This is a genomic window from Gilliamella sp. Imp1-1 (genome assembly GCF_001690415.1).
GTDB lineage: Bacteria > Pseudomonadota > Gammaproteobacteria > Enterobacterales > Orbaceae > Gilliamella > Gilliamella bombi.
In genome coordinates this window covers 1-57,671 of record NZ_LZHK01000045.1, presented here as the reverse complement: position 1 = coordinate 57,671, position 57,671 = coordinate 1, and the positions used below count along the sequence as shown (strand labels likewise).

Sequence of the window (57,671 nt, the reverse complement as noted above, 5' to 3'; positions counted from 1 at the left end):
TTTTACAATTACTTCAATTACCAGATGGAACAGTAAAAGTTCTTGTTGAAGGTATTGCAAGAGCTAAAATGAATGACATTGTTGAGAACAACGATTATGAATTTTTTATTGCAAAAGTCAAACCATTAAGTGAAGTAAAAAAAGCCGCGGATATAAGTGAGGCTATGATACGCTTAACTTTATCTAACTTTGATGAATACTCAAAACTAAACAAAAAAATAACTCAGGAAGTTGTTGATTCTATACGTTTTTTGAAAGAACCTTCACGTTTAGCCGACTCTATTGCTGCAACTCTATTCTTGAAAGTTGAACAAAAACAAGAGATTTTAGAAACCGCTAATCTTATAAAGCGTTTCGAATTGCTTATTTCATTGATGGAATCAGAAATTGATTTACTACAAGTTGAAAAAAATATTCGACAACGAGTTAAACAACAAATGGAAAAGGCTCAAAGGGAGTATTACCTCAATGAGCAAATTAAAGCTATTCATAAAGAGTTAGGCGATATAGATAATAAACCTGATGAATATGAAGAATTAAAAGAAAAAATTACTAAAGCTAAAATGCCAAAAGAAGCTACAGATAAAGCATTAGCTGAGCTTAATAAACTTAAAATGATGCCAGCGATGTCTGCTGAGGCAACGGTTGTTAGGGGATATATTGATTGGATGCTTCAAGTTCCTTGGTATAAGCGTAGTAACGTTAAAAAAGATATTGAAGCTGCACAAAAAGTTTTAGATAAAGATCATTATGGACTTGAACGTGTAAAAGATAGAATTTTAGAATATTTAGCAGTTCAAGGCCGTGTTAATAAAGTTAAAGGTCCAATTTTATGTTTAGTTGGTCCTCCTGGTGTGGGGAAAACGTCACTTGGTCAATCAATTGCTAAAGCGACAGGACGTCAGTATATACGAATGGCGCTTGGTGGTGTACGTGACGAAGCTGAGATACGTGGACATAGGCGTACATATATTGGTTCGATGCCAGGTAAATTAATTCAACGCATGGTGAAAGTGGGGGTTAAGAATCCGTTATTTTTATTAGATGAGATAGATAAGATGGCATCGGATATGCGTGGCGACCCTGCATCTGCATTATTGGAAGTACTTGATCCTGAACAAAATAATGCTTTTAGTGACCATTATTTAGAAGTTGACTACGATTTATCTGATGTGATGTTTGTTGCAACGGCTAACTCTATGAATATTCCTGCGCCATTATTGGATAGGATGGAAGTTATTCGTCTTTCTGGCTATACAGAAGATGAGAAATTGAATATAGCAAAGCAACACCTAATTGCTAAGCAGATTGAAAATAATGGTTTGAAATCAAAAGAAATCAGTATTGATGACTCAGCTATTATTGGAATCATTCGTTATTATACGCGGGAAGCTGGGGTTAGAAACCTAGAAAGAGAGATTGCAAAAATTTGTCGTAAAGTTGTTAAGCAATTAGCATTAAATAATAAATTGAAAAAGGTAATTGTGACACAGGATAACTTAAAAGATTTCTTGGGAATACAGCGTTTTGATTACGGTAAGGCAGATAACGAAAACCGCATTGGACAAGTTATTGGTCTTGCTTGGACAGAAGTGGGGGGAGATTTACTTACTATTGAATCTGTAAGTGTTTTAGGTAAAGGAAAATTGACTTACACTGGTTCATTAGGTGATGTTATGCAAGAATCGATTCAAACGGCATTAACAGTTGTTCGATCTCGTGCAGAAAAATTGGGTATTAATAGTGATTTTTATGAAAAACGCGATATCCATGTGCATGTGCCTGATGGAGCAACACCAAAAGATGGGCCGAGTGCAGGTATAGCAATGTGTACTTCACTAATTTCAACATTAACGGGTAATCCAGTTCGCTCTGATGTTGCTATGACGGGCGAAATAACATTACGCGGTGAAGTTTTACCTATCGGCGGATTAAAAGAAAAGTTATTAGCTGCACACCGAGGTGGAATTAAAACTGTATTGATTCCAATGGATAATGTTAAAGACTTGGAAGATATTCCTGATAATGTAAAATCTGAAGTTGATATACATCCAGTAAAATGGATTGATGATGTGCTTACAATTGCATTGCAGAATAATCCATTTGGTATAGAGCCAGTACCAACAACTAGAAAAGCTATTAAGAAATTAAAAAATAGCGTCGATAATTCAGCTATATTAAACTAGTTATTTATTAATTTAATAAAAGATCAACTCTATGTTGATCTTTTTTTTATGCTACATAACATTCGGACAATAGCCAATTTAGTTAAATATGCTATACTTTTACAATTCAACATTTGGTATGGAGAATCGCAATAAATGATGGAGACAATCCGAACAGCAGCAAATAATATTGTTGTTAAGATTATTTTTGCAATAATTATTTTATGTTTTATTTTCACTGGCGTCGGATTTCTAGGCTTTGGTGGCAGTGTAAGTGTTCAAGATCAACAGAAATATATCGCAAAAGTTGATGGTGAAGGTATTAGTCGGGCCGAATTCGAAGCTCAAGCTAGAGCAGTAACAGCGAATGCTGGAGGCGATAGTTCTTTTATCAAAAAATTACGCCGTAATGTTTTATCTTATCAAATTGATAATTATTTAGCTTATAAATTTTCAGAAAAAGTTGGTGTAGCTATTAGTAATGATCAAATCAAAAAGTTTATCAAAAAACAAAAAGAGTTTTTTAAAGATGGTAAATTTGATAATCAGACATATTTAAACCTTCTAGCTGAAAATAATTTTACTCCAGATAGTTATGCTGAAATTATAAGAACAGTATTACAGCAACAACAGACTGTTAATGCTATAATAAATAGTAATTTTATTCTGCCAATTGATTCTGAAATAGCTTCTCTTAAAAATCAAACTAGAAGTGTATATGCTACTTCTGTTAATGCTTCTGTAAGTGATATTGATGAGTCGAATATTACGTTAGATGATGAACAAAAATATTATAACGAACATTCAAAAGATTTTTTTAAAAATGAGCGTGTAAAAGTTAAATATATTATGACTTCTGACGAATCTTTGAGAAAAACAATTAGCGTTACTGAAAAAGAAATTAAAAATGAGTATGATAAAAATATTAAAACTTATTCATATCCAGCTAAGAGAGCTTATAGTGTAATTTTTGTGACTAATAAAGAACAAGCTAATGAAATTGCAAAGGATCTTTCGTCTGGAGCTGATTTTGATACTATTGCTAAAACTGTTAATCAGAATCATGATATTTCACCTTATGGCAAAAATGGTTCATTAGGCTGGTTTGCTGATGATGATTCATTACCTCAAGTTTTTAAAGATGCTCAATTAAAGAAAGTAGGGAAAATCTCATCGCCAATAGCCGTTGATAGTGGTTACGCAATAGTGAAATTAGATGGTATACAACCTAAAAAAGTTATGGATTTCGATTATGCTAAATACCAAATCAAGCCAAAACTCACTGAACAAAAAATACAAAAAGCTTTAGAAAATGAAGAGAATAAAATTAAAACTGCATTACATGATTCTCCTAAAAGTATTGAAGAGCTTGCTAACAAACTTGGATTTGAAGTAAAGACCTCAAATTGGATATCTTTCAACGATAAGTTTTCACTTGCTGCTCATCCAGAGGTTAGGGATGTGATTTTTAGTGAAGAAATGATAGTCGATGGTAAGGCAACGAATAAAGTTTCTGATTTAATACCTGTAGATAGAAGTTTTGGGAAGTATGATTTTGTTGTACAAACAGTTGATTATCGTCCTGAAGGTATAGCTCCATTTGATGAAGTTAAAGAAGATATCCATAATAAACTTTTTACAGAAAAGGCTCAAAGCCAGTTTAAATCTAGTGTTGATAATATATTGACTCAACTTAACGAAACTGGAAAAGCCAAAAATGTCCAATTTGCAAAAAAATATGTTTTGAATCGAAATTCAACAGAACTTGATCAAAAAGTTGTTAATATGGTCTTTAATTTGAATCCTTCTTCATCGGGGAAGACTGTTTATGGTGTGGAATTTTTAGATGATAAAAATGCTTATATTGTTGCGCTAACTAAGGTAGATACCCCAACAGAATATGAAGATATTTCTTCTGAGTTGTTACCTTTATTTATTAATAATACGCATTATTATCTTGCTGCTGACATACGCTCTAAGGCTAAGATAGAAATTATGCCTGATTCCAATTTGTGATTTAACTCCCAAAATAGTAGAAATAATTGAAAAAATGAAAAGTCACTTAGGTGGCTTTTCTCATTTTTATTATTAATGAAATTTTTTTATTTGATGAAGTGAGATAGTTATAAAGCAAATTTAATTGCGTAACTATTTTATGAGGTTAATCAAATGAAAGTATTTTCAATATTATGTATTATATTATCAAGTTTTATTTTTTCGAATATAAGCTTTGCTAATTCGGTTCCAGAAACACCAACTTCCGTTAAACAAGAACAAAAACAAGTTGTTCAAGTAAATATCAATACTGCAACAGCAGAAGAATTATCAAAAGTATTGACTGGAATTGGGGCAAGTAAAGCTCAGAAGATTATAGAATATCGGGAAAAGTTTGGCCCTTTTGTTTCAGTTGAGCAGCTAAAGGAAGTTTCAGGTATTGGACAGGCAACATTGGATAAAAACGCTGGTAAAATAATATTATAATTTATTATCTCCACTAATTAATTATTGGTGGAGATAATATCAATCTAATTATCAATAGGATCAACATCAATGCTCCATCTTACTTTTGATGTTTCGCTCCATTTTCCTATTACGATTAATAGTTGATCCAAAATTTTCTGTAATTGTTGTCTGCTTGTATGTTGAAGTAGTAATTGCCAACGATGATATCCTGCTTTTTTCGGTTGACTTGCAGGCATTGGCCCCAACTGCCATAAAGTATTATTACTATGTTCTTTTAGCCAATCATGCACATGTTGTAAGAATGCTGGAGCGTAATGATTGTTACGATCAGCTGCACGAATTAATGTTTGGTAACTAAACGGAGGTAATTGTGTATGTTGCCGTTCTTGTAACGTTAGTTTGGCAAATTTTTCATAACCTTGAGTTAGTAAAATATTGAGCAAAGGGTGATCTGGATGATATGTTTGTAAAATAACTTGCCCAGCTTTAGTTTCTCGACCCGCTCTTCCTGATACTTGAGTATAAATTTGGGCAAATCGTTCAGTTGCCCGAAAATCATTTGAAAATAAAGCACCATCCACATCAACAATTCCAACCAAGGTTACATCTGGAAAATGATGTCCTTTAGCTAAAATTTGTGTACCAACTAGAATGTGTGCTCCTCCTTGTTGGATACTTTGTAAATAGTTATCTAATGCGCCTTTTTTACTCACTGTATCTCGATCAATGCGACTAATTTTGATATTAGGAAAAAGGATTTCTAGTTGTTGTTCAAGTTGTTCTGTCCCAAACCCAATAGGCATTAAATGTGTTGAACCACATTTTGGGCATTGTTTAGGAACTGTTCTTGGTGTATCGCAATAATGACATATGAGTTTATGTTGTTTTTGATGTAATGTATAAGGTTTATCACAGCGAGGACATTCAGCAATCCAACCGCAATCATGGCATATTAATAATGGTGAAAAACCTCGGCGATTTAAAAATAGCATTACCTGATTATTATTAGATAAATGCTTTTTTATTTGTTCAATTAATGGTTGAGATAAACCAGCAGTAAGTACTAACCCACGCAGATCCAAAATTGACTGTTTGGCTAGCATTGCATTACCGGCTCTTTCGGTTAATTGTAATAAATGATATTTGTGATTTTGCGCATTATTGAGTGTTTCAAGTGAAGGTGTTGCAGAACCTAAAACAATTGGAATATTGTTAAATTTTGCGCGGATAATTGCTAGATCTCGAGCATGATAACGCCAACCTTCTTGTTGTTTATAGGAACTATCATGCTCTTCATCAATAATAATCATTCCTAAGTCTTTAAAAGGAGTAAAAAGTGATGAGCGAGTGCCAACAACAATAGCATTTTCACCATGTTTACTTCTTAGCCAAACAGTGAGTCTTTGTTTATCCGTTAATCCTGAGTGCAAAATATCAATTGGCGCATTAAAGCGTTTTTTGAAACGTCCAATTGTTTGTGGTGTTAACCCAATTTCTGGAACTAGTACTAATGCTTGTTTACCTGTAGCTAATATATTAGATAGTATGTTTAAATATACTTCTGTTTTACCCGAACCAGTCACTCCTTCTAATAAAAATACTTCAAATTGATGATTTTTGTTGTTGATTGTTTCTATAGCATAGGTCTGTTCTTTATTTAGCTGAATTGAACTAGTATTTGTTGAAAAATTGGTTTGCCATTGAATATTATCGGATTGGCAGTTTACTTGTTCTATAAGATTTTTTTTCTGTAATTCTTTATAAATAGTGTTATTTACGTCATTTTCAGAAAGAGTATTATTTCTGAATGATGATAATAATAATTTTTGTTTTGGAGTCCGTGATAACGATTCTAAATCAATATTTTTACCCAACTGAGTTAATTGCCATTGTTTTATATCTTCCTTGATTGCTTTTCGCCCTTGTCGTAATAAAACAGGTATAGAATGGAATAGAACTTCGCCAATAGGATAATGGTAATAACTAGCTGCCCAGTTTAACAACTGCCAAATAGAAGGCGTAAAAACAGGTTCAGTATCAATGACAGTTGTAATCGTTTTTAAGCTTTCAATATCAAATTCGGTTTTTTCGTCAATACTAACAATAATTCCTATTGCGTCACGTTTACCGAAAGGAACTTTAACCCGCATTCCAACTTGAGCTGGTTTAGTTAATTGATAATCAAATATTTGGTAAAGAGGTACAGGTAAGGCTATATGAGCGATAAGCATTAAAAATCACAAGTATTATAATTTATATAAAGCTATATTGTACGCAGTTTTTACATAACCCGCAAAAGTTATAAAAACAATCTAGTTTTTATTCATCTAGATTTATTACATTAATAGCCTTAAAAGGATTAGTAGTAACTATTAATAAAATTTGCTATCTTGGTAAAAATTGATGATTAATAAAATGTTAAGGATTAAAGGATGAGTGAATCATTTTCGCACATTAATCAGCGAGGTGAAGCTTATATGGTTGATGTGTCTGAAAAACTAATAACAACACGCGAAGCAAGAGCTGAGTCATTAGTCTTAATGAATTCTGAAACACTGAAGATGATTATTGAGGGTAAACATCATAAAGGCGATGTTTTTGCAACAGCAAGAATTGCAGGGATTCAAGCTGCTAAAAAGACTTGGGAGCTTATTCCGCTTTGTCATCCACTTTTTTTGAGTAAAATTGAAATTAACATAGAAGTAGATCAAATAAAAAATTGTGTTCGAGTTCAATCGTTTTGTCGATTGAATGGGCAAACTGGTGTTGAAATGGAAGCAATGGTTGCTGCATCCGTTGCTGCTTTAACCATTTACGATATGTGCAAAGCGGTTCAAAAAGATATGGTGATTTCTCAAGTAAGATTGTTGACGAAGAGTGGTGGTAGGTCAGGGGACTTTATTGCCCAAAAGGTTTAATAGATAGAAGATGAATAAAGTTATTTTTTTTGCTCAAATTAGAGAATTAGTTGGGACTGAGAGTGTTATGTTAGATGCTAATCAACTTTCAGTTTCCTATCTTATCGATCAGTTAAGTGAACGTGGTGAACAATGGTTTTTGGCATTTAAGGAAAACCCTGTTTTATGTGCTGTAAATCAAACTTTGGTTGATTTTGATTATATTGTGAAAGAAGGTGATGAAATTGCTTTCTTTCCTCCTGTAACAGGTGGATAACATTATGGATCTTATCAAGGTTAGTGAGCAGCCGATTGATGTTAATAAGCTAAACGACTGGCTTTCACAATTACCACAAGATGGTGCTGTTGTCTCTTTTATGGGCAAAGTTCGTAGTAATGAAAAACAAATAATAAGCTTATTTTTAGAACATTATGCAGGAATGACAGAGAAAATCTTGGGTAATCTTATAGCCCAAGCCAGAAAGCGGTGGCAATTAAGTCGAGTTGCGGTAATTCATCGAGTAGGTGAAATTAGCGCAAATGAAAAGATTGTCTTTGTGGGAGCAAGTAGCGCACATCGTTCAGATGCGTTTGCAGCAGTAGAGTTCATTATGGATGTATTAAAGAACGAAGCGCCTTTTTGGAAAAAAGAACGAACGCCCCAAGGCGAAACTTGGGTTGAAGCAAAAAAAACAGATAAAGAAGCATTGAGAAAATGGTATTAGTATTTATTTAGTATATAATGATATTAAGTCATGTCATTCTTTTTTAATGAGAGGTAATTAATGAGAAATTATTCACCTAATGGTTCTATTATTGAACAATCTGGTAACCGCGTGCAAACATACATGAGTCATGTTTATGGTTGGATGACCGTCGGATTGCTTTTAACAGCCCTAGTTGCTTGGTTTGCATCTAATAACTATGCGCTTTTGAACGTTTTATATCAAGGTATGTGGGTGTTACTTATTGCTGAATTTGCTTTAGTTATTGCTATTTCTGCATTGATTAATCGTCTTTCTGGAGCTGTTGCGACAACGTTATTCATGCTTTATTCGGTTTTAAATGGTTGCACATTTTCGATTTATTTTATTGTTTATACTTCATCATCAATAGCAAGTGTATTTTTTATTACTGCTGGAATGTTTGCAGCTTTGGCTCTTTATGGTTATACCACTAAACGTGATTTGTCTGGTTTTGGACGTTTTTTATTTATGGGATTAGTGGGTATTGTAATTGCTTCGCTCGTTAATATCTTCATGCAAAGCCAACCATTAATGTGGGCTATTACATATATTGGTGTATTTGTTTTTGCTGGATTAACAGCTTATGATACACAAAAATTGAAGGAGTTAGGCGATCAATTATCGCAGGATGATCCTAATATGTTTAGGAGATTTGTTATTTTAGGTGCACTAACCCTTTATCTTGATTTCATTAACTTATTCATTATGTTGTTAAGAATTTTTGCAGATCGTCGATAATTGCATTTAATTCAACTAAAAGGGCTCTAAATTGAGCCTTTTTTGTTAAAATTTTATTAGAATCGTATTTTTTTAGTACTAGTTTGTTAAAAAGTTTCAGGAAAGACTATGTTTCAATATAAAATACAGTAAAATTCTTATTATAATGAATTAATAACTTACTTAACAATATGAAAAAATTATACTATTTTGCCTTAATTAATCTATTTATTTCATCAATACTATCAATTCGTTTCTTTCTTGTCCCTGAGGCATCATTTAATTGGCCGAGTGTGGCATTTTCAATATTTGCTGTATTGGGGCATTTTTTCTCGGCTTATTTATTACTTTTGGTTGTTTGTATACCTCTTTTATGGTTTAAACAAGCTATTTGCAATATTATTTTAGCTGCAATATTTAGCTTTATTCAAATTGGATTATATATCGATACTATTGTATTTCAACAGTATCGATTTCACGTAAATCAATCTGTCTTATCCATGGTTTTGTCTGGACAGGTTGTCGATTTTTCGATAATTACCTATTTTTTAATGTTTACGCTTATTGTTGTTGTATTTTGCACAGAGTATTTTATTCTTTACTTGCTCAATAACAAATTAACTTCATTGCATAAAAATTCAAGAATTGTTTTATTATCAACAATATTTCTTTTCAGTTCATTTTTAATTAGTCATGTTGTGCACATGATTGCATTTTATTATGCTTATTCGCCTATTATGGTAGTGAAAGAATATATTCCACTTTATCGACCATTTACGTCGAAAAAAATCATGAATTTTTTTGACGAAAAAGGGCAACGAAAAGTCGTGTATAACAAAGATAATAGTAATGCTAGTGTTGATTACCCGAAAAATCCTTTGGTGATTAATCCAGAAAATAAAAAAACTAAAAATATTATGTTTATTGTTTTGGATTCTTGGCGATATGATACGTTTAGTGAAGAAATTTCGCCTAATACATTTCGTTTTGTTAAGCAGAATAATGGGGTTATTTTTGATAACCATTATTCAACTGGTAATGCAACACGTACAGGTATTTTTGGTTTGTTTTATGGTATTCCAGGTACTTATTGGGATTCATTTTTACGAAATAGTGTTCCTTCACTCTTTATCACAACACTACAGAAAGAAAACTATAATATTGGGATTTTTACATCAGCTAAAGTAACTGCTCCAGAATTTGATCGAACAGCCTTTGTTACCATCAAAAATTTAAGAATTAGTAGTAAAGATGGTTCTGCATCTAGTCGAGATAAACAAATTACTGATGATTGGCTTGCATGGTATAAACTACGAGATACATCTAGACCGACATTTTCTTTTTTATTTTATGATGCTCCTCATGCTTATGACTTTCCTGACGATTTTTCGGTGAAATTCAAACCTATTGGTGATCTTAATTATATGACATTGAGTAATGACACCGATCCTTTGCCTATTTTTAATCGTTACAAGCAAAGTGTTTATTATGATGATTATTTACTACAAAATATTTATGATGAGCTTGTAGAATCAGGTTCGTTAGATAATACAATATTGATTATTACAGGTGATCATGCTCAAGAGATGAATGATAATAAATTAGGATTTTGGGGGCATAATGGTAATTACACAGATGCACAAACAAAGGTGCCTTTTATTATTATTGGTGGTAAAGAATTAGAGAGCCTTAAAAATAATAGTACAAAAATAACAAGCCATGAAGATGTCGTTCCAACCCTAATGAAACATTATTTATATGTGAAAAATGATATAAGTGATTATTCGACAGGTTATGATTTATTTAATCCTATAACTGACCGTAACTGGCTTTTGATGTCTAATTATAGTTCTTATGCGGTGAGAACATCTGATAATATTTATCTTGTTAATCGATTAGGTATCAGTCATTATATGGATTTACATAATCGTGAAGTTGATGAAGTGCCGAATTATCAATATATTCAAGAAGCAATGAATCATATGCGTTATTTTTCTCAATCAGCAAAAAATAGCTTAATAAATAAAAACAATTAATTATTAATATTAAGTTGATAATACGGTTAAATTATATAAAGCAATTTCAGGTGAAACATCTTATGATGTTTTTAGAGGATTATTTCAATCATGAAGTGTGAATAGCTCAATTCTTTTTTACAAATAATTGATAAAAATTTGGATATATAATTGATTTTATTGTTTTCATTTGTGTTAATAAAGATCCTATATATCAATAAAACAGAGATCACATTAATGTTGTTTTTGGCGTACTTTTGTTTAGCATATGATATATTAAAACTCTTTATGATTTGCTTTTAGAATAACGACATAGAGCAAATTAACACTTATGACAATAAAGTAACAATAATTGCCTTGATACCACTAAAACCGATGTAAAGGCCCTTTTATAATTTCATTAATTTGCATTATAAAAATACCTTGTTAAAATAAACCCGAAGCAAATTAAAGCATTATTCAAAAACGATATAATATTATTATTTTTAATTTATAAAAATATGGCTGGTTTGTATGATTCTGGAATTTAAAAATTATAAAAATGATCTCTTAAATCAAAGTACAATAAAAAGATAAATATTAAGAATGGGTTTTATGGCTAATTTTCTAAAAAAAACATTTGGGGCATTAACTCTAGGTTATTTGATACGACAATATCTATTTTGTTTAATATTTGTTGTACCGCTTTTTTGTTTAATCATATTTAAGTTTAAAAATCCTGAAAGTATATATTTAGGTGTATGTATTTTAATACAATGGGGATTATATCCATATTCTAGATTTGTTTATGAAGGTGTTGTGAATTACATAGTTGGGGATAATTTATTTATTGTACGAACAGAATTGTTCTTAATAGTAAAAATATGGACAATGGCGCTGTGTTTTGGTTTTGCTTGGTTACTTGCTCCACTAGGTTTATTATATTTATATTTTCGATCGTCTTAGTTAGATGGATTTACCTTGCTATGCATTATTAGAAATATAAGTAATATAGCAATGATAATTCTGATACTTACTTTATATTGGGCTTTCTTTTTTATCCAAGCATGACTACTCACTAAAATTAGACGTACTTTTTTATAGTATTGCTGTATTAAAAGGTTATATTATGAATTGTTATAAGTTAGCAAGATAAAGCAGATTAACACTTGTAATAACCAAGTAAAAAAACTACCAAACTATTACTAGCATAAAACACAATGCTACCAAGAGAGATTTATGAATCAACAAAATACCAATAATTGCCTTGATACGACTCAAACCGATGTAAAACGCTCTTTTATAATTTCAATTATGCATAAATTAGTTCCTTTTTCGATGATTTGGGTAAGTTTAGTTTTAATGTATGGCGTAATATGTATGTACACTAACACTGTTGGACAAGATGAGTTTTACCGTTTTATCTTCTTTTTGCGTAGCCCTTTTATTGTGGTGCTTAATTGTATTGCATTATTTATTAGTGTTTACCATTCAATAGTTTGGTTTAATTTAATACCCAAAGCTTTACCTTGCACAATATTTAATAAAAAATCTAACGCATTATTACTGATTGCGGGACTGTGGATGGTGATGCTAACTGTTTCGATTTTTTTATTTTTATTTGTATTGAAGTGAGTGGTATTGAATTAATGAAAAATCAACAAATTCAAGTTAAAAATACTGATGGAAAAGTCATAAAAGGATTATTTGCTTTAGGCGGTACATGGGCTGCAATTTTTTTACCAGTTGTGCTTGTCATTTTGGCATTTATTATTCCTTTTGGCGATGCAATAACACGTTCTTATATTCTTAAAATAGCCAATAAAGAAATTGGTAAAGTTTTTTTATTTTTGATGATTTCATTACCTATCTGGTGTGGATTACAACAAATTTTATCCATTTTACACGAGCGTAAAATCTATCCTAAACGTGAAAAATTACTGACGTTTGGATTAGCATTAGCATGGACATTACATGCTATTTATATATTGTTTATTCGAATGTAAGAGATATTTTTTTGAATTGTAAGAACAACGGCAAAAATACACAAAACGTTATTAATCAAATCACGTTTTGTGTATTTTTAAGACTAATAATAAGTAAGTTCGCGGGTAATAGTTGTCTGTTTACCACCGTTATTATTTTTAATTTTAATTGCTGTTAGCCAATCGTTTTTTTCATTAAAGGTTGAAAAATTAGTTACATAATGAGCCGCTTCTTTGCCTGATGACAAATAAGTACCTTCAATGGTTGTTAATCGATGATGACCATTATCATATTGATACGAAAAATCACTCTCATTTTTCATATTATTACTAAATTGATACGACACTTTGGTTAGCTGTTGCTCTTGATATCCAAATGTATAAATTGAAGCCCCTTTTTGTTCTTTACCTGTATAGTTACCATTCTCATCAGTTTCTTTAAGCAGCCATTGTACATTTTTATTGATAAGACAATTATTACTGTCGTATACATAATTATCTGTTTCAAAAAAGACAAAATCGGTCGCTTTTTTAGTTTGCTGTGATACGACAATTTTGCCTTGTTCATCGGTATTAAATTGGATAATGCTGTTAGTTTTATCTTCTACATCTTCAATGATATTTTCCCAACCAGATTTATTTTTTTGTAGGTGTTCCGAGTAAATACGGGTATTTTTATCTGAATAAAGATCATAATGGCTTTGTGTGATAAGTCCGTTAGAAGCATATTCTAGTTCGTGCTTAGCTGTAGAGCTGTTAGCATCCGCTCCCAATTTGGTAGTTGAAGTCCGAATCTCTTGTTTAATATTTCTTACTGGTGAGTCAATATAATCGAGGATTTGAAAGATATAGTTATTTGCCTCAACTATATTCTGAATAGGATTATCACTACAGGTTATCGCCATGGCATTTATTGGAATTATTGATAAGCAAGGGGTTAATAAAAAAGGTAGTATTCGTTTTTGCATAATAAACCTGCTAAATAGATTGGTATATTGACTTATTAACAATGGTTTTATTATAAACCATTGTTAAATTATTGCGTTGCATATTTATTTTCTACGCATTAACAAGGCATCTTCCCAACTGACCTCTCTATCTTTTTTCTTATCTCGCTGTAGATCTTGTTGAGATTCATCCTTATGAGTAAATTGCTCTGTTTTGTCAATTTTATCTTTATGTATCATAGTGTTACTTTTCTTTCGAGGTGGCTTATCTAAAAATGAAAGTAATGCTTTTGTATATTCATCTTCAGGAGAATAGAAGATCTTCTCACGTGAGCCTTGCTCAATAATACTACCATCTTTCATAACAACCACTTGGTGACACAAAGTGTAAACCAACGCTAAATCATGGCTAATAAACAAATAACTAAGCTGATGCTTTTCTTGCAATGATTTCAGTAAATTAATAATTTGTTTTTGAATAGTATGATCCAACGATGAAGTAGGTTCGTCTAAAATCAATAATTCAGGCTGTAAAATTAAAGCTCTAGCAATAGCTATTCGTTGACGTTGCCCTCCAGAAAACTCGGTCGGATAGCGATAACGCATATCTGGATCAAGCCCAACTTCTTGCATAATATCAATTACAGCTTGTTCACGCTCTGCATTACTTAGTTTTTTGTGAGTCACCAATCCTTCACTAATAATCTGCTCAACATTAAAACGTGGATTAAGTGATGAAAACGGATCTTGAAAGACCACTTGAATTCGGCTACGAAATGGTAACAGTTTTTTACCTGTTAGATTTTGTATCGGATGGCTATCAAATAAAATATCACCTTGCGATTTAATTAGCCGTAAAATTGCTAATGCTGTAGTGCTTTTCCCCGATCCTGACTCACCTACAATACCAACCGTTTCACCTTGGTGTACAGCAAACCCAATATTGTTGATAATTTTCTTCTTTTGGCTGCTAAATAAACGTTTTTTGGTAATGACTTCAACATTAAGGTGATTAACATTAAGTAATATTCCAGGTGAATCGGGCAATGGTACAGGTTCACCTTTTGGCTCTGAATTCAATAGTGTTTGAGTATATTCATGCTGTGGACGTAAAAAGATACGCTGTTTATTATTGTATTCAATAATTTGGCCCTGTTGCATAACAGCCACTTTATCAGTAAGCTTTTTAACAATACCAAGGTTATGCGAAATAAAAAGCATACTCATATTGAGTTCTTTCTTTAACTCTTTTAGTAACTGAATAATTTGTGCCTGTACAGATACATCTAGTGCTGTTGTCGGTTCGTCAGCAATAAGTAACTTTGGATGCGTTAATATTGCCATAGCAATCATTACTCGCTGCCTTTCGCCACCAGATAGTTGATGAGGATAAGCTAATAATTTACTTTTGGGTTCCTTAATGCCTACACGATCAAGGTATTGTAAAATTTCGCCACGAGCTTGATTACGCTTCATTCCTCGATGTAACGCTAGCACTTCATAAAGTTGTTTTTCAACTGTATGTAGAGGATTTAATGACACCATCGGTTCTTGGAATATCATGCTAATTTCATTGCCGCGAACTTTACGAAGTTCTTTATCTGGCACATGTAATAATGATTTTCCTTCAAACAAAATATCACCAGTAGGGTATACCACTTGTTCTTTACGTAGTAGTCGTAAAATTGATAATGCGGTAATGCTTTTTCCTGAACCTGACTCCCCCACTAACGCAAGTGTTTCTTGCTCATTAATATCAAAACTAACATTACTTACTACTTGCGATAGTAAATGCGTACTTCGTTTAAATGCAACACTTAAATCCTGAACGGATAATAAAGGAGAACTCATTGATATACTCCTTTGTTTGGATCGAACGCATCTCTTACTGCTTCACCAATAAATATAAGCAATGAAAGGAGCGTTGCAATAATTAAAAATGAACTAATCCCTAGCCAAGGCGCTTGCAAATTATTTTTACCTTGTAGTAATAATCGTCCTAGTGATGGCGAATCAATCGGTAAACCAAAACCTAAAAAATCTAGCGCTGTTAGTGTTGTTATCGAGCCACAAAGTATAAAAGGTAAAAAGGTTAATGTTGCCACCATGGCATTAGGCAAGATATGACGAAACATAATTTTAGTATCACTAACTCCCATTGCTTTAGCTGCACGAATATAATCAAAATTGCGAGTACGCAAAAATTCAGTACGCACAACACCTACTAAAGCCATCCAACCAAATAATACGGTAATACCTAATAACCACCAAAAATTAAGCGGTAAAATACTGGCTAACAGAATAATAACAAATAGCTCTGGTAACCCACTCCATATTTCTATGAAACGTTGACCGATTAGATCAATTTTACCTCCATAATAGCCTTGTATAGCCCCAAAAATGACACCAATAATTGAAGTGAAAATCGTCAAGAAAATCGCAAAAAACATAGATATGCGAAAACCATATAAAATATTGGCTAATACATCGAAACCTGCATCGGTGGTGCCTAACCAATGTGATGCCGAAGGCGGCGTTGGAAACGTGTTTGATGTATCATAAATTAATGTATTGTAGCTATAACGAAATGGCGCCCATAAAATCCAGCCATTAGCTTCTATTTTATTTTGTACAGCAGGATCAAGAAAGTTGGTTTGCGTGGCTAATTGTCCACCAAATTCCGTTTCTGGATAAAAATGAAAAATCGGCGAATAGTAATTATCCTGATATTTAATAAAAATTGGTCTATCGTTAACAATAAAATCAGCAAATAAGCTAATCACAAAACAGATCATAAATAACCAAAGTGAATAATAACCACGACGATTCTGTTTAAATCGTTGCCAACGCTGTTGATTAATAGAGTAATGGGTGGTCATTAGTTGCGAGCCTCAAAGTCAATACGTGGGTCAATCATCATATAAGATAAATCAGATAATAATTTAGTAATAAGGCTGATTAATGTAAAAATATACAATGAACCAAAAATCACTGGGTAATCACGTTGTATAATTGCCTCATATCCCAATAGCCCAAGTCCATTAAGCGAAAAGATAATTTCAATTAATAATGAACCAGTAAATAAAATACCAACAAAAGCTGCAGGAAAGCCCGATACAATCAGTAATGTTGCATTGCGAAAAACATGTTTATATAAAATTTTTCTTTCACTTAATCCTTTAGCACGTGCGGTTATTACATATTGTTTGCGGATTTCATCTAAAAATGAATTTTTAGTTAGCATGGTGAGTGATGCAAAACCGCCAATGACCATTGCAATAGTGGGTAAACAGATATGCCATGCGTAGTCTTTTATTTTGCCCCAAAAATCGAGTTGATCAAAATGGTTCGATATTAGCCCACGTAGAGGAAAAATATCCCAATAACTACCGCCAGCAAATAATACAATAAATAAAACTGCCAATAAAAAAGCAGGTATCGCATAGCCAATAATAATTAAGGTACTTGACCAAAAATCAAATGCAGAGCCATCCTTCACTGCTTTGCGAATGCCTAACGGGATTGAAATTAGATAAACAATCAAAGTACTCCATAATCCTAATGAAATTGAAACAGGTAAACTTTTGGCAATTAAACCTAGTACCGATTCACTTTTAAAAAAACTATTACCAAAATCAAATAATATATATTTCTTTAGTGTTTCGATATAACGTTCAAATATCGGTTTATCAAAGCCGTACTGCTTTTCTATCATTGCGACAACTTGGGGATCAAGTCCGCGTGAACCGCGATAATTTGATTCATTTTTATATTGCTGCACTGGCGTAGATGAGCCACCACTCCCAGGCAATAGCCCTTGCCCTGCTTGCGGTCCGTTTTCAATCATAGCAAGAGCCTGATCAACGGGTCCACCAGGCGCAACTTGTACAATAAAAAAGTTGATAGTTAAAATCACAAATAATGTTGGAATAATCAGCAACAGTCGACGAATAAGGTAATTGATCATATTAATGTTCCCGATTTTTAGGCAGGCTAGCTGCTTTGTTTGCATCGTACCACCAACTATCAACCCCGATTGCATAAGTAGGTTGTATAGTTGGTTGCCCAAATTTATTCCAGTATGCATAATATGTTTTACTGTTATACCACATTGGAATCATTGGATATTCTTGCGTTAAAATCCGATCAAGCGCTCGTCCTAGCGGGACTAACTCTTCTTGATTATCCACATGTTTGGTGATTTCAGCAATAATGGCATCAATAGCCTTATTATGCAAACCCGAAGCATTCCATGATGAGTTAAGATACTCGCTGCCCCAAAGCACTAGCAAATTAGAGCTTGGGTAATTTACGGCATAATAATCACGTGCAACCATATCATAATCACGTTCACGAACACGTCGTAATTGTTGTGCTGAATCTAGCAAGGTAATATTCATGGTGATCCCCAAACGTGCTAAATTTTGTTGAAAGGGAATGGCATATTTAATATCACTACCAAGGTAACTGATCAGTTCAAATTCAAATGGTTGCTGTGTTTTAGTGTTAATCAGCTTACCGTCTTTAACTTCCCAACCCGCTTGTTTTAATAATTCTGCTGCCTTTAATAAATTATCACGATTAAAGCCCTGACCATCACTTTTTGGCAAATAATAGGCGTTGCCGAAAGCACGCTTTGGAATAATATCTTTATAAGTATTAAGCCATTTTAATTCTTTCTCGCTAGGTGTGCCGATTGCGGCATAAATGGTGTTTTCGAAAAAGCTATAAGGTCTTTTGTAACTGTCATAATAAAAGGCATGATTTAGCCATTCAAAATCAAATGCCAAGGTAATGGCTTCACGAACTTTAATATCTTTAAATAGATCTTTTTGTAAATTAAACGCAAGCCATCTAGTGTCGGTAGCTGTTTGAACTGGTTTTTCTTGTTTAATAATATGGTTAGAATCAAAATATTTACCTTGATATTGAGTAAACCAGTTTTTAGGTTGATCTTCAGCACGCAAATCATATTCGCCAGCTTTAAAGGCTTCTAGCGAAACGTTATCATCCATATAATAATCAATACGTTTTTCGTCAAAATTATCTAAGCCTTTATTAATAGGTAAATTACGTGCCCAATAATTCGGATTACGTCGATAAACAACATATTGCCCTAATTTATATTCGCTAATGTAGTATGGACCACTACCAACTGGTGGTGTAGTTAGTGGTTCAGAAAGATCATGATCTTTCCAAAAATGTTTCGGCATAACTCGCATACTACCAACGAATGAAAGGAGTTTTTCTCGATCGGAATCAGGAATATCAACACGCACATGGTGATCATCTATTGCCTTAACAATAATGCCTTTATTATAAACACGATATTGAGGCACGCCTTCGGTCATAAATTTGTGAAAGGTAAATTCAACATCATGGGCAGTTATTGGTTTCTCATCTTGAAAACGAGCGTTGGAATTAATAGTAACCTCAGCCCAACGATAACTATCAGAATAAGTTATTGATGTCGCAATAAGTGGATAAAAACTGGTAATATCATCAGCCGTATTGGTAAAAAGCGTGTCATATAACGCCCCTGAATTTCGCTCAGGTGCTCCACGGCTAGCATAGCGATTCAAATTATCAAAAGAGCCAACTTCAGCCAGTTTAATTACTCCACCTTTAGGTGCATTAGGATTTACATAATCAACATGTTGGAAGTCAACATGATACTTTGGTTGACCTGAAAGTGAAAAGATGGTTTTGTGGTAAATTACCTCACGTTTTTCAGTAGGAATAACGATATCAATTTGTTTATCCTGAGATGATTGAACAGGAATATTAACATCGATTTCTTCCTCAGTTTGAGGTGAAATTGTTTGCGGTAAAATTTGTTGTTCTTCATCGGCAAAAGCAGGTGCAGAACAAATGGCTATACCACTTAGGCAACTCAAGATGAATAATATTTTTGTAGGTTGTTTAATTCGACTAATCATCCTAATTCCGTTCCTGCTTTTATTTAACAATAACATGTTTATATTACTTTTTATTTATTATTAACAAATTCAAATCATTTAAGACAATCATCATCGCCTAGCTAGGGTGTCTATTTTGCCAAACTTCAACTAAATGAGCAAAAACTAATTAATAAAGTTTATATAAAATGATAATGTTAGCGAAAAGCATACCGTTATTTTTAGATTAAACAAGCTATATTGAATCAATTATACATTTTATATTTTTCAATATGATTAACTATGCCTTACATAAATTGGGATATATTGACAGCTATCTTTTTGTGAAAAAGTTTCAGGTAACTATACGTTTCAGTATAAATATCTTGAAAATAGATAAGAAATCAAAAAAACGATTATCATTGTTCAATTGAAAAGTTGGATGTACTTACCACTCATAAAAGAAATATTATGTATTGTTGGCTAAACTCAAAATATGATTTATTACCGTTTTTGCTTGATGACTGTTTTTCCAACAAGTTGAACCTGATAATAACGTACTTTTGTTAAGAATTTTATCTAAACTAGCATTACGCAATTTATCGAAAGAATCGAAGTGCATATCTTCAAGTCTTTCAATAATTTTGGCATCCACGAATTTAAGCTCCATCAACTGCTGTCGTTCTGTTTCTGAAAAGGCAATATTATTCCCATTACGTTATATTAAATATGCTTTTAAAATAATGTATTTTTGTAGCTTTTTTAAGTAGGCGCCTATTAATATTTTATAGGCATAATGCTTTGTTATTAATAGATTTTATCGAGATTATATCATAACAACATTTTTATGCCTTTTCTTTTTATTACAAACTCAAGATCTTTTAATTACCTTGAAGAATTGCTAATAAATCCTCCGAAGTTTTAACTGCGTGAATTCGTGTTAGCGTATCTTCAGCAATCACAGCTCGGGTTAGTTGACGTAAAATATCTAAATGTTCATTGGCTTTTGCAGCAATACCAATGACAACATAAGCTATATTATTATCTTCGTCCCAATTGACTCCTTCAGGATAATATATGATTTTGATTCCAGTTTGGATAACACTATCACGTTTTTCCGTTGTACCGTGTGGAATGGCGATCCCGTTACCTAAAAAAGTTGAAATTTGGTTATCACGATCAAACATTGCTTGGGTATAGTCATCTTTGACTAACTTAGCTTGGATCATCTTTTCTGATACATCTTTAATTGCTTCTTTTTTAGAATAGGATCCAGTTACGATTGAAATATCATGTACTGTTAAATTTAATGTGCTCATTTCTATTCCTTACTAAAATGAATATACCGAAATAAATCGGTATATTTCTTGATTGATTAAACTGATTTTTTGGCAACTAATTGTCGATTTTGATGAATACGTACTAAACCTAATAAAATAGCGCCAACTAGTGCTCCTACGAAGATACAGCCTACCCATAAAAATGGTTTATTAACCAATGGCAGAACTAAAAATCCTCCATGTGGCGCTGGAACTTGAATTTGACATATGAATGTCAATACTGATGCGATTGCAGAAGATAACATCATAATTGGAATTACTCGCAAAGGATCCTTAGCCGCAAATGGGATTGCTCCTTCTGTAATATGTGTCGAACCTAAAACATAGTTAACAAGTCCAGCAGCACGTTCTTCTTCTGTGAAAGCTTTGCTGCGGAAAATAGTGGTAGAGAATGCAATAACAAAGGGTGGTACTATACAAGCAGCAGACACACCTGCCATGAAATAGAAATTTCCTTCACCTAACAACATAGTGCCAGTAACATACGCTGCTTTATTAACAGGACCACCAAAGTCAAACGAACACATTGCTCCAATAACAATACCGAGTAAAACAGGATTTGCAGATTGTAATGATTCAAGGAAAGATTTCATTCCATTATTAATACTTGCAATTGGACCACCAAGTAAAAACATACCTGCACCGATAACAAATACACCAATTAATGGCATAATAAAAATCGATTTAAGTCCTTCAAATGAACGAGGTAATCCATCTAACATTTTTTTGACATAAAGCATTAAATAGCCTGCTGCAAAGCCAGCTATAATTCCGCCTAAGAATCCTGCACCGGTAATGTTGGCAATTAAGCCACCAACAAAACCAGCCACCATGCCAGGTTTTCCGCTTATTGAATAGGCAATAAATCCAGTAAAGATTGGTACCATTATGCCAAATGCTTGTCCACCTATTTTCATTAACAATGCAGCAAATTCATTATATTGGACATTATTAGGGTCGGCGGAATAGATTCCCCATAAAAATGATAAAGCAATTAGTACTCCACCTGCGACAACAAATGGTAGCATGTTTGACACACCACTCATTAGGTGTTTATAGATTTGGCGTCCAATCGATTCTTTTACTTCTACTTGGTTTGATGAAACTGTGTTATTAGTGCTATTTTGGGCACCTTTACGAACAGGAACTGTACCTGACATAATTTTTTCGATTAGTGCTGCAGCCTTATGGATACCGTCTTTAACCGGTACTTCAAGCACGGGTAAACCATTAAAGCGATCTGGATTGACATCTTTATCTGCTGCAATAACAACGCCAATTGCATTGACAATATCAGCATCAGTAATGGCGTTATCAATACCACCTGCACCATTGGTTTCCACTTTTATTTCGACTCCAGCCTTTTGGGCCGCTGATTTTAAGGCCTCTTCAGCCATATAAGTATGCGCGATACCGGTTGGGCAGCCTGTAACGGCTAATATTTTTTTCATAACAATCTCCTTTACTTGATTAGGGTAACTTCAAGTTGATCCATATAAATATTGATTTTATTTAGTAAACCTAATCCGTCTGATTCTGCAACGTTAGCGCCTGTTGCTGATGCCTTTTTTATGGCTTTTTCAATATGTTGTTGTTTAGGTAGCCATTCACTAAGAAAAGCTGCTAGTGACGCATCACCGGCACAAGCCGAGCTAATTAATTTGATTTTTACAGCATTGCAAAACCAAATATTTGTCCCATTAGAAAAGTAAAGCCCTTTAGCTCCCATGGTTAATAAAATATTTCTCGCTCCTTGCGCATGAATATTTTCTAGTGCAGCAATGACTTGTGATTTTGTTTTCGTTTCAAAGCCAAAAATCTCTTTTACTTCATCATCATTAGGTTTAATTAATAGTGGTTTATAGGAGAGTAAATCACCTAATTTTGGGTGACTAATATCAAGGATAACTTGAATATTTTTTTTGTTGCATAAATTTAAAATAGCCTTGTAATATTCAGATTCAATATTATTTGGCAAGCTACCACTGACGACTAAATAACTATTGTTAACCAGTGATTCAATAATAGTTAGCATTTCTGTTTTTTTATCATTAGGTATAAACGGACCTTTACTGACTAATTTATATTCGTTTTCATTATCATTGATAAAAACATTAATACGCGTGATATCATCAATAAAACAGGGTTTTGTCTTGACCTGTATTTTCGTTAGTTCATCAATAATATATTTACCAGAAAATCCGCCAAAGAATCCTAATGCACAAGTGGGGCTATCAAATTTATGCAATACGATTGAAACATTGACTCCTTTTCCATTCGGGCTATATTCAGTATGAGAGGTTCGATTAACTGCATTAGGGTTAAGCCCTTGACAATGAATATTCATATCGATTGCAGTGTTAAGTGTTAATGTATAGATCATTATCTTGGCCTCTATAATTTGCCTGCACATCCACATGTTGTAATAATTTTTTTGACAATGTCTTTCATTGCTGCTTTTGCAGGTTTCATATAATGGCGGGGATCATTGGCATCGGGATGTTCAATAAAGTATTGTTTTAATGCATCTGAAAATGCAATTTTTAATTCTGTCGCAACATTTACTTTACAAATTCCACGCTTAATACACTCACGCACGTCTTTTTCTGGAACACCCGAAGCGCCATGTAATACGAGAGGAATATCAACCATTGAGCGAATTTCTGATAAACGATCAAAATCCAGTTTTGGCTCTGATTTATAAAGACCATGTGCTGTACCAATGGCGATAGCGAGGGAGTCAATTCCTGTTTTTTCAATAAAATCTAAAGCTTGTTTTGGATTAGTATATAAAGCATCTTTATCATTAACGATTAAATCATCTTCAACGCCACCAAGGCGACCTAATTCAGCTTCAACACTAACATCGTAACGGTGAGCATATTCAACTACTTGTTTGACAATGGCGATATTTTCTTCATATGGAAAATGGGATCCATCAATCATGACCGATCTTACTCCAGCATTAATTTTACTGGTGATATCGTTATATTCTTCGTGATGATCTAAATGGACAGCTAATGGAATGTTATGCTTTTTTGATAAAGCATTTGCTATAGCAAGTATATTTTCTGTTTCTGCATAACTGTATGTACCAGGTGTACCAGCCAAAATAACGGGCGATTGTAATTCTGTTGCTGTTTCAACAACGACCTGCATAGTTTCTAAGTTATGGATATTAAAGGCAGGCACAGCATAATGTTCTGTTTGAGCCTTTTTTAGCATGTTATTACTTGAAATAATAGTCATATAACTTCTCCTTAATAATCTAATTCACTTTGTATTATGTTAGTAACTTTTGTTTTGAAAATTATTTCCATTAATTATGATTTCAAAACGAAAGTTACGCTAGTAATAATCGCGTGAGTTAGATCACAAAAATTAACATTACTTTTAAAACGAAATAAAAAAGATTGATAAATTTTCGTTTTGATAGTTAACATGTATATGTAAAACGCTATGGGATAAAAAATGTTAATTATTAATGGTATGATTTATAAGATAAAATTCTAATAATAGTTTGATATTGACCTAATATATGATTAATTCTATTATCACTATCCTTAATTTTTATCTATGGCGTAGGAAATAAAATTGGCTAGAGCATCTTCAGGTTTATTAAAACGACGATTACAAATTGCAGAAATTGTTCGTAAGCAAGGTGAAGTTAAAGTTGATGAATTATCTGAATTGCTTCAGGTCTCAAATGTGACTATTCGTCAAGATTTAACTTATTTAGAGCAGCAAGGATATTTAAAGCGTTCTTTTGGTGGTGCAATTTATGTTACCCCTGAAGGTGTGTTTAATCAGCTAAGTGTTAATACACCAAGTTATATACAAAGTAATAGTTGTGATATTGAATTAGTCAAAACCTGTTTAAGCTATATTAATGATGGCGATACATTGTTTTTAAGCCATGGAAATTTGATAAGAAAGTTGATTCCGTTTTTACATTGCAAAAAATCATTAATACTCATTATGAATGACATTAGCAATGCACAATTAGCGAAAGAGTTTACCGATGCTGAAGTAGTGCTTGTTGGTGGAGCCATACTGGAAGGGAATCTTTTGTTAGATAACAAAATGATCAATTTTATTTTGAATCAATTTTCTATATCGCATTTTGTTACCGAATTAAGTTCAATCAATACTGATAATCAATTGATTATTGAAAGTTTAGAGCAGGTTAGAATTTATCAACAAATAATGAAAAAAGCAGCACATACAATTGGCATATTACCGCAACGTATTATTCATAATAATGATAATAGTATTGGAACTTTAGTTGATATTGATATGGTGATGTTATCAAGATCTGCTGTAACCGAGTATCATCAACAATTATTAGATGCTAATTTTGAGCAGCTTATTTCAAATAAATATTGTGTAACTTATCAAAACAAATTGGAGACATAATATGCGTTTTAAAATCTGCACGATAGGCGAACTGCTAGTTGAGTTTTTAGCAAAAGAACAAAATCAGCGTTTCGATCAAGCTGGGGAGTTTATCGGCCCTTTTGTTAGTGGCGCCCCTGCAATATTTGCAGATCAAGTTGCAAAATTAGGTTTTCCTGTTGTTTTTTTTAGTTGTGTAGGAAAAGATATTTTTGGAAAAATGTGCATCCATCGCCTTAAAAGTGATGGTGTCATTATTGATGGTATTACTCCACATAATAAGGCCAATACAGGTAGTGCGTTTGTTACTTATAAAGGTTCTAATGAAAGAGATTTTATTTTTAACATTCCAAATAGTGCATGTGGTTTACTTTCGTTTAACCATATTAATGAAAACTTACTAAGAGATTGTACCCATTTGCATGTAATGGGATCATCGCTTTATTCATTTCGTGTGATTGACGCTATGAGAAAAGCATTGGATATCATCAAAAGTAAAGGCGGTACAATTTCATTTGATCCTAATCTACGCAAAGAAATGTTTGATATACCAGAAATGGAACAATCTTTCGATTATATTATGGAGTATACCGATATATTTTTACCCAGTGAAAGCGAAGTTAGCTATTTCATTAACAATAATGAAAATGAACAACAAACTATGTTTAAGTTGCTTAAAAAAGGCATTAAACATATTGTGGTAAAAGGGGGAGCTAAAGGAGCTAAATATTATGGACTTGATGAACAAGGTCATTTACAAACACTTCATGTTGATGGATACAAGGTCAACTCGATAGATCCAACTGGTGCGGGAGATTGTTTCGGGGCAACATTTGTCAGTTTAATGTTAGCAGGTTACTCTGTTGAACAAGCCTTGCAATATGCTAACGCTAGCGGCGCTTTAGCCGTATCTAAAAAAGGTCCTATGGAAGGAACTTCTACATTAGCTGAACTAAAACATTTCCTTTTTCATACTTCAATTGAGTAGTTATTAAAATTAATGTGATTATCGGAATTATAGGCAAAAAAAAAACCCAATAACAAAAGTTATTGGGAAAACATAAGGAATAGGAAAACAATGAAATAATGCATTGTCGAGACATAGTATGTACTTTTTTTTGAAGAAAGTCTGTAAAGATATGTGAATAATTGATTAAATAGTTCGTATCTATCATGTTAAATAAACGTAAAGGATAAGTTTTTTTAGATAAATATAGGTATTTCAAAATGTTATCTATAAAAACATCTCTAATAACGAATTCAAGAATAACTTGCCATGATCAGTTACCAGCCAGTTTTGTTTATCCTCAATTAAATAGTTCTTTTCAATGGCAATCGCTATTTGTTTTTCAACTGAGTGTAAAGGTAAATAAGTCCGTTGTTCAAATTCATGTTTAGGTGTTGGTTCAAAAAGTCTAAAACGATTCATAAAAAATTCAAAAGGCAATTCCTCTTTTGGAACTGTATAATATTTATCTAAATAACGTCCCTCTAAATACCCTTTTGGGTGACGAGTTTTTATGGTGCGAATAATTTTTCCATCAGGTTGCGTTAATTTACCATGAGCGCCACATCCAATGCCTAAATAGTCTCCAAATCGCCAATAATTTAAATTATGTTGGCATTGTAATCCTTCTTTAGCATAAGCAGAGGTTTCATATTGTTGGTAACCACTTTTAGTTAATAATTGATTACCTTGTTGATAAATTTCCCAAAGTTTATCATCATCAGGTAAAACAGGTGGTTTTGAACCAAATAGCGTATTTGGCTCAATCGTTAATTGATACCAAGATAAATGCGGTGGTGCAATAGCAATGGCTTGTTTTAGGTCATATAGAGCATCATCAATACTTTGATTTGGCAAACCATGCATTAAATCTAAATTAAAACTTCTTAAATTTAATGTTTTGGCAAGTTTTCCGGCTGTGATTGCTTCTTTGGGATCGTGTACCCGTCCTAATTTAACAAGTTTATCGGTTTGAAAACTTTGCACGCCAATTGATATTCGGTTTATACCCGCTTGCTGATAGCCATTAAATCTTTCTATATCAACAGAATTTGGGTTAGCTTCAATGGTGATTTCAGCATCCTTATGTATAGGGATGATCTTATTTATATTTGATAATAATTTATCAATCAACTCGGCTGAAAATAGACTAGGTGTACCTCCACCAATAAAGATTGAATGAATTGAGCGATTTGAACAGAAAATAGTATCGTTTTGTAGGTCTTTAAGTAAATGCTCTACATAAGACTCATAATTTGGCGTTTTTTTTATGGTATGTGAATTAAAATCGCAATAGGGACATTTTTGTACGCACCATGGCATATGAATATATAAACTTAATGGGATTTTATACATAAACGTAGTGTTACCTGAAACTTTTTGACAAAAACAATTAGAGTGTTGTTTCACTATTTATAGTGCTTTATTTTACTCCAATTCTTTAAAAAATGCTTTTGCATCTATTATGTTTTTATTATTAACTTAAGAAGTATACAATTATCAATAAGTTGTTAAATTTATTATTTAGGAGTAAATATGAGTATATATAAAGAGATTTTAGAGAGTAGCTTATCAGGTGTATCCTTAAGCCCATCAATTAAACAATCAATTTATGGTGAACTGCCAATTTTAGTTATTAATCATAGCACTTGTTGTGCTGCTGTTGCATTACAAGGTGCACACTTATTATTTTGGCAACCATCTACTGAACAAACACCAGTTGTTTGGCTGAGTAACAAAACAAATTTTAAAAAAGGTGTAGCTATTCGAGGTGGAGTGCCTGTTTGTTGGCCTTGGTTTGGTCAGTTAGGCAATCCTTCTCATGGTTTTGCACGCCTTGTCGAATGGACATTAGATTCATGTAAAGAGGACGAGCAAGGCGTTACCCTTGTTTTATCGCTCACTAATAATCCGCAGACAGAATCTTATTGTAGCAAACCTTTCTCGGTATCATTAAATCTTCATCTAGGTAAAACTTGTGAAGTTTCTTTAAGCTGCTCAGCAGACTTTGATGTAACTAGTGCTCTACATACTTATTTTGGAGTTGATAATATTGATAGTGTTGTAGTCAAAGGTTTAGGTGAAGCTTATCAAGAAAGACTTGCTGATGAAAACAAACCAGCGACTGTAGGTCAATTGACATTTAATCAAGAAGTCGATCGTATTTATACCAATGCAAGTAATCAAATCACTGTTACTGATGGCACTCGAACAATTCAATTAACCAATACTAATGTAAGTGATATTGTTACTTGGAATCCATGGATAAATAAAGCTAAATCAATGGGAGATTTTGGTGATGATGAGTATAAATCTATGGTTTGTGTCGAAGCAGGTTGTATCACAAAACCATTAAAGTTATTACCGAATAAAAAATCAACTTATGGTTTTAAAATAGAATTGATCTAAGTGTGCATATAATATTCCATATACGTAATCAATATTTTACTGATTTGTAATATGATTAATTGATTGCGTTTAGAAGGATAACACTTTATAATCTCCAACGCTTTTTAAAGCACTAGTTTGATAGCCAATTACTGGGTCGCCTGTAATTGGTTTCTATTTTAAATAATTAAGAGAAATTAATATGTTTACATTCAAAGCTGAAGTTAGAAAAGAGCATGGTAAGGGTGCGAGCCGCCGCCTGCGTCACGCTGGTAAATTCCCAGCCATTATTTATGGTGGAACTGAACCTGCAGTCTCTGTTGTGCTTGACCACAACCAAGTTTTTAATATGCAAGAAAAACCAGAATTTTATTCTGAAGTGTTAACTATTGAAGTTGACGGAAAAGCAGTTAAAGTAAAAGTGCAAGCAGTACAACGTCATGCATTTAAACCAAAATTAGTTCATATGGATTTTGTACGAGCATAATTTGCTTATTGGGAAATTACCCAATAACTTGTTTCAAACAAAAGGTCACCCAGAGGTGGCCTTTTTGTTTTAGAGTAAATAAAGGATAATGCCTATTACTATGATTTATCCTATTAATCGGGTGTACACCAACCATTCAACATAATAGAATAATTACATTATACCATCGTAGGAGAAAACCATGTCTGATATCCCAGCTTGCGATTTAGTTATTTTTGGTGCTAAAGGGGATTTGACAAGACGTAAATTATTACCGTCTTTATATCAATTAGAAAAGTACGGAAAACTACCTGAACAAACAAAGATTTTAGGCGTAGGGCGGGCTGATTGGGATCATGCCGCTTATTGTGAGGTAGCAAAAGAAGCACTAATCTCGTTTATGCCAGAACCGTTAGACGATAATATTTGGCAACGATTTAGCCAACGATTGGACTTTCATAAATTAGATGTTAATGATAGTGCTGGTTTTGAAGGATTGAAAAATAAACTTGATTTGAATCATCCAGCTATTTTCTATTTTGCAATGCACCCGGGTGCTTTTGGGACTATTTGTCAAGGTTTAGCTGCTGCAGGATTAAATCAATCGCAAAACCGCATTGTGATGGAAAAACCACTTGGAACAGATCTCAAGTCATCTCGAGAAATCAATGATTCAGTGGCTAAATTCTTTAGTGAGTCGCAAGTTTATCGTATTGATCATTACTTAGGTAAAGAATCAGTATTAAACCTATTAGCCTTACGATTTGCTAATACAGTGTTTGCGTCATTTTGGGATCGTAATTCTATTGATCATGTTGAAATTACGGTAGCTGAACAAGTAGGTATTGAAGGGCGTTGGGGATATTTTGATAAGGCAGGTCAAATGCGTGATATGGTACAAAACCATTTATTACAAATATTAACCATGATTGCCATGTCCCCACCTGCTAATCTTGAAGATGATAGCTTGCGTAATGAAAAAATAGCAGTACTTAATGCGCTTAGACCAATTAACAAATCCAATATTCGTGAAAAAGTAGTTCGAGGGCAATATACAGCAGGTTTTGTTAATGGTGTTAATGTGCCGGGCTATTTAGAAGAAGATGGCGCAAATCAAAAAAGTAATACTGAAACATTTGTTGCAATTCGAGTTGATATTGATAACTGGCGCTGGGCAGGTGTTCCTTTTTATTTACGTACAGGTAAGCGCTTACCAAGTAAATGTTCTGAAGTTGTAGTTTATTTTAAACCATTACCGCTTAATTTATTTAGTGAATTTTATCCAGAATTGCCACAAAATAAATTGACGATTCGTTTACAACCTGATGAAGGTATGGATATTGAAATCCTAAATAAAGTACCAGGGTTGGATAGTAATCATAATTTACAAACCACTAAACTTGACTTAAGTTTCAGCGAAACTTTTCACCAACAAAGTGCTGATGCTTATGAGCGTTTATTACTTGAAGTTATGCGGGGGCGTCAAGCATTATTTGTTCATCGTGATGAAGTTGAAGCTGCATGGAAATGGGTTGATTCAATTATTAGTGCATGGGAAACAGAAAAAGAACCACCAAAAACTTATCAAGCCGGAACTTGGGGACCAGTTGCATCCGTTGCCTTAATCACTAAAGATGGGCATTCATGGCACGAATTTGAATAAAGGGAAAATAACTATGTTTATGTTAAATAAATATCAAAATAGTCAATTATTGATCGAAGATTTAACCTCACATATCGTCAATGAATTAAAACAAGCCATTGTACAAAAAGGACATGCTTCAATTGCGGTTTCTGGTGGTAGAACACCTATTCCACTGTTTGTTTCACTTAGTCAACAAAATATAGCATGGAGTAGAGTTTTTATTACGTTGGTGGATGATAGATGGGTTGATGATACTGATGATGCTAGTAACGAAAAGTTAGTGAACACTTATCTATTACAAAATAATGCTAAATTGGCTAATTTTGTCGGTTTAAAAAACAGTTGTAATAATCCATTTGATGGTGCAGAAGTTACAAATAAACTTTTAGATAAAGTTCCGATGCCATTTGATGTAGTGATTTTAGGTATGGGAGAAGATGGGCATACTGCCTCATTATTCCCAGGCGCTGCTAATTTGGCTAACGGTTTAGATATGAAATCTGGACGGAAAGTTGTTGGTATGACACCATTAACAGCACCACTAGATCGTATTACATTAACATTACCAGCTATTTTAAATAGCAAAAATATCTACCTACATTTAGTTGGTGAAAGCAAATTGCGTGTATTAGAACAAGCTGAGAAAGATAATGATATTAATCAAATGCCTATTCGTGCTGTTTTGCAGCAGGATAAAGTTAGTATAACTGGGTTTTGGACCGTATCTTAAATTTTCTTCATTTTTGTTTGCCGACTTACGTCGGCAAATCCCCCCTCCTTAATTTCCTTATACCAGCAATTTATTTTCTACATAAAAAACCTAGAAGATGCTTTTAAATCATTTATAAATTAATTATTCAAATACCTATTAATTTATTAAATTTTGTGGTAAAAAGTGGGGTTAAGTGGTAAAAATGGGTGTTTTTATTAACATGTTGATTTTTATTAATTAAAATTTAAATAAATTATAAAGAAAAATACTTTTATGTTTAGTGGTGCAATTTCAATTAGTTTAGATAATAAAGGGCGATTAGCTATTCCTACTCGCTACCGAGAGTTTTTATCTGAAGGTATGGTTTGCACAATTGGTTTATACGACCCATGCTTGACACTTTATTCAATGTCCGAATGGAAATGTATTGAACAGCAACTTGCAACATTATCAACCATTGTTGAAACTGAACGTAGAATAAAAAGATTGTTATTGGGGTATGCAACTGAGTGCCTAATGGATAATTCTGGACGAATTTTATTGTCACCTACATTGCGTACTTATGCAAAATTAGAAAAAAATATAATGTTTGTTGGTCAATCTAATAAATTTGAAATTTGGGATGAGGCAAGTTGGTATCAACAAATTAATGATGATATTACCGCATTATCAAGCGATATTGAAAACTTATCAGATAATTTGAAAAGTTTAACTATTTAATAAGAGTAAAGATTGATGGATTATCAACATACGACGGTTTTATTAAACGAAGCTGTGAATGCATTAAATATAAAAAAAGATGGCATTTATGTTGATGGTACTTTTGGGCGAGGAGGTCATTCTCGTTTAATACTTGAACAACTTGGTACACAAGGACGATTGATTGCTATTGATCGTGATGAACGTGCAGAGCAAGCTGCGTTACAGATAACAGATCCTCGATTTACTTTTATTCGTGGTGAATTTTCTAATTTATACCGATATATTGAAGAGTTAGAATTATTGGGTGAAATTGATGGTGTCTTGTTAGATCTAGGTGTTTCATCACCACAACTTGATGATCCTGACAGGGGATTCTCTTTTATGCGTGATGGACCTCTTGATATGCGCATGAATACTAGCAAAGGTTTAACTGCAAGTGAATGGTTACTTAGCAGTGATGAAGACGATATTTCATGGGTATTAAAGACATTTGGTGAAGAGAAATTTGCCAAACGTATTGCTCGATCGATTGTCGAGCAGAATAAAATTTCGCCGATTACTCGTACCTTAGAGTTGGCTAATTTAATTGAAAAAGCTACACCAAGAAAGGATAAAAATAAGCATCCAGCTACACGTAGTTTTCAGGCTATTCGTATTTATATTAATAGTGAGTTGGAAGAAGTCGAGCAAGTGCTAAATAGTTGTTTATCAGTGCTTGCCAATCAAGGAAGATTAGCGGTTATTAGCTTTCATTCTTTAGAAGATAGGATTGTAAAACAATTTATTAGTAAACAGAGTAAAGGTCCAGATTTACCAGCTCGATTACCATTAACTGAACAACAAATAAAAAAATATGGTGGTGCTAAATTAAAATCCCTTGGCAAAATTAAACCTCAAACTATTGAAATTAATAATAACCCGCGTTCCCGAAGCGCAATATTAAGGGTAGCAGAAAGGAAAAATGAATAACCAAAACAATGATTTTTTTCTAGATAAAACTTATATTGATAAAAATTTTCAAAAAAGACCGAGTAAAAGCTTGTTTGGTGTAATTATTGGGGATTTATTTAGGCATCAAAAAATTTCATTGTTATTACTTGTGATGATTATTATTTCTGCTGGTGCAGTATTAATAACAACGCAACAGATTCGTAAACAGTTATTTGAACGTGAGCAACTTTTATTAGAACAAGATGTGTTAGAAAGCGAATGGCGGAATTTAGTTATTGAAGAAAATGTACTTGCTGATCCAAAACGTGTCGAAGAGAAAGCTAGAAATCAATTAGGTATGTCTTATGTGACACAGCAAAATGAAACAGTCATTGTAATAAAGAGTAAATAATGAAACCTGCCACTAAATATAAAAAAAATAAAACTAAAAAGGTTGCAAAAACAAATAAAAATAATAGGTTAAATGATAAAAGACAGTTTTTTACACCGAATCGTTTTTATATTATATATGGACTTATTATTTTAGCGATTATTTGTCTTATGGCTCGAATGGCATTATTGCAAATTATTGAACCAGATAAACTGATTGCTGAAGGTAATAAGCGCTCACTTCGTCACCAAGAAATTGATGCACCAAGAGCCATGATCACCGATCGTAATGGGCGTGCGTTAGCAGTAAGTGTACCGATGTTTGATGTTTGGGCAGATCCTAAAATTGTTGTACAAAAAGGTGGTGTTAAAGCTGATGATATTAGATGGCAAGGATTAGCGCAAACGTTGAATATCCCAATGTCAACGCTAAAGCAAAAATTAAATAATCCATCAATGAGATTTGTTTATTTGTCTAAGCAAGTAACGCCAACAATATCTGACTATTTAAAAAAACTAAAGTTACCGGGGATATCGTTTGCTAAAACATCTAAACGTTATTACCCTGCGGCAGAAAATATAGCTCAATTAATTGGTTTAACAGATATTGATGCAAATGGTGCTGAGAAAGGTTCTGAGGGTATTGAAAAAAGCTTTAATAAATGGTTAATAGGTGAATCGGGGCAAAGAGTTGTAAGACGTGATCGACTAGGTCGTGTTATTGAAGAATTAGAACGGACAGAAACAGAAACAGCATCAGATTTAATATTAAGTATAGATGAGCGTTTACAATCACTAGTTTATAGCGAACTTAGTCAAGCGGTTCAATTTAACAAAGCGGATAGTGGAACAGCTGTATTGGTTGATGTGCATACTGGTGAGATTTTAGCGATGGCAACCAGCCCATCTTATAATCCAAATAATCGCTCATCAATTGATTATAATTTATTGAGAAATAGAGCTGTTACTGATGCGTTTGAACCAGGCTCTACGGTTAAACCGCTAGTTGTAATGGCTGCCTTAGAAAAGAAAATTGCTAACTTAAATACTATTATCGATACTAGACCTTTTTATGTTAATCGTTATGAAATTAAAGATGTGTCATATCAAAAAACGCTTAATTTGGCAGGTATCTTAGAAAAATCAAGTAATGTTGGAGTAAGTAAGCTAGCTTTACAAATGCAACAGGATGATCTTGTAGAATTCTATAGTCGATTTGGATTAGGTCAACCAACGGAATTAGGCTTAGGTGGTGAAGTTAGTGGTTCAATTGCAGCCGATAGAACCAGAAAATGGGCTGATATTGAGCGAGCAACATTTGCGTTTGGATATGGATTAACTGTTACCCCATTACAGCTAGCAAGAGCTTATGCAACTATCGGTAGTTATGGAATTTACCGACCTGTATCAATTTTAAAAGTCACAGAACCTGTTAAGGGTAAACGTGTAGTTTCTGAAAAAGATGCTAAAACAGTTGTTCAATTAATGGAGGCTGTAGCTGTTACTGGTGGAGGAACTAAAGCATCGGTTCCTGGTTATAGTGTTGGAGTTAAAACAGGAACAGCGAAAAAATTATCCGGTGGACGGTATGTTAATCAATATTTAGCTTATACCGCAGGTATCGCTCCAGCAACAGCACCAAAGTATTCACTAGTTGTTGTTATTGATAATCCTAAAGCTGGCCAATATTATGGTGGTTCAGTTTCTGCACCTGTTTTCAGTCGTATTATGGGCGGTGTGCTTAGGACGATGAATGTGAAACCCGATCGCCAAGTTGATGGACAAATGATTATTTATTAGTAGGTGAAAATGCTAGCAACAAACTCGTTTAAAACATTATTGGAATTATTAGGTGGAAGATGTAATTTAAAATTAGATGATTTTCCACTTAATCATTTGCGTATAGATAGTCGCAAAGTAGGAAAAAACGATGTTTTTATCGCTATCAAAGGTCATACAGTTGATGGTCAAGCATTTATTCCACAAGCTATTTCAATGGGTGCAGTTGTTATCTTAGTAGAAGCAAGTAGAAAATCAAATGACTTAAAAATTGACTATATTAGGCATGAAAATAAATCGATAATTCCACAAATTAGTGTTTTCCAACTTTCACAACGTCTATCCCTGATTGCTAATGAGTTTTATCATTCTCCATCAAAAAAATTATCTGTTATTGGTGTGACAGGAACCAATGGGAAAACAACTGTTAGTCAGCTTATTGCCCAATGTTTAACATTATTGAATGAAAAAACAGCACTAATGGGAACTATTGGTAATGGAATTTATAATGAACTTGAGCCATCAGTTAATACAACGTTATCAGCAGTAGATGTGCAAACCTTATTAGCCGAATTTGTAGAGAAACAGGTCAAAGTTGTAACGATGGAAATTTCTTCACATGGGCTTGCTATGGACCGGGTTAAAGGACTAAATTGCGCAGCTACTGTATTTACCAATTTAAGTCGAGATCATCTTGATTATCACAAAACAATGAGTAGATATGCAAAAGCAAAATGGTCGTTATTTAGCCTTGATGAAAAAGAAAAACAAGTTTTAACTGCTGGTAAATCAATTATTAATTATGATGACAACTATGGTAAAAGATGGATTGAAAAACTTCCACAAGTGACAGCTGTATCATGTCAAACAAAATCATTACGTCGACTCAAGGCGTTAAATATACCTTACGTTGGTGTATCAATGATCGAATATATTGATAAAGGTGCCCAAATTCATATGGAATCAAGTTGGGGAAATGCCATTATTAATAGTCGATTGCTAGGTGAATTTAATGTTTCTAATTTGTTATTAGCCATAGCTACACTTTTAACATTGAACTACCCATTTTTTGCTGTTGTTAATATGGCTTCTTTTTTGACTCCAATCTGTGGGCGAATGGAGGTTTTACATGTAAAAAATAGCCCAACGGTTATTGTTGATTATGCACATACTCCAGATGCGTTACAGAAAGCTTTGCAAGCTAGTCGAATTCATTGTAAAGGTTCTTTATGGGTGATTTTTGGATGTGGTGGCGATAGGGATACTGGAAAAAGACCTTTAATGGCTGAAATCGCAGAACAATTTGCCGATAAAATTGTTTTAACTAATGATAATCCACGCACTGAAGATGAAATGAAGATTATTCACGATATCCAACAAGGTTTACATCATACCGATAATGTAAACATAATTACCAATAGAGTGCAGGCTATTACACAAACATTAAAGCAGGCTAAGCCTAATGATGTCATTTTAATTGCAGGTAAAGGGCACGAGGACTATCAAATAATTGGTAATACCAAATATTACTATTCAGATCAAGAAACAGTGAAAAAAATTCTAGGAGTAGAGAATCAATCATGATTCCATTAGAAATTGAGCAAATAAAAAAAATAGTTAATGGTGAATCTTATTACATTCAAGACGAAAGTGCTGTGATTGATACAATTTGCACTGATTCACGAAAAATAATAAAACAATCGCTATTCATCGCACTTGTTGGAAATAATTTTGATGGACATGCTTTTGCTGAACAATCTATTAAAGATGGTGCTATAGCCGTGATCGTCGATCATAAACTTGATAAGCCCATACCACAGATTGTTGTTAAGGATACTCGCTTGGCTTTAGGGGTAATCGCTAATTTTATTCGGCAGCAAAGTACAGCTAAAATTGTTGCGCTTACAGGTTCATCAGGTAAAACGTCAGTTAAAGAAATGACTGCGGCAATATTACAACACTGTGGACAGACCCTTTATACACAAGGCAATTTCAATAATGATATCGGGGTGCCATTAACGCTGTTACGCTTAACTAAACAAGACCAGTTTGCAGTTATAGAATTAGGCGCTAATCATATTGGTGAAATTGCTTATACTACAAATTTTGTTAAACCACAAAGTGCTTTAATTAATAATATTGCAGAAGCACATATAGAAGGTTTTGGATCACTTGAAGGTGTAGCAAAAGCTAAAGGCGAAATCTTTCAAGGATTGCTTGATGGTGGTATTGCTATTATTAATTTAGATAGTTGTTCTGATAAATGGTTTACTCAGTTAGTAAACAAAACAGTTTGGACTTTTTCGTTAACGAACCCTTCTGCTCAATTTTATGCTAGTAATATTCAACACGAAAAAAATACAACATTTACATTACATACACCTAAAGGTGAATGTGAGATTATGTTATCCCTAGTTGGGAAACATAATATTTCAAATGCGATCGCAGCATCAGCTTTAGCGCTTTCTGTTGGAGCAACTTTGAATCAGATTCAACAAGGCTTGGCCTCTTTAACGCCTGTAAAAGGACGATTATTTCCAATAAAATTAAATCAAACCCAATTAATTTGGGATGATACTTATAATGCTAATGTTGGATCAATGTCAGCGGCAGTCAAAGTCTTGGCAAAACAACCGGGTTATCGTATTTTAGTCGTCGGCGATATGGGAGAGCTAGGGTCAGAAGCTGAAAAATATCATTGCCAAATAGGTGAGCTTGCTCATGATGAAAAAATTGATTGTGTAGTAAGTGTAGGCAAATTAAGTCAATTTATTAGCCAGTTTAGTGGTGTAGGCCACCATTTCAATAATAAACAAGATGCAGTGAATTATCTATTAATGCTGTTACGCCAACAACCAAGTTTAATAATGTTAGTTAAAGGTTCGCGTAGTGCAAAAATGGAAGAAGTTATCGAAAAAATTCAAATTGAACAACTCAAAATGAGTCAGGATTAAGATTATGTTGCTTTGGATATCGGAATATTTAGTTAAACATTTTACCTTTTTTAATGTTATCTCTTATTTAACGGTAAGAGCTATTTTAGGTTTATTAACTTCGTTAGCAATTTCATTATTTTTGGGGCAAAAAGTCATTGACTGGCTACAAAAATTACAGATTGGTCAAGTTATTCGTCATGATGGACCTGAGTCTCATTTAAGTAAAAAAGGAACACCAACTATGGGGGGAACGCTAATTTTAGCCTCAATTTCCTTATCGGTACTGTTATGGGCAGATTTACGCAATCCTTATGTTTGGGTAACTTTATTTGTTTTAATTGGTTATGGCATTGTTGGCTTTGCTGATGATTATTTAAAAGTAATTCGTAAAAATAGTGCTGGATTAATTGCTAGATGGAAATACTTTTGGCAATCGGTTATTGCGTTAATTGTTGCTTTTGGTCTTTATATTTATGGCAAAGATAGCACGGTAACAGTACTTGTTGTGCCATTTTTTAAAGATGTGATGCCTCAATTGGGACTATGGTTCATTTTGTTAACTTACGTAGTTATTGTAGGGGCTGGTAATGCCGTTAATTTAACAGATGGGCTTGATGGGTTAGCAATTATGCCAACTGTTTTTGTAGCCGCTGGTTTTACGCTTGTAGCCTGGGCTACAGGAAATGTCAATTTTGCTGCTTATTTGAATATTCCTTATATCAAATTCAGCGGAGAGCTGATGATTGTTTGCACTGCAATTATTGGTGCTGGACTTGGTTTTTTATGGTTTAACACATATCCAGCCATGGTTTTTATGGGAGATGTTGGATCGCTAGCGTTAGGTGGCGTGTTTGGAATTATTGCTGTTTTATTACGACAAGAATTTTTATTACTGATTATGGGCGGAATTTTTGTTATTGAAACTTTATCCGTAATTTTACAAGTAGGATCATTTAAATTACGGGGTAAAAGAGTTTTCCGTATGGCACCAATTCATCATCATTATGAATTAAAAGGCTGGCCAGAACCACGTGTTATTGTACGGTTTTGGATAATTTCATTGATGTTAGTTGTAATAGGTTTATTAACTTTAAAATTACGTTAATAAAAGATATTAGGATCAAATCATGGTTAGCTATCAAGGGAAAAATGTCGTTATTATTGGTTTAGGTGTCACAGGACTTTCTTGTGTAGACTATTTTCTTGCTCAAAATGTTATACCTAAAGTTATTGATACTCGTAAATCGCCATCAGGAATGGAACAATTAGACAAACGTGTTGCTTGCCATTTAGGGGAATTAAATGTTGAGTGGTTGCTTGATGCTGATTTAATAATAGTCAGTCCAGGAATTGCTTTATCAACACCTGAACTACAACTGGCAGCTAAAAAAGGTATTGAAATTATTGGTGATATTGAACTATTTTGCCGTGAATTAAATCAACAAAACAGTAAGCAAATTATTGCCATTACAGGTGCAAATGGTAAAACGACAGTAACGACATTAGTTGGTGAAATTATTAAGTCGGCAGGTATTAAAGTCGCTATTGGTGGTAATATTGGGCAGCCAGCATTATCGTTATTGAATCAAGATTACGATGTATATGTTCTTGAACTGTCTAGCTTTCAGCTAGAAACAACTCAGAGTTTAAAAGCTACAGTTGCAACAATCTTAAATATTTCAGAAGATCATATGGATCGTTATCCTCTTGGATTAATGCAATATGTTGAGGCTAAGCAACGTATTTATCATAATGCCAAGTATTGTGTAATTAACCATGATGATAAGTTAACTATTCCGACTGACCGACAAAAAAACTGCGTTTCATTTGGTGTGAATAAAGGGGATTATCATTTAGATTTCCTCTTTGAACATTTGATTGCACAAGAGCAGCCAGTAGTAGCGACTAACATAATGAAACTGGCGGGATGCCATAATTATCTTAATGCGTTAGCAGCTTTAGCTATAGTTGATAAACTGAAAATTTCACGGGAATCCAGTATAGCAACAATTATTTCATTTCATGGCCTACCACATCGTTTTGAGTTAGTGTTGGAAAGAAATGGTGTGAAGTGGATTAATGATTCCAAAGCAACCAATGTAGGTAGTACAGAAGCAGCATTAAATAGCGTAGTTTGCAAAGGGAAATTATTTTTATTATTAGGCGGGGATGGAAAATCAGCGGATTTTTCGCCATTGATTCCTTTTTTTGAAAACAGAAATCTAGAAATTTTTTGTTTTGGTCGTGATCGTTTTATCCTTGCTAAGCTAGCCCCTCATATAACAACTGTAACTGAAACATTGTCTGATGCAATGCAAGTTATTGCTAAAAAAGTTGAACCAAATGATGTGGTTTTACTTTCTCCAGCATGCGCAAGCTTAGATCAGTTTAAGAATTATATTGAACGCGGAAAACAGTTTGCACAATTTGCTGAACAATATACTCAAAGGAGTACAAAATGACACTCTTTTGGTTAAAAAAACAGGTTAATCCCCACATACCATTTGACAACCAGCTACTTTGGACTGTGTTAGGTTTAATGATCTTCGGTTTGATCATGGTGACATCGTCTTCAATGGCATTTAATGAAAGTGATCCTTTCTTTTATACACAACGAGAACTTATTCAGTTAGGACTATCATTGTTTTTAATGTTTATTACGCTTTATATTCCAATGCAACGTTGGCAACAGTTTGCTTCTGTTTTACTTATTATTGCTATTATTATGTTAATCGTTGTGTTAGGTATTGGTTCTTCGATTAATGGCGCATCTCGTTGGATACCTCTAGGAGTATTCAATTTTCAACCTGCAGAACTTTCAAAATTAGCGCTATTTTTATTCTTAGCTGGTTATTTATCACGTAAATCTGAAGAAGTACAAAGTGGCTTTTGGGGTTTTTTTAAACCAATGGTTGTTATGACTATACTTTCTATTTTGTTACTTAAACAACCAGATTTAGGTACTGTTATTGTTTTATTTATGGTCACTATTGGCATTTTATTTATTGCAGGTGCGCAATTGTGGCAATTTATTGCTATTTTGCTAACGGGAGTTGGCGCAGTAATTTGTTTGATTTTGTATGAGTCTTACCGCTTGACACGACTGTTAACCTTTCTTGATCCTTGGCAAGATGCTACAGGTTCAGGTTATCAATTAGTCGCCTCATTAATGGCAATTGGTAATGGAGGCGTTACTGGGCAAGGTATGGGAAATTCTGTACTGAAATTAGGTTATTTACCCGAATGTCATACTGATTTCATTTTCTCAATTATATCAGAAGAGTATGGATATATAGGTGTAGTTGCTTTATTGTCATTACTTTTCTTTCTAACATTTAAGGCGCTTGCAATTGGTTATCGAGCACTGAATGAAAATTCATTGTTCTCTGGTTATTTAGCTTGTGAAATCGGGATATGGTTTGGTTTTCAAACATTTGTAAATGTGGGGGTTACATCTGGTATGTTGCCTACTAAAGGATTAACACTACCATTTATTAGTTATGGTGGATCAAGCCTTATTGTTATGAGTATTGCAACAGCAATATTACTCCGAATTGATTTTGAATTTAGACAACAACAAGCCCAAGCAAGAATAAGGTTAATAAAATAATGAAAAAATTATTAGTTATGGCAGGAGGAACTGGGGGGCATGTTTTTCCGGGTATTGCTGTGGCGCAATATTTAATGAAGCAAGGCTGGCAGGTAAGATGGTTAGGAACTGCCGATCGAATGGAAGCACACTTAGTTCCTGAAAATGGTATTGATATTGATTTTATCGAAATATCAGGGCTACGAGGCAAAGGTGTTATGGCATTATTAAAAGCACCTTATAAAATTTTAAAAGCAGTTTTACAAGCTAGAAAAATTTTAAAAACTTATCGCCCTGATGTTGTTCTAGGTATGGGAGGATATGTTTCAGGCCCAGGGGGGATTGCAGCAAAAACACTTGGTATACCAGTTGTATTACATGAGCAAAATGGTATAGCAGGTTTAACCAACAAATATCTAGCTAAAATAGCAGCTAAAGTTTTACAAGCATTTCCTACTGCTTTTCCTAAGGCAGAAGTAGTTGGCAATCCTGTTCGTAGTGATCTTTTGACTGTGGCAAAACCTGAAGAAAGATTCAAAGATCGTGATGGGCCAATTAGAGTATTAGTCATGGGAGGCAGCCAAGGAGCTAAAGTTATTAATGATATTGTGCCTAAAGTGATAACAAAATTATCCGATAAATATGTAGTATGGCATCAAACAGGTAAAGGAATGTTGAATTCCGTAATTCAGTCATACCAAAATTGCGATATGACCAATAACAAAGTGACTGAATTTATCCAAGATGTTGCAGATGCATACAATTGGGCAGATATTGTAATTTGTCGTAGCGGAGCATTAACCGTTAGTGAAATTGAAGTAGTTGGTATTGGTGCTATTTTTATTCCGTTTATGCATAAAGATCGTCAGCAATTTTGGAATGCAAAATCACTAGCAGATATAGGTGCTGCTAATATTATCGAGCAACCTGATTTTAGTGCTGAATCGCTATCCAATTTGTTATGTAATTTGAACCGTGACAAATTAATTGAAATGGCAATTAAAGCTAAAAGTTTATCTATTGTGAATTCCACAGAAAAAGTAGCAGAAGCCCTTAATTCGGTGATAAAATAATACTTTTCTGACATAAATTTATGTAATATTTTTGTCAAAATGTTTCAGGTTAGATATATGTTTGAGTCAATGATTCATTTGAGCATTAAAAAATAACGATGATAGATATGTTCAATGATGATATGTACTGTGAACTATAAAATAATTTAGGAGTTAAATAGTGAATACAAAGGAATTAGCGAAGTTAAGAGCAATTATTCCTGAAATGAAGCGAGTTAAACATATTCACTTTGTGGGTATTGGTGGTGCTGGTATGGGAGGAATTGCTGAAGTTCTCGCTAATGAAGGATACCAAATTAGTGGATCAGATATTGCTGAAAATGCGGTTACTCAACATCTAGAAACATTAGGGGCAAAAATTGTTATTGGCCATGCGGCTGAAAATGTGATTAATTCTAGCGTTGTTGTTATATCCTCAGCTATTTCGCAAGATAACATTGAAGTAATAGCTGCTCGTTCAGCACGTATACCTGTTATTCAACGTGCTGAAATGTTAGCTGAATTAATGCGTTTTCGATATGGTATAGCAATTGCTGGTACTCATGGTAAAACTACAACTACTGCTATGGTTACCTCTATTTATGCTGAGGCGAAACTCGATCCAACTTTTGTTAATGGTGGTTTAGTTAAGGCGGCAGGAACACATGCTCAATTAGGTAGTAGCCGTTATTTTATTGCTGAGGCTGATGAAAGTGATGCTTCATTTCTTCATTTGCAACCGATGGTATCTATTGTAACAAATATAGAGCCTGACCATATGGACACTTATCAAGGTAGTGTTGATAATCTAAAACAAACATTTATTTCATTTTTACATAACCTTCCATTTTATGGTTTAGCTATTATGTGTTACGACGATCCTATTAATCGAGAATTACTACCGATTGTGGGACGTAAAATCATCACTTATGGATTTAGCGAAGAGGCTGACGTTGTCATTAAAAATTATCGTCAAGAACGAGGTGTAAGCTATTACACTGTTTGTCGCCCAGATCGCCAAGATTTGCAGATTGAGTTAAATGCACCTGGTAAACATAATGCTTTAAACTCGGCGGCTGCGATAATTGCAGCAACAGAAGATGGTATTGATGATGAATCAATTATAAATGCATTAGCTAAATTTGCTGGTACTAGTCGGCGTTTTGATTTATTAGGTATATTCCCGCATGTTGATGGTGGCGATATAATGATGGTTGATGATTATGGTCATCATCCTAGCGAGGTTAATGCAACAATTCAAGCAGCAAGAAACGGCTGGCCTGAACGAAGATTGGTTATGTTATTCCAACCACATCGATACACGCGTACTCGGGATTTATTTGACGATTTCGCACAAGTGCTTTCTCAAGTCGATGCACTTGTTATGTTAGATGTCTATTCCGCAGGAGAGCAACCTATTGCTGGTGCAGATAGCCGTTCGTTATGCCGTTCTATTCGCAATCGTGGCAAAGTTGACCCAATTTATGTTTCGGATTTAGATTTGCTACCCGAAATAATGCAAGAAGTTTTACAAAGTGGTGATTTATTAATTACACAAGGTGCAGGTAGTGTTGGTCGTATAGCACGCCAATTAGCCAAAACTCAATTATCATCAGAAGAGGTTTTATAAAATGGTAGATAAAGTTGCTGTATTGTATGGTGGTACTTCAGCTGAACGGGAAGTGTCACTTAAGTCAGGTAAGGCTGTACATGCAGGATTGTTGGCAAATGGTATCGATGCGCATCTTATTGATACTAAATATCATCCTATTACCAATTTAAAAGAAGAAGGTTATACAAAAGCTTTTATTATTTTACACGGACGTGGTGGGGAAGATGGTATTGTTCAAGCGATTTTGACTTATCAAAATATTCCTTATACAGGCAGTGATGTTTTATCATCAGCCTTAACAATGGATAAACTGAAAACTAAGTTAGTGTGGAAATCACTCAATTTACCTGTTGCTGAATATGTTATGGTTGAAAAATCACAATCAATTGATACTGATACCATAGTTAAACAGCTTGGTTTACCGTTGTTTGTTAAACCAAGTCATGAAGGATCAAGTGTGGGAATGGCTAGAGTTAATGAAGCATCTGAATTGGAAGAAGCTATTAGCGCAGCTTTCAAATATGATAGTGTAGTGATGGTTGAGTCATTTTTAGCAGGTCCAGAATTTACGGTAGCAATTGTTGGTGACGAGGTCTTACCTTCAATCCATATTAAACCCGCAACTAAATTTTATGATTATGATGCGAAATATTTATCTGATACCACTCAGTATTTTTGTCCAAGCGGTTTATCTGATGAACAAGAACAAGAAATTCGTAAATTAGCGTTAGATGCTTATAAAGCAGTAGGATGTCGAGGGTGGGGAAGAGTTGATATCATGTTTAATGCTAACCAAAAACCTTTTTTACTTGAAGTTAATACCGCTCCAGGTATGACAGATCATAGTTTGGTACCAATGGCGGCAAAAGAACATGGATGGTCATTTAATGAGCTTGTTGCTAAAATTTTGAATTTGGCAACTTTATAATTGGCCTTATTTTATGAAACAAGTTCGGCAAGCAGCGCATAGAAGGGACGATAAAAACAAAAGAAAGCTGCTTATTTTTCGTAATACAGAGCAATTAATAGGATTTTTGTTCTTTATTGCGATTATTTGTATTAGTATTTGGGTCGTTCAAAGTTTTAAAAATTGGATGGATGATCCCGAACAAATGGTATTGTCTCAATTAACATTGAGTGGAGAACATACCTATACAACTGAGGATGATCTTCGGGAAGCTATTTTAGGACTTGGGTTGCCTAATACCTATATAGGACAAGATGTTAATGATATTCAACAAGAAGTAATGCGATTTCCGTGGGTGAAGCAAACCAGTGTACGTAAACAGTGGCCAGATAGGTTAATTGTCTATGTCGAAGAATATAAACCCGTGCTTTATTGGAATGACTTATTTTTACTTGATAAAAGTGGCAATGTATTTAGCGTACCACTTGACCGTATAAGCAACTTAAAATTACCAAAATTATATGGTCCAGAGGGTAAAGCAAAATCGGCGTTAGAAACTTATTATAAATTAGAGAATCTTTCTAAAAAATTAGCTAATAATCAGTTGGCACTACATATTAAAACAGCAATAACTGATGAACGTAACGCGTGGCAATTGATGGTAAAACAGTGTGTATCAGGTTTTTGCCAAGAAAATCAGGAAATAAAATTACTATTAGGTAGTGAAAATATTGAACAAAGATATCAACAATTTATCAAGTTATTTCCGGAAATTCAGTCAAGAATGCCAGAAAATGAAAAAATAATGGTCGCTGATTTACGTTATGAGAATGGCATTTCAGTGCAAAGAGAAAAAATGGTGCAGTAAGGAATAAATTAAGGCTGAAGTATGAAAGCAACAGAAAAAAAATTGGTTGTTGGATTAGAGGTTGGTACATCCAAAGTACTTGCTCTTGTTGGTGAAGTTCTTCCCGATGGTGTTGTCAACATCATCGGTGTAGGTCATTGTCCATCAAAAGGGGTTGATAAAGGTGGTGTGAACGATCTTGAGTCTGTCGTAAAATCAATCCAAAGAGCGGTTGACCAAGCTGAATTAATGGCTGATTGTCAAATATCTTCAGTATATTTAAGCCTTTCAGGTAAACATATTCGTTGTCAAAATGAGATAGGCATGGTGCCAATAGAGGATGAAGAAGTAACCGCAGAAGATGTTGACAATGTTGTTCATACAGCAAAATCAGTCAGAATTTTAGATGAGCACCGTATTTTGCATGTCATTGCACAAGAATATTCTATCGATTTGCAAGAAGGTATTAAAAATCCTATTGGCTTATCTGGAGTAAGAATGAAAGCCAAAGTTCACTTAATTACTTGTCATAATGATATGGCTAGAAATATTGTGAAAGCAGTAGAACGTTGTGGTTTGAAAGTGGATCAACTTATTTTTTCTGGATTGGCCTCTAGCTATGCAGTTTTAACGGATGATGAAAAAGAACTTGGTGTTTGCGTAATTGATATGGGTGGCGGTACAATGGATGTAACGGTCTATACGGGAGGTGCGTTACGTCATTCAGTTGTAATCCCTTATGCTGGGAATGTTGTTACTAGCGATATCGCATATGCATTTGGCGCTCCGCCAATGGATGCTGAAAATATTAAGATTCGTTATGGATGCGCTGTAGGTTCATTAATTGGCAAAGATGAAGTTATTGATGTTCCAAGCGTAGGTGGAAGACCATCACGTTCATTGCAACGACAAACTCTTGCTGATGTAATTGAACCACGCTATTCAGAACTTCTTTCGTTGGTACAAAAAGAGTTACTTGTATTACAAGAAGAACTTAAAAAACAGAATATCAAATATCAATTAGCAGCAGGTATTGTTTTAACTGGTGGTGCAGCGCAAATAAAAGGAATGGTAGAGTGCGCTGAAAAAGTTTTTCAAAATCAAGTGCGTATTGGTCAGCCATTAAATATATCTGGATTAACCGACTATGTTCAAAAACCTTATTGTTCAACAGCTATAGGGTTATTGCATTATGGAAAACAAAGTTTATTAAATGATGATGGAAAAGATAATAATAAATCATCATTAAAAGGGATAGCTAAACGATTAACCGGATGGTTTAAAAAAGAATTTTAGCTAATATATTTCAAGAACTTCGTGGACATTGTAGATGATTATCTGTACAATGTTCGCAGATCGTAAATTTGGAGATAAGTTATGTTTGAACCTATGGTTGCAGATGATGAACCAGCAGCAGTCATTAAAGTTATTGGTGTAGGTGGTGGCGGCGGTAATGCTGTCGAGCATATGATTGCTGAACATATTGAAGGCGTTGAATTTTTTGCAGCAAATACAGATGCGCAAGCCTTAAAAAGAATTAAGGTAGGTCAAACTATCCAAATCGGGACTAATGTTACTAAAGGGCTTGGTGCAGGTGCTAATCCAGAAGTCGGTAGAAATTCAGCTGAGGAAGATCGAGATGTCATTCGTAGTGCTATCGAAGGAGCCGACATGGTTTTTATCGCAGCAGGAATGGGTGGTGGCACTGGAACGGGTGCAGCTCCTGTTGTTGCAGAAATAGCAAAAGAATTAGGAATTCTAACTGTTGCAGTTGTTACTAAACCTTTTGGTTTTGAAGGTAAAAAGCGTATGGCTTTTGCTGAGCAAGGTATTTCTGAGTTGGCAAAACATGTTGATTCACTAATTACTATTCCGAATGATAAATTATTAAAAGTATTAGGTCGTGGTGTTAAATTACTTGATGCTTTTGCTGCAGCTAATGGTGTTTTAAAAGGTGCAGTACAAGGGATCGCTGAGCTGATTACTAAACCTGGTCTTATCAATGTCGATTTTGCTGATGTTAGAACAGTGATGTCTGAAATGGGATATGCTATGATGGGATCTGGTCGAGCTAGTGGTGATAATCGAGCTGAAGAAGCCGCAGAAATGGCAATTTCTAGCCCATTACTTGAAGATATTGATTTATCTGGCGCTCGAGGCGTATTAGTTAACGTAACATCTGGATTTGATATTGGTTTAGAAGAATTTGAAACAGTCGGTAACACAGTTAAAGCATTTGCTTCTGATAATGCTACGGTTGTTGTTGGTTCAACTTTTGATCCAGATATATCTGATGAAATTCGAGTAACAGTGGTTGCAACGGGTATTGGTATGGATAAACGTCCAGAAGTTAAAATACCTAAATCAGCATCACACAATGATCTATTTAGTCGAAGCAATCCTTTGGGACAACAAGAAGATAAATTAGCTAAGGTTGTTAATGAACCAATAGCTTCTCCTCTTGAAGAACATAAGATTTTAGATATTCCAGCTTTCATACGGAAGCAAGCGAATTAAAGTAAAGTTGAACTTATTTGATTTTTTATTGTCAAAATCGGTAAGAGTAAATAAAAAAGTAGGTGCAAAGTGAAACAAAGAACATTAAAAAAGACTATTCAAGCAACTGGTGTTGGTTTACATACTGGCAAAAAAGTTACTTTGACATTACGTCCTGCGCCTGAAAATACAGGTATAATTTACCGTCGTACTGATTTAAATCCATATGTAGATTTTCCTGTGGATGCGAAGTCTGTGCGTGATACAATGCTTTGTACTTGTTTAATAAATGAAGATAATGTTCGTATTTCTACAGTTGAACATATTAATGCTGCATTAGCAGGGCTTGGTATTGATAATATTATTATTGAAGTTAATGCCCCTGAAATACCAATTATGGATGGTAGTGCAAGTCCGTTTGTTTTTTTATTGCTTGATGCTGGTATTGCTGAACAAAATGCACTTAAAAAGTTTTTGTGTGTAAAAGAAACAATTCGAGTTGAAAATGGTGATAAATGGGCTGAAGTAAGACCTTATAGTGGTTTTAAGCTAGATTTCACTATTGATTTTCAACATCCAGCTATCGACAATAGTTCACAACGTTATCAACTAGATTTTTCGTCTGAATCATTTATTCGTCAAATCAGTCGTGCTAGAACATTTGGCTTTATGCGTGATATTGAAGCATTACAATCTAAAGGCTTATGTCTTGGTGGTAGTTTAGATTGTGCAATTGTTGTTGATGATTATAAAGTGCTTAATGAAGATGGTTTACGTTTTGAAGATGAGTTTGTGCGTCACAAAATGCTTGATACTATCGGTGATTTATATATGAGCGGTCACAATATGATTGGTGAAGTTGTTTGTTATAAATCAGGTCATGCATTGAATAATCAATTATTGCAAGCATTGCTAGCAAAACAAAATGCATGGGAATATATCACATTTACAGAAGAGCAAATCGTGCCACTTGCATTGGGTACTCAACAGCTTATTTTTGCATAAAATATAAGTAATATTATTTTATATTATAGACGCTCCTGTTTTTAATAGGAGCGTTTTTATTTTATATTAAAGGGATAATGTATGAATAACAGTCATTTTTTTGCTCATTTATCACGATTAAAACTTATTAATCGTTGGCCTTTAATGCGTAATGTAAGAACTGAAAATGTATCGGAGCATAGTTTACAGGTTGCTTTCGTTGCACATGCCTTAGCAATAATTAAAAACAAGAAATTTAATGGAAATGTTAATCCAGAAAGAATTGCATTGCTGGCAATGTACCACGACGTTTCGGAAGTGATAACTGGCGATCTACCAACACCAACAAAGTATTACAATCCACAAATAACGGTTGAATATAAAAAGATTGAAAAAATAGCACAGCATAAACTTATCAATATGCTTCCTAAAGAGTTACAAGATGATTTTAGAACATTAATTGATGATGATTTTTATGACGAAATCGAGAAAAGTATTTTAAAACAAGCAGATGCATTATGCGCTTACCTTAAAACGATTGAAGAGCTCAGTGCGGGCAATAATGAGTTTAAATTAGCAGAACAACGTTTAAAAAAGACTTTATCTGAACGTAACAGTCCTGAAATGAATTACTTCTTAGACGTTTTTGTTCCAAGCTTTAGTTTATCACTAGATGAAATAACCATGTAAAATTAGTTTATTTATAAGCATCGGTATCAATAACCAAGAAATTGTTTTTGGCGTATTCATTTCTTACTGTTGATTTGCCGGAGCCGACCTGTCCGCCGAGTAAAATTACTTCAGGGTTATTTGAAGGTTTAACAAATCTCAGATATTCATTTTTGATTGCATTCTCGAAAATTCTGTCATGCTTATCTTTGGGAAGAATAAATTTATTAGCCATAAAGTAAATAGTCAATCATCTTCTGAAAATACTACATCGGGAAATACTTCATTAAATTTCGGGTGAAAATTACCAGCCGCAATGGCTTTGAGTTCGTCTATATCTGCTGTACTTGGGGGGATAATTCCAACTTCATATAAATCTTGTAGAGCCTTTATATAGAGAGGATAAGCGGCATCATAAGCGGCTTGGTCGCCTGTTTCTTCAATTGAGCTGAAGTAGTGGCAAAACTTGATTTTTTCTCGTTTAACCGCCTGTTTTGCTGCGTCAATCCAAGGGTAAATGCTGGGATCTAGTGTTTTCATGATGTTTCCTTATTCATCGTTATAAATCGAGTGCGCCGAAATGGATCATAGACATAAAGAAAAAAGTCAAAATTACCATACCAATGGTGGTGGGCATACTAAAGTAGGCATGGCCTAAAAGGTAGCTACCCACTTAAACATTTTTTATTTCTATTATAGATTATTAATAAAAAATACATACTTTTTCAGAATATTAAATTCTGTGATAATAAAAAGGTTTTTACTCTAGTTATAATAAATGTATTTTATGTCAGATACAAGTTAAATGGCTTTTAAGCTCGTCAATTTCCTCTAACTAATCGAGATATTTTTTAGTGATATACGTGATAACGAAACTAATTCACGGTATCACTAATTAAAAAATTACGATTATACTGAATAATAATCACTCGAACCTTTACAGGATCAACAAACTCTCACAATGGTAGAATAATTAATCTTCTTTCCCTCGGATCTTCCGAGACAATCGTTTAAACCCATGAGTAAACTTTTTAATTGCCATTGCAAAAAAAGGAACCTTAATTTTGATATCAAAGCGTTCTTTCAACTCGATTGCGTCATTGGCTTTAGTTAGCCAAATAAATCCTGAGTTCGTTAAATCGATGGCCTTGATTTTTCCTTCAGGCGTTAAGATAAAATTTCCGCCATGAATATCATTAGATACTAAATTATAACTGTGCAGTTTTTCAATACAGTTTTTAACTTGCTCGCCATACTCTTTCATTTCTTCCCACTTTAAAGAACGTCCTTCGATAAAATTAAAAATCATATAATGGCGTTTAGATTTTTGATCAAAAGCAACCAAATACAGTTCATAAGCAATATCGGCATTATCAAGTGATATTTTGGCGAGTTTACGAATCAAATTGAAATAAAAGTCGCCTGTAATTTTGGCGATTAAACGACGCTCTAAACGATGCTCAACACCGCCATCAATTTTAAAAATAAATTTTGATTCATTATGATCGATTAAATAAGTATATCGCTCTAATTTATCGCTAGGATCGAGTAATTCATGATGTCCTTCTTCTGCCAAAAATTGGTCAAAAAGTTCTAAATAATTGATTTCGTCATTTTGCACATAGGCGAACTTCATATCGCCACGTTGAACTTCAATAATTTTTGCAAAGTTATTCAAATTTTATTATCCCAGAATACATCAAAAAAATTGACTTATCTTAAACATTATCTGCGTTAAAGTAAATGAAACAGTAACGTTTAACTAGTAGTATGAATAGTATTAATTAAAAAGTGATGAATATTTGCTATGCCATTAAAATGATATTATGGTTAAATAATTGAATTTATATTATTGGTTAGTTATGTCTAATAGCGCATCCGAATGGTTTTTATATATTATTAGAACAGCAAAAAAATCACTCTATACTGGTATTACAACAAATGTGGAAAGAAGGCTTCACCAACATCAAACCAACAAAGGTGCAAAGCATCTAAAAGGGCAAAAAGATTTAACTATTGTGTACCGGATCTATATTGGTGACAGATCGATGGCGCTTAGGCTTGAGTACCGAATAAAACAGCTTTCTAAACAAAAAAAAGAGAAGTTAGTCACAAACCAGCCTAATTTAAACGAATTATTAAAACTACTCAATTAATACGCTTTATATTCACATCATTGGCATTAACTGTATTGTAGGAGCTTTAATTGCATCAATTTGCTTATTAAACTCAGCTAATTGTTGACGCCAAAAATCCTCATCAGTAATCCATGGAAAGGCGATAGGAAAAGCAGGATCTTGCCAACGCTCTAAAATCCATGCTAAATGATGAATCATTCTCATCGCTCTTAAAGGTTCGATAAGCTTTAATTGATGATGATCAAACTCACAAAACTCCTGATACATTTCAATCAATAAATCCAACTGTAAACGTTGCTGTTGACGATCACCATGCAGTAACATCCACAGATCTTGAATTGCAGGGCCATTACGAGAATCATCAAAATCAACAAACATTGCATTATCGCGCCATAAGATATTACCCGCATGGCAATCGGCATGTAATCGAATAGGCTGCCAATCGTTATGCCAATGCTGTTCAACAGTTTTTATTAACTGGGCTAAAATATCTTTAAGGTCAGTTTGAACTTTCTTAGAAATATAAGCGCTAGATAGCAAGATATCTTGTGGCCGATAAAGATACTCTTCTAATCCAATAGTTGGACGATGTAAAAATGTCTGCTTAGCACCAATTTGATGGATACGACCAAGCAACATACCCACAGATTCCATTTGCTCGATATTATCCATCTCATATTGTCGTCCTCCAACACTAGCAAACAACGTAAACAGATAACCTTGATATTCGTGTAGTGTCGTATTATTAAATGTTAATGGCGTAATAACGGGAACCTCAGCATCAGCTAATTGCTTAGTAAACTGATGTTCTTCAAGAATTTGCTGACGATCCCAACGATTTGGTCGATAAAACTTAACCACATAACGTTTATGATCTTCATCTTGAAATTGATAAACACGATTTTCATAACTATTTAACACAGTCAAACCAGAATCTATACTCAATCCTATTGAAGATAGGCTATCAATAATTAAATCTGGTGATAAAGATTGAAACGAAAATGTTGAACTATTCATTGAATGATCCTTTATTGCAAACTAAACCATTCATCTAATTTTTGTTTTAGAGCTTCAAGTCCAATACGCTTAGGTGATGAAAAAGGAGCAACAGTAATATCTCCTTGAAAAGGTAAAATGGCTTCTTTCACCATATTAACTTGTTTTTTTTGAGCGCCAGAAGCTAATTTATCAGCTTTAGTAAGCAGTAACATAATAGGAATATCAACTGAAACCGCCCACTCAATCATCTGTTGATCTAAATCTTTTAATGGATGTCTAATATCCATCAATACAACCAAACCTTTTAAACTTTCACGTTTTTGCAGATATTCGCCCAATGCTTTTTGCCATTTACGCTTTATCGCCTCTGGCACTTGAGCATAGCCATAACCGGGTAAATCTACTAAACGGCAATTTTCTTCAACTTCGAAAAGATTAATAAGTTGGGTTCGACCTGGCGTTTTACTTGTTCTAGCAAGCCCTTTTTGATTGGTTAATGTATTAAGTGCGCTTGATTTACCAGCGTTAGAACGGCCAGCAAAAGCAATTTCAACACCACTATCAATAGGTAGATGAGAAATATCAGGCGCACTCAAAATAAAATGAGTTTTAGCATAATTTAATGGGTGAATATTGGTCATAAATAAGTATCCTTTAAATGCAACGGCATTTAATTGACTAAAATGCCGTTACTGTATAGAAAAACTTAAGAATTGACAACTTTTTCCACAGCTTTCGCAAATCGAGTCATACCTTCTTTAATTTCATCTTCAGAAATAATTAGTGATGGGGTAAGGCGTAAAACATTAGGTCCGGCATTTAAAATCATCACTTTAAATTCGGATGCTACGTTCAAAAAATCACGAGCTTTATTGTGAAATTTGGGTTGTAATTCTACGCCTAACAATAACCCTTTTCCACGATACTCTCGGAATAATTTAAATTTATCATTAATTTCCTCTAATTGCTCAATAAATACAGCACGTCGTTTTTGCACACCTTCAAGTATTTCAGGAGAATTAATAATATCAAAAGCCTCGCAACCCACAGCACAAGCTAAAGGGTTACCACCATAAGTTGTACCATGCACACCGGGATGCATAACTGAAGCAATTTCGTCTGTTGTTAACATAGCACTAATTGGAAATCCACTGCCCAGTGCTTTAGCTGAGGTCAAAATATCGGGTTTTACATCATATTGCTGATAAGTAAATAAACTGCCTGTTCGACCCATTCCACACTGCACTTCATCAAACACCAGTAACGCTTTATATTCATCACATAGCTCACGCAAACCTTGTAAAAATTCGGGTGTGGCTGAAGTTAATCCACCTTCACCTTGCACAGGCTCTAGTACAACCGCACAAGTATGATCATCCATTACAGCTTTAACTGCATCAAGATCATTAAAAGGAACATGAATAATATCAGCTGGTTTTGGACCAAAACCATCCGAATACTTAGCCTGACCGCCAACAGAGACGGTAAAAAATGTACGCCCATGAAAAGATTGATAAAAAGCAATAATTTTAGTCTTATAAGGATTGTATTTATGTATTGCGTAATGACGAGCTAATTTAAACGCAGCTTCATTAGCTTCGGCACCAGAATTTGCAAAAAAAACACGTTCAGCAAACGTATTATCGATAAGTTTTTGAGCAAGATTTAAAGCCGGCTCATTAGTAAAAACATTACTTACATGCCATAACTTTTCACTTTGTTCATGTAATGCTTTAACTAATCTTGGATGACAATGCCCAAGCGCATTTACAGCGATGCCACCTGCAAAATCAATATATTCTTCACCATTTTGATCCCAAACACGACTTCCTTTACCCTTTACGGGGATAAATTTTGCTGGTGCATAAATAGGTAAAATAACTTTATCAAAAAGTTCACGTGTGATTTTTGGCTGCATTGTTTAATCCTTATTTATTTTATTAACTAGTTCCTATCATTTTAATCAAACTAATTGCGGTGTAAAGTAAATAATTATTCAAATATTTTAAATTAATATTCACTCATTAAAGGTGAATTCAATTTAAAATTAATATAATAATTTTCTTCTTATCTATAATTATTTTCAGGTATAATTAGCCACTATTCGTTAAGTGTACTTAAAAGAGATAAAAATGAGCCGTGTCGTTTATTGCCATTATTTAAAAAAAGAAGCAGAGGGATTAGATTTTCAACTTTATCCGGGGGAGATTGGAAAACGTATTTTTAACGAAATATCCAAACAGGCATGGCAAGAATGGCTCAAAAAACAAACAATGCTCATTAACGAACATAAACTCAATATGATGAATCTAGAACACCGAAAAAAAATTGAAGCTGAAATGATCAAATTTCTATTTGAAGGCGAAGAAGTTGTTATTGATGGATATAAACCGCAAAATTGAGATGTAAAATGAAAAAAAATAAAAAAATCATCGCGTTAATTATTTCTGTAACTCTTCTAACAGGTTGCCCTAGTACGAATTCAAAAAAAAATGAAAACAATTATGTTAAAGATACTAATGCTTTTAATATCTTAATTAGTCAATATGCTAATAACATTGAAGAAATTTGGGGTCCGAAAGAAGTCCTTATTGCAGGGCCTAAAGATTATGTTCAATATGAAGATAATTTAAAAACGCGTGTCCATATTAACTTTGTTTCTGGTGTGATTACTATTGAAACGATGGCAGAATCACCAATAGAAAACCTAAAAGAAGCGATAGTTTCGACATTACTTATGTCAGAGCCAGTTGACATTATACGACATGACAAAATCAGTCAAGACTTATCTCAAGAACCATTTCTATACAATCAGGTATTAGATCAAGAGCATCAACCGATTCGTTGGAGTGGCAGAGCCAATAGTTTTGCTGATTATCTGCTTAGCAATAATATAAAAACTCGCTGGTCTGGTTCTTATAAAATTACTTATGTTGAAATTAAACTTGTTCCTAACCACATAAATCAACGTGCCAGAAAATTCTTACCAATAGTAGCTGAAGCTTCTAATCGTTATTTTATTGATGAACGCTTGATCTTAGCCATTATGGAAGTTGAATCTGCATTTAACCCATATGCTGTCAGCCGTACTGATGCGCTTGGACTAATGCAAGTACAACAACACACCGCTGGGCGTGATATTTTCAAATTACAAGGCAAATCGGGTGAACCAAGTCGAAAATTCTTACTCGATCCGCGTAATAATGTTGATATAGGTACAGCTTATTTATCTTTATTAAAAACGAAATACTTAGCAGGCATTAATAACCCAATTTCGTTAAGATACGCCGTGATCACATCTTATAATGGAGGAGTAGGAAGTGTGTTGCGTACGTTTTCTAACGATCGCAATGAAGCTATCAACATCATAAACTCAATGACACCACAACAGGTTTATCGAAAACTTGTCACTTCTCACGTTTCGCAAGAGTCACGTAATTATCTAATAAAAGTCAATAGAATCTTAGATAATAAATAAGTTATAAAAAAATAAATATTTCCTCATCATTCATAAGTAATGATGAGGAAATATATCATTTACCAGCTCATAAACGAATGATAAAGCAAAATGGATTTAATGGTTGTTTAAAGATAACACAACATAATCAGTCAACATCTAGCGATTCAGAAGCTAACAAACAATAGCTAACTAACAAAAGGTAATAAACAAAAGTCTAAGCGATTGTGGGTAAAACACTCTAACAGTTTTTAAAAGATTATTTTCATCTTTACATTTCTTTACAAAAAATTCGCCAAAAAACTAGCCAACTATTTTTTAAACGGCTATACTTTAACCACTATAGGGAAACAAGCTTATTAAATAAGTGAATAATTATAAAAATTTAAATAAAACAAATAATTACTTGACAGGTAAACCA

The 57,671-nt window shown here is 33.7% G+C and carries 53 protein-coding genes and 1 pseudogene (1 of these 54 running past the window's edge); 36 read left to right on the top strand and 18 right to left on the bottom strand.

The features are described from left to right. From lon to A9G38_RS04200, 3 genes are all read left to right on the top strand, one after another. On the top strand, positions 1–2,186 hold the 3' portion of the coding sequence (gene lon, locus A9G38_RS04210) for an endopeptidase La (RefSeq protein ID WP_051634143.1). The gene continues 229 nt to the left of window position 1, outside the view; 2,186 of the gene's 2,415 nt are visible here — the last part of the coding sequence; the start codon falls outside the window, past its left edge; the stop codon is at positions 2,184–2,186. A gap of 135 nt (positions 2,187–2,321) precedes the next feature. Then, the gene (locus A9G38_RS04205) at positions 2,322–4,181 is read left to right on the top strand and encodes a SurA N-terminal domain-containing protein (RefSeq protein WP_034910243.1); all 1,860 of its coding nucleotides are present in this window, start codon (positions 2,322–2,324) and stop codon (positions 4,179–4,181) included. A 153-nt stretch (positions 4,182–4,334) separates the two neighbouring features. Next, positions 4,335–4,646 carry a ComEA family DNA-binding protein gene (locus tag A9G38_RS04200; protein WP_034910242.1) on the top strand — a complete coding sequence of 104 codons (312 nt, stop codon included), beginning with the start codon at positions 4,335–4,337 and terminating at the stop codon, positions 4,644–4,646. A gap of 44 nt (positions 4,647–4,690) precedes the next feature. Here A9G38_RS04200 and priA read toward each other — a convergent pair whose 3' ends face one another. Next, positions 4,691–6,859 carry a primosomal protein N' gene (gene priA / locus A9G38_RS04195; protein ID WP_034910239.1) on the bottom strand — a complete coding sequence of 723 codons (2,169 nt, stop codon included), beginning with the start codon at positions 6,857–6,859 and terminating at the stop codon, positions 4,691–4,693. 201 nt (positions 6,860–7,060) lie between these two features. Between priA and moaC the strand changes: the two genes are divergently transcribed. The 7 genes from moaC to frdD all read left to right on the top strand — a co-directional run bounded on the left by moaC (position 7,061) and on the right by frdD (position 12,988). Further along, positions 7,061–7,546, top strand: a complete 486-nt coding sequence (moaC, locus tag A9G38_RS04190; protein ID WP_034910235.1) for a cyclic pyranopterin monophosphate synthase MoaC — start codon at positions 7,061–7,063, stop codon at positions 7,544–7,546. A gap of 10 nt (positions 7,547–7,556) precedes the next feature. Continuing rightward, on the top strand, positions 7,557–7,802 hold the full coding sequence (moaD, locus tag A9G38_RS04185; RefSeq protein ID WP_034910232.1) for a molybdopterin synthase sulfur carrier subunit: 246 nt from the start codon (positions 7,557–7,559) through the stop codon (positions 7,800–7,802). Between the two features lie 4 nt (positions 7,803–7,806). Continuing rightward, positions 7,807–8,250: a molybdopterin synthase catalytic subunit MoaE gene (gene moaE / locus A9G38_RS04180; RefSeq protein ID WP_034910230.1), complete on the top strand. Its 444-nt coding sequence runs from the start codon at positions 7,807–7,809 to the stop codon at positions 8,248–8,250. A 60-nt stretch (positions 8,251–8,310) separates the two neighbouring features. Beyond that, entirely contained in the window at positions 8,311–9,009 is a 699-nt protein-coding gene (locus tag A9G38_RS04175; protein ID WP_034910227.1) for a Bax inhibitor-1/YccA family protein, read from the top strand. Between the two features lie 170 nt (positions 9,010–9,179). Next, positions 9,180–11,024: a sulfatase-like hydrolase/transferase gene (locus A9G38_RS04170; protein WP_051634142.1), complete on the top strand. Its 1,845-nt coding sequence runs from the start codon at positions 9,180–9,182 to the stop codon at positions 11,022–11,024. A 1,197-nt stretch (positions 11,025–12,221) separates the two neighbouring features. After that, entirely contained in the window at positions 12,222–12,617 is a 396-nt protein-coding gene (locus A9G38_RS04160; protein ID WP_051634141.1) for a hypothetical protein, read from the top strand. Between the two features lie 14 nt (positions 12,618–12,631). After that, positions 12,632–12,988: a fumarate reductase subunit FrdD gene (gene frdD / locus A9G38_RS04155; RefSeq protein WP_065560802.1), complete on the top strand. Its 357-nt coding sequence runs from the start codon at positions 12,632–12,634 to the stop codon at positions 12,986–12,988. Positions 12,989–13,071: 83 nt separating this feature from the next. Here the strand turns inward: frdD and A9G38_RS04150 are convergent, their stop codons facing one another. From A9G38_RS04150 to A9G38_RS04105, 10 genes and pseudogenes are all read right to left on the bottom strand, one after another. Then, positions 13,072–13,935: a hypothetical protein gene (locus tag A9G38_RS04150; RefSeq protein WP_034910223.1), complete on the bottom strand. Its 864-nt coding sequence runs from the start codon at positions 13,933–13,935 to the stop codon at positions 13,072–13,074. A gap of 246 nt (positions 13,936–14,181) precedes the next feature. Beyond that, positions 14,182–15,765 (bottom strand): annotated as a pseudogene (yejF, locus tag A9G38_RS04145) (microcin C ABC transporter ATP-binding protein YejF); the annotation flags it as partial. Further along, on the bottom strand, positions 15,762–16,793 hold the full coding sequence (locus tag A9G38_RS04140) for an ABC transporter permease (RefSeq protein WP_034910222.1): 1,032 nt from the start codon (positions 16,791–16,793) through the stop codon (positions 15,762–15,764). The gene A9G38_RS04140 and the pseudogene yejF, both read right to left, overlap by 4 nt. Continuing rightward, positions 16,793–17,881 (bottom strand): microcin C ABC transporter permease YejB, encoded by a 1,089-nt coding sequence (locus A9G38_RS04135; protein WP_034910220.1) that lies wholly within the window; start codon positions 17,879–17,881, stop codon positions 16,793–16,795. Before A9G38_RS04135 ends, A9G38_RS04140 begins: the two co-directional genes overlap by 1 nt. A gap of 1 nt (position 17,882) precedes the next feature. Further along, a complete protein-coding gene (locus A9G38_RS04130; RefSeq protein WP_080702297.1) occupies positions 17,883–19,853 on the bottom strand; it encodes an extracellular solute-binding protein in 1,971 nt (656 codons plus the stop codon). Between the two features lie 427 nt (positions 19,854–20,280). Next, the gene (locus A9G38_RS04125) at positions 20,281–20,481 is read right to left on the bottom strand and encodes a hypothetical protein (protein ID WP_051634140.1); all 201 of its coding nucleotides are present in this window, start codon (positions 20,479–20,481) and stop codon (positions 20,281–20,283) included. 211 nt (positions 20,482–20,692) lie between these two features. Beyond that, a complete protein-coding gene (locus A9G38_RS04120) occupies positions 20,693–21,130 on the bottom strand; it encodes a PTS sugar transporter subunit IIA (protein WP_051634139.1) in 438 nt (145 codons plus the stop codon). A gap of 56 nt (positions 21,131–21,186) precedes the next feature. Then, entirely contained in the window at positions 21,187–22,602 is a 1,416-nt protein-coding gene (locus A9G38_RS04115) for a PTS fructose transporter subunit IIC (RefSeq protein WP_034910213.1), read from the bottom strand. 11 nt (positions 22,603–22,613) lie between these two features. Continuing rightward, entirely contained in the window at positions 22,614–23,534 is a 921-nt protein-coding gene (gene pfkB, locus A9G38_RS04110) for a 1-phosphofructokinase (RefSeq protein WP_034910212.1), read from the bottom strand. A gap of 11 nt (positions 23,535–23,545) precedes the next feature. Continuing rightward, entirely contained in the window at positions 23,546–24,400 is an 855-nt protein-coding gene (locus A9G38_RS04105) for a tagatose bisphosphate family class II aldolase (protein ID WP_034910211.1), read from the bottom strand. Between the two features lie 345 nt (positions 24,401–24,745). Between A9G38_RS04105 and A9G38_RS04100 the strand changes: the two genes are divergently transcribed. Both A9G38_RS04100 and A9G38_RS04095 read left to right on the top strand, forming a co-directional pair. Further along, positions 24,746–25,567, top strand: coding sequence for a DeoR/GlpR family DNA-binding transcription regulator (locus A9G38_RS04100; RefSeq protein ID WP_034910209.1), 822 nt, complete (start codon positions 24,746–24,748; stop codon positions 25,565–25,567). Position 25,568: 1 nt separating this feature from the next. Continuing rightward, entirely contained in the window at positions 25,569–26,534 is a 966-nt protein-coding gene (locus A9G38_RS04095; RefSeq protein WP_034910205.1) for a sugar kinase, read from the top strand. A 246-nt stretch (positions 26,535–26,780) separates the two neighbouring features. Here the strand turns inward: A9G38_RS04095 and hemW are convergent, their stop codons facing one another. Next, on the bottom strand, positions 26,781–27,908 hold the full coding sequence (hemW, locus tag A9G38_RS04090) for a radical SAM family heme chaperone HemW (RefSeq protein WP_034910203.1): 1,128 nt from the start codon (positions 27,906–27,908) through the stop codon (positions 26,781–26,783). 180 nt (positions 27,909–28,088) lie between these two features. On the opposite strand from hemW, the gene A9G38_RS04085 reads away from it, so the two are divergent. The 21 genes from A9G38_RS04085 to yfbR all read left to right on the top strand — a co-directional run bounded on the left by A9G38_RS04085 (position 28,089) and on the right by yfbR (position 50,677). Then, positions 28,089–28,961, top strand: coding sequence for a D-hexose-6-phosphate mutarotase (locus A9G38_RS04085; RefSeq protein WP_051634138.1), 873 nt, complete (start codon positions 28,089–28,091; stop codon positions 28,959–28,961). Positions 28,962–29,142: 181 nt separating this feature from the next. After that, a complete protein-coding gene (rplY, locus tag A9G38_RS04080) occupies positions 29,143–29,427 on the top strand; it encodes a 50S ribosomal protein L25 (protein WP_034910200.1) in 285 nt (94 codons plus the stop codon). 181 nt (positions 29,428–29,608) lie between these two features. Next, positions 29,609–31,069, top strand: a complete 1,461-nt coding sequence (gene zwf, locus A9G38_RS04075) for a glucose-6-phosphate dehydrogenase (RefSeq protein WP_034910197.1) — start codon at positions 29,609–29,611, stop codon at positions 31,067–31,069. A 13-nt stretch (positions 31,070–31,082) separates the two neighbouring features. Next, entirely contained in the window at positions 31,083–31,781 is a 699-nt protein-coding gene (gene pgl / locus A9G38_RS04070; protein ID WP_034910194.1) for a 6-phosphogluconolactonase, read from the top strand. A gap of 255 nt (positions 31,782–32,036) precedes the next feature. Next, positions 32,037–32,483: a division/cell wall cluster transcriptional repressor MraZ gene (mraZ, locus tag A9G38_RS04065; RefSeq protein WP_034910191.1), complete on the top strand. Its 447-nt coding sequence runs from the start codon at positions 32,037–32,039 to the stop codon at positions 32,481–32,483. A gap of 15 nt (positions 32,484–32,498) precedes the next feature. After that, on the top strand, positions 32,499–33,434 hold the full coding sequence (gene rsmH, locus A9G38_RS04060; protein WP_034910189.1) for a 16S rRNA (cytosine(1402)-N(4))-methyltransferase RsmH: 936 nt from the start codon (positions 32,499–32,501) through the stop codon (positions 33,432–33,434). Next, positions 33,427–33,807 carry a cell division protein FtsL gene (ftsL, locus tag A9G38_RS04055; RefSeq protein WP_080702296.1) on the top strand — a complete coding sequence of 127 codons (381 nt, stop codon included), beginning with the start codon at positions 33,427–33,429 and terminating at the stop codon, positions 33,805–33,807. The genes rsmH and ftsL overlap by 8 nt, the downstream gene beginning before the upstream one ends. Then, complete coding sequence (ftsI, locus tag A9G38_RS04050) at positions 33,807–35,585, top strand: peptidoglycan glycosyltransferase FtsI (protein WP_051634137.1); 1,779 nt, start codon at positions 33,807–33,809, stop codon at positions 35,583–35,585. Before ftsL ends, ftsI begins: the two co-directional genes overlap by 1 nt. Positions 35,586–35,594: 9 nt before the next feature. Further along, positions 35,595–37,148 carry a UDP-N-acetylmuramoyl-L-alanyl-D-glutamate--2,6-diaminopimelate ligase gene (gene murE, locus A9G38_RS04045; protein ID WP_080702295.1) on the top strand — a complete coding sequence of 518 codons (1,554 nt, stop codon included), beginning with the start codon at positions 35,595–35,597 and terminating at the stop codon, positions 37,146–37,148. Then, positions 37,145–38,518 carry a UDP-N-acetylmuramoyl-tripeptide--D-alanyl-D-alanine ligase gene (gene murF, locus A9G38_RS04040; protein WP_034910185.1) on the top strand — a complete coding sequence of 458 codons (1,374 nt, stop codon included), beginning with the start codon at positions 37,145–37,147 and terminating at the stop codon, positions 38,516–38,518. Before murE ends, murF begins: the two co-directional genes overlap by 4 nt. Before the next feature lie 4 nt (positions 38,519–38,522). Continuing rightward, the gene (gene mraY, locus A9G38_RS04035; RefSeq protein WP_034910182.1) at positions 38,523–39,605 is read left to right on the top strand and encodes a phospho-N-acetylmuramoyl-pentapeptide-transferase; all 1,083 of its coding nucleotides are present in this window, start codon (positions 38,523–38,525) and stop codon (positions 39,603–39,605) included. Positions 39,606–39,627: 22 nt separating this feature from the next. Then, on the top strand, positions 39,628–40,962 hold the full coding sequence (gene murD, locus A9G38_RS04030) for a UDP-N-acetylmuramoyl-L-alanine--D-glutamate ligase (RefSeq protein ID WP_034910179.1): 1,335 nt from the start codon (positions 39,628–39,630) through the stop codon (positions 40,960–40,962). Further along, on the top strand, positions 40,959–42,110 hold the full coding sequence (gene ftsW, locus A9G38_RS04025; RefSeq protein ID WP_080702294.1) for a cell division protein FtsW: 1,152 nt from the start codon (positions 40,959–40,961) through the stop codon (positions 42,108–42,110). Before murD ends, ftsW begins: the two co-directional genes overlap by 4 nt. Continuing rightward, positions 42,110–43,162 (top strand): undecaprenyldiphospho-muramoylpentapeptide beta-N-acetylglucosaminyltransferase, encoded by a 1,053-nt coding sequence (gene murG, locus A9G38_RS04020; RefSeq protein WP_034910177.1) that lies wholly within the window; start codon positions 42,110–42,112, stop codon positions 43,160–43,162. The genes ftsW and murG overlap by 1 nt, the downstream gene beginning before the upstream one ends. A 160-nt stretch (positions 43,163–43,322) precedes the next feature. Continuing rightward, complete coding sequence (murC, locus tag A9G38_RS04015; protein ID WP_034910174.1) at positions 43,323–44,771, top strand: UDP-N-acetylmuramate--L-alanine ligase; 1,449 nt, start codon at positions 43,323–43,325, stop codon at positions 44,769–44,771. A 1-nt stretch (position 44,772) separates the two neighbouring features. Then, positions 44,773–45,681, top strand: coding sequence for a D-alanine--D-alanine ligase (locus tag A9G38_RS04010; protein ID WP_034910172.1), 909 nt, complete (start codon positions 44,773–44,775; stop codon positions 45,679–45,681). 13 nt (positions 45,682–45,694) lie between these two features. Continuing rightward, positions 45,695–46,528: an FtsQ-type POTRA domain-containing protein gene (locus A9G38_RS04005; RefSeq protein WP_051634136.1), complete on the top strand. Its 834-nt coding sequence runs from the start codon at positions 45,695–45,697 to the stop codon at positions 46,526–46,528. A gap of 21 nt (positions 46,529–46,549) precedes the next feature. Further along, positions 46,550–47,803, top strand: a complete 1,254-nt coding sequence (ftsA, locus tag A9G38_RS04000) for a cell division protein FtsA (RefSeq protein ID WP_034910169.1) — start codon at positions 46,550–46,552, stop codon at positions 47,801–47,803. Between the two features lie 81 nt (positions 47,804–47,884). Continuing rightward, positions 47,885–49,024: a cell division protein FtsZ gene (gene ftsZ, locus A9G38_RS03995; protein WP_034910168.1), complete on the top strand. Its 1,140-nt coding sequence runs from the start codon at positions 47,885–47,887 to the stop codon at positions 49,022–49,024. Positions 49,025–49,093: 69 nt separating this feature from the next. Next, positions 49,094–50,008, top strand: coding sequence for a UDP-3-O-acyl-N-acetylglucosamine deacetylase (gene lpxC / locus A9G38_RS03990; RefSeq protein ID WP_034910167.1), 915 nt, complete (start codon positions 49,094–49,096; stop codon positions 50,006–50,008). An 81-nt stretch (positions 50,009–50,089) separates the two neighbouring features. Beyond that, positions 50,090–50,677, top strand: a complete 588-nt coding sequence (gene yfbR, locus A9G38_RS03985; RefSeq protein ID WP_034910166.1) for a 5'-deoxynucleotidase — start codon at positions 50,090–50,092, stop codon at positions 50,675–50,677. Positions 50,678–50,684: 7 nt separating this feature from the next. Here yfbR and A9G38_RS03980 read toward each other — a convergent pair whose 3' ends face one another. The 3 genes from A9G38_RS03980 to A9G38_RS03970 form a co-directional block, all read right to left on the bottom strand. Then, on the bottom strand, positions 50,685–50,891 hold the full coding sequence (locus A9G38_RS03980) for a zeta toxin family protein (protein ID WP_034910164.1): 207 nt from the start codon (positions 50,889–50,891) through the stop codon (positions 50,685–50,687). 11 nt (positions 50,892–50,902) lie between these two features. Then, positions 50,903–51,196, bottom strand: a complete 294-nt coding sequence (locus tag A9G38_RS03975; protein ID WP_065623142.1) for a hypothetical protein — start codon at positions 51,194–51,196, stop codon at positions 50,903–50,905. A gap of 433 nt (positions 51,197–51,629) precedes the next feature. Next, the gene (locus A9G38_RS03970) at positions 51,630–52,334 is read right to left on the bottom strand and encodes a lipopolysaccharide core heptose(II) kinase RfaY (RefSeq protein WP_034914601.1); all 705 of its coding nucleotides are present in this window, start codon (positions 52,332–52,334) and stop codon (positions 51,630–51,632) included. Positions 52,335–52,518: 184 nt separating this feature from the next. Between A9G38_RS03970 and A9G38_RS03965 the strand changes: the two genes are divergently transcribed. After that, on the top strand, positions 52,519–52,812 hold the full coding sequence (locus A9G38_RS03965) for a GIY-YIG nuclease family protein (RefSeq protein WP_034914645.1): 294 nt from the start codon (positions 52,519–52,521) through the stop codon (positions 52,810–52,812). 12 nt (positions 52,813–52,824) lie between these two features. On the opposite strand, the gene A9G38_RS03960 is transcribed toward A9G38_RS03965, so the two are convergent. From A9G38_RS03960 to argD, 3 genes are all read right to left on the bottom strand, one after another. After that, entirely contained in the window at positions 52,825–53,811 is a 987-nt protein-coding gene (locus A9G38_RS03960; RefSeq protein WP_034914604.1) for a serine/threonine protein kinase, read from the bottom strand. An 11-nt stretch (positions 53,812–53,822) separates the two neighbouring features. Then, on the bottom strand, positions 53,823–54,434 hold the full coding sequence (gene yihA, locus A9G38_RS03955; protein ID WP_034914609.1) for a ribosome biogenesis GTP-binding protein YihA/YsxC: 612 nt from the start codon (positions 54,432–54,434) through the stop codon (positions 53,823–53,825). Between the two features lie 65 nt (positions 54,435–54,499). Further along, entirely contained in the window at positions 54,500–55,711 is a 1,212-nt protein-coding gene (argD, locus tag A9G38_RS03950; RefSeq protein ID WP_034914613.1) for a bifunctional acetylornithine/succinyldiaminopimelate transaminase, read from the bottom strand. Positions 55,712–55,925: 214 nt separating this feature from the next. Between argD and A9G38_RS03945 the strand changes: the two genes are divergently transcribed. Both A9G38_RS03945 and mltC read left to right on the top strand, forming a co-directional pair. After that, positions 55,926–56,195 carry an oxidative damage protection protein gene (locus A9G38_RS03945; RefSeq protein ID WP_034914624.1) on the top strand — a complete coding sequence of 90 codons (270 nt, stop codon included), beginning with the start codon at positions 55,926–55,928 and terminating at the stop codon, positions 56,193–56,195. An 8-nt stretch (positions 56,196–56,203) separates the two neighbouring features. After that, on the top strand, positions 56,204–57,271 hold the full coding sequence (mltC, locus tag A9G38_RS03940; RefSeq protein ID WP_034914627.1) for a membrane-bound lytic murein transglycosylase MltC: 1,068 nt from the start codon (positions 56,204–56,206) through the stop codon (positions 57,269–57,271). The last annotated feature ends 400 nt before the right edge of the window (positions 57,272–57,671 follow it).

What these genes read in the sequence shown, in the direction of transcription:
- ftsI (WP_051634137.1), top strand. Translation starts at nt 33,807, where the DNA reads ATGAAACCTGCCACTAAATATAAAAAAAATAAAACTAAAAAGGTTGCA.
- yihA (WP_034914609.1), bottom strand. Translation starts at nt 54,434, where the DNA reads ATGACCAATATTCACCCATTAAATTATGCTAAAACTCATTTTATTTTG.
- A9G38_RS04120 (WP_051634139.1), bottom strand. Translation starts at nt 21,130, where the DNA reads ATGAGCACATTAAATTTAACAGTACATGATATTTCAATCGTAACTGGA.
- mraY (WP_034910182.1), top strand. Translation starts at nt 38,523, where the DNA reads ATGTTGCTTTGGATATCGGAATATTTAGTTAAACATTTTACCTTTTTT.
- mraZ (WP_034910191.1), top strand. Translation starts at nt 32,037, where the DNA reads ATGTTTAGTGGTGCAATTTCAATTAGTTTAGATAATAAAGGGCGATTA.
- pgl (WP_034910194.1), top strand. Translation starts at nt 31,083, where the DNA reads ATGTTTATGTTAAATAAATATCAAAATAGTCAATTATTGATCGAAGAT.
- hemW (WP_034910203.1), bottom strand. Translation starts at nt 27,908, where the DNA reads ATGTATAAAATCCCATTAAGTTTATATATTCATATGCCATGGTGCGTA.
- A9G38_RS04085 (WP_051634138.1), top strand. Translation starts at nt 28,089, where the DNA reads ATGAGTATATATAAAGAGATTTTAGAGAGTAGCTTATCAGGTGTATCC.
- A9G38_RS04095 (WP_034910205.1), top strand. Translation starts at nt 25,569, where the DNA reads ATGCGTTTTAAAATCTGCACGATAGGCGAACTGCTAGTTGAGTTTTTA.
- A9G38_RS04010 (WP_034910172.1), top strand. Translation starts at nt 44,773, where the DNA reads ATGGTAGATAAAGTTGCTGTATTGTATGGTGGTACTTCAGCTGAACGG.
- A9G38_RS03980 (WP_034910164.1), bottom strand. Translation starts at nt 50,891, where the DNA reads ATGGCTAATAAATTTATTCTTCCCAAAGATAAGCATGACAGAATTTTC.
- murG (WP_034910177.1), top strand. Translation starts at nt 42,110, where the DNA reads ATGAAAAAATTATTAGTTATGGCAGGAGGAACTGGGGGGCATGTTTTT.
- A9G38_RS04160 (WP_051634141.1), top strand. Translation starts at nt 12,222, where the DNA reads ATGAATCAACAAAATACCAATAATTGCCTTGATACGACTCAAACCGAT.
- argD (WP_034914613.1), bottom strand. Translation starts at nt 55,711, where the DNA reads ATGCAGCCAAAAATCACACGTGAACTTTTTGATAAAGTTATTTTACCT.
- mltC (WP_034914627.1), top strand. Translation starts at nt 56,204, where the DNA reads ATGAAAAAAAATAAAAAAATCATCGCGTTAATTATTTCTGTAACTCTT.
- A9G38_RS04125 (WP_051634140.1), bottom strand. Translation starts at nt 20,481, where the DNA reads ATGGAGCTTAAATTCGTGGATGCCAAAATTATTGAAAGACTTGAAGAT.
- A9G38_RS03965 (WP_034914645.1), top strand. Translation starts at nt 52,519, where the DNA reads ATGTCTAATAGCGCATCCGAATGGTTTTTATATATTATTAGAACAGCA.
- frdD (WP_065560802.1), top strand. Translation starts at nt 12,632, where the DNA reads ATGAAAAATCAACAAATTCAAGTTAAAAATACTGATGGAAAAGTCATA.
- A9G38_RS04105 (WP_034910211.1), bottom strand. Translation starts at nt 24,400, where the DNA reads ATGACTATTATTTCAAGTAATAACATGCTAAAAAAGGCTCAAACAGAA.
- pfkB (WP_034910212.1), bottom strand. Translation starts at nt 23,534, where the DNA reads ATGATCTATACATTAACACTTAACACTGCAATCGATATGAATATTCAT.
- A9G38_RS04200 (WP_034910242.1), top strand. Translation starts at nt 4,335, where the DNA reads ATGAAAGTATTTTCAATATTATGTATTATATTATCAAGTTTTATTTTT.
- A9G38_RS04205 (WP_034910243.1), top strand. Translation starts at nt 2,322, where the DNA reads ATGATGGAGACAATCCGAACAGCAGCAAATAATATTGTTGTTAAGATT.
- moaC (WP_034910235.1), top strand. Translation starts at nt 7,061, where the DNA reads ATGAGTGAATCATTTTCGCACATTAATCAGCGAGGTGAAGCTTATATG.
- ftsL (WP_080702296.1), top strand. Translation starts at nt 33,427, where the DNA reads ATGAATAACCAAAACAATGATTTTTTTCTAGATAAAACTTATATTGAT.
- ftsW (WP_080702294.1), top strand. Translation starts at nt 40,959, where the DNA reads ATGACACTCTTTTGGTTAAAAAAACAGGTTAATCCCCACATACCATTT.
- rplY (WP_034910200.1), top strand. Translation starts at nt 29,143, where the DNA reads ATGTTTACATTCAAAGCTGAAGTTAGAAAAGAGCATGGTAAGGGTGCG.
- murD (WP_034910179.1), top strand. Translation starts at nt 39,628, where the DNA reads ATGGTTAGCTATCAAGGGAAAAATGTCGTTATTATTGGTTTAGGTGTC.
- murE (WP_080702295.1), top strand. Translation starts at nt 35,595, where the DNA reads ATGCTAGCAACAAACTCGTTTAAAACATTATTGGAATTATTAGGTGGA.
- A9G38_RS04135 (WP_034910220.1), bottom strand. Translation starts at nt 17,881, where the DNA reads ATGATCAATTACCTTATTCGTCGACTGTTGCTGATTATTCCAACATTA.
- ftsA (WP_034910169.1), top strand. Translation starts at nt 46,550, where the DNA reads ATGAAAGCAACAGAAAAAAAATTGGTTGTTGGATTAGAGGTTGGTACA.
- A9G38_RS04005 (WP_051634136.1), top strand. Translation starts at nt 45,695, where the DNA reads ATGAAACAAGTTCGGCAAGCAGCGCATAGAAGGGACGATAAAAACAAA.
- rsmH (WP_034910189.1), top strand. Translation starts at nt 32,499, where the DNA reads ATGGATTATCAACATACGACGGTTTTATTAAACGAAGCTGTGAATGCA.
- zwf (WP_034910197.1), top strand. Translation starts at nt 29,609, where the DNA reads ATGTCTGATATCCCAGCTTGCGATTTAGTTATTTTTGGTGCTAAAGGG.
- moaD (WP_034910232.1), top strand. Translation starts at nt 7,557, where the DNA reads ATGAATAAAGTTATTTTTTTTGCTCAAATTAGAGAATTAGTTGGGACT.
- murF (WP_034910185.1), top strand. Translation starts at nt 37,145, where the DNA reads ATGATTCCATTAGAAATTGAGCAAATAAAAAAAATAGTTAATGGTGAA.
- A9G38_RS03960 (WP_034914604.1), bottom strand. Translation starts at nt 53,811, where the DNA reads ATGAATAGTTCAACATTTTCGTTTCAATCTTTATCACCAGATTTAATT.
- A9G38_RS04150 (WP_034910223.1), bottom strand. Translation starts at nt 13,935, where the DNA reads ATGCAAAAACGAATACTACCTTTTTTATTAACCCCTTGCTTATCAATA.
- priA (WP_034910239.1), bottom strand. Translation starts at nt 6,859, where the DNA reads ATGCTTATCGCTCATATAGCCTTACCTGTACCTCTTTACCAAATATTT.
- yfbR (WP_034910166.1), top strand. Translation starts at nt 50,090, where the DNA reads ATGAATAACAGTCATTTTTTTGCTCATTTATCACGATTAAAACTTATT.
- A9G38_RS04115 (WP_034910213.1), bottom strand. Translation starts at nt 22,602, where the DNA reads ATGAAAAAAATATTAGCCGTTACAGGCTGCCCAACCGGTATCGCGCAT.
- A9G38_RS04175 (WP_034910227.1), top strand. Translation starts at nt 8,311, where the DNA reads ATGAGAAATTATTCACCTAATGGTTCTATTATTGAACAATCTGGTAAC.
- A9G38_RS04140 (WP_034910222.1), bottom strand. Translation starts at nt 16,793, where the DNA reads ATGACCACCCATTACTCTATTAATCAACAGCGTTGGCAACGATTTAAA.
- A9G38_RS04170 (WP_051634142.1), top strand. Translation starts at nt 9,180, where the DNA reads ATGAAAAAATTATACTATTTTGCCTTAATTAATCTATTTATTTCATCA.
- ftsZ (WP_034910168.1), top strand. Translation starts at nt 47,885, where the DNA reads ATGTTTGAACCTATGGTTGCAGATGATGAACCAGCAGCAGTCATTAAA.
- moaE (WP_034910230.1), top strand. Translation starts at nt 7,807, where the DNA reads ATGGATCTTATCAAGGTTAGTGAGCAGCCGATTGATGTTAATAAGCTA.
- A9G38_RS03945 (WP_034914624.1), top strand. Translation starts at nt 55,926, where the DNA reads ATGAGCCGTGTCGTTTATTGCCATTATTTAAAAAAAGAAGCAGAGGGA.
- A9G38_RS04130 (WP_080702297.1), bottom strand. Translation starts at nt 19,853, where the DNA reads ATGATTAGTCGAATTAAACAACCTACAAAAATATTATTCATCTTGAGT.
- A9G38_RS03975 (WP_065623142.1), bottom strand. Translation starts at nt 51,196, where the DNA reads ATGAAAACACTAGATCCCAGCATTTACCCTTGGATTGACGCAGCAAAA.